Origin of the sequence: Neisseria sp. WLZKY-1 (assembly GCF_046546535.1) — a bacterium.
In the GTDB taxonomy this organism is placed as follows: Bacteria; Pseudomonadota; Gammaproteobacteria; order Burkholderiales; family Neisseriaceae; genus Neisseria.
The window spans coordinates 1-48,252 of sequence record NZ_JBKGTW010000013.1; the positions used below are offsets into that span (position 1 = coordinate 1).

The 48,252-nt window shown below is 58.3% G+C and carries 50 protein-coding genes and 1 pseudogene; 25 read left to right on the forward strand and 26 right to left on the reverse strand.

Translation table 11 applies throughout. The features are described from left to right. Positions 1 to 86: pseudogene (locus tag ACLD9W_RS05210) on the forward strand (IS1595 family transposase); the annotation flags it as partial. Between the two features lie 114 nt (positions 87 to 200). On the opposite strand, the gene ftsX reads toward ACLD9W_RS05210, so the two are convergent. Continuing rightward, positions 201 to 1,109: a permease-like cell division protein FtsX gene (ftsX, locus tag ACLD9W_RS05215; RefSeq protein ID WP_410841027.1), complete on the reverse strand. Its 909-nt coding sequence runs from the start codon at positions 1,107 to 1,109 to the stop codon at positions 201 to 203. Continuing rightward, positions 1,106 to 1,759, reverse strand: a complete 654-nt coding sequence (locus tag ACLD9W_RS05220) for a cell division ATP-binding protein FtsE (protein ID WP_410841028.1) — start codon at positions 1,757 to 1,759, stop codon at positions 1,106 to 1,108. Before ACLD9W_RS05220 ends, ftsX begins: the two co-directional genes overlap by 4 nt. A 179-nt stretch (positions 1,760 to 1,938) precedes the next feature. Here ACLD9W_RS05220 and minC point away from each other — a divergent pair, with 179 nt between their 5' ends. From minC to ACLD9W_RS05250, 6 genes are all read left to right on the forward strand, one after another. Beyond that, entirely contained in the window at positions 1,939 to 2,649 is a 711-nt protein-coding gene (minC, locus tag ACLD9W_RS05225) for a septum site-determining protein MinC (protein ID WP_410841029.1), read from the forward strand. A 49-nt stretch (positions 2,650 to 2,698) separates the two neighbouring features. Continuing rightward, positions 2,699 to 3,511 carry a septum site-determining protein MinD gene (minD, locus tag ACLD9W_RS05230; RefSeq protein WP_410841030.1) on the forward strand — a complete coding sequence of 271 codons (813 nt, stop codon included), beginning with the start codon at positions 2,699 to 2,701 and terminating at the stop codon, positions 3,509 to 3,511. A gap of 1 nt (position 3,512) precedes the next feature. After that, positions 3,513 to 3,782, forward strand: coding sequence for a cell division topological specificity factor MinE (gene minE / locus ACLD9W_RS05235; protein ID WP_410841031.1), 270 nt, complete (start codon positions 3,513 to 3,515; stop codon positions 3,780 to 3,782). Beyond that, a complete protein-coding gene (locus tag ACLD9W_RS05240; RefSeq protein ID WP_410841032.1) occupies positions 3,779 to 4,699 on the forward strand; it encodes a LysR substrate-binding domain-containing protein in 921 nt (306 codons plus the stop codon). Before minE ends, ACLD9W_RS05240 begins: the two co-directional genes overlap by 4 nt. A 68-nt stretch (positions 4,700 to 4,767) precedes the next feature. Next, entirely contained in the window at positions 4,768 to 5,154 is a 387-nt protein-coding gene (gene rsfS / locus ACLD9W_RS05245; protein WP_410841033.1) for a ribosome silencing factor, read from the forward strand. A gap of 78 nt (positions 5,155 to 5,232) precedes the next feature. Beyond that, the gene (locus ACLD9W_RS05250) at positions 5,233 to 5,613 is read left to right on the forward strand and encodes a hypothetical protein (protein WP_410841034.1); all 381 of its coding nucleotides are present in this window, start codon (positions 5,233 to 5,235) and stop codon (positions 5,611 to 5,613) included. A gap of 77 nt (positions 5,614 to 5,690) precedes the next feature. On the opposite strand, the gene ACLD9W_RS05255 is transcribed toward ACLD9W_RS05250, so the two are convergent. Together ACLD9W_RS05255 and ACLD9W_RS05260 are read right to left on the reverse strand one after the other, a co-directional pair. Further along, positions 5,691 to 6,227 carry a gamma carbonic anhydrase family protein gene (locus ACLD9W_RS05255; protein ID WP_410841035.1) on the reverse strand — a complete coding sequence of 179 codons (537 nt, stop codon included), beginning with the start codon at positions 6,225 to 6,227 and terminating at the stop codon, positions 5,691 to 5,693. Between the two features lie 554 nt (positions 6,228 to 6,781). Then, positions 6,782 to 7,120: a hypothetical protein gene (locus ACLD9W_RS05260; protein WP_410841036.1), complete on the reverse strand. Its 339-nt coding sequence runs from the start codon at positions 7,118 to 7,120 to the stop codon at positions 6,782 to 6,784. 195 nt (positions 7,121 to 7,315) lie between these two features. Between ACLD9W_RS05260 and ACLD9W_RS05265 the strand changes: the two genes are divergently transcribed. The 7 genes from ACLD9W_RS05265 to ACLD9W_RS05295 all read left to right on the forward strand — a co-directional run bounded on the left by ACLD9W_RS05265 (position 7,316) and on the right by ACLD9W_RS05295 (position 13,433). Next, positions 7,316 to 7,651, forward strand: coding sequence for a hypothetical protein (locus tag ACLD9W_RS05265; RefSeq protein WP_410841037.1), 336 nt, complete (start codon positions 7,316 to 7,318; stop codon positions 7,649 to 7,651). A gap of 56 nt (positions 7,652 to 7,707) precedes the next feature. Further along, the gene (gene recJ / locus ACLD9W_RS05270; protein ID WP_410841038.1) at positions 7,708 to 9,411 is read left to right on the forward strand and encodes a single-stranded-DNA-specific exonuclease RecJ; all 1,704 of its coding nucleotides are present in this window, start codon (positions 7,708 to 7,710) and stop codon (positions 9,409 to 9,411) included. Positions 9,412 to 9,495: 84 nt separating this feature from the next. Further along, positions 9,496 to 9,948, forward strand: a complete 453-nt coding sequence (locus ACLD9W_RS05275; protein ID WP_410841039.1) for a hypothetical protein — start codon at positions 9,496 to 9,498, stop codon at positions 9,946 to 9,948. 70 nt (positions 9,949 to 10,018) lie between these two features. Beyond that, positions 10,019 to 10,450 carry a hypothetical protein gene (locus ACLD9W_RS05280; protein ID WP_410841040.1) on the forward strand — a complete coding sequence of 144 codons (432 nt, stop codon included), beginning with the start codon at positions 10,019 to 10,021 and terminating at the stop codon, positions 10,448 to 10,450. A 335-nt stretch (positions 10,451 to 10,785) separates the two neighbouring features. Beyond that, entirely contained in the window at positions 10,786 to 11,289 is a 504-nt protein-coding gene (gene lspA / locus ACLD9W_RS05285; protein WP_410841041.1) for a signal peptidase II, read from the forward strand. Continuing rightward, positions 11,286 to 12,230: a 4-hydroxy-3-methylbut-2-enyl diphosphate reductase gene (gene ispH, locus ACLD9W_RS05290; protein ID WP_410841042.1), complete on the forward strand. Its 945-nt coding sequence runs from the start codon at positions 11,286 to 11,288 to the stop codon at positions 12,228 to 12,230. The genes lspA and ispH overlap by 4 nt, the downstream gene beginning before the upstream one ends. 162 nt (positions 12,231 to 12,392) lie before the next feature. After that, on the forward strand, positions 12,393 to 13,433 hold the full coding sequence (locus ACLD9W_RS05295) for a zinc-dependent alcohol dehydrogenase family protein (protein WP_410841043.1): 1,041 nt from the start codon (positions 12,393 to 12,395) through the stop codon (positions 13,431 to 13,433). A 128-nt stretch (positions 13,434 to 13,561) separates the two neighbouring features. On the opposite strand, the gene ACLD9W_RS05300 is transcribed toward ACLD9W_RS05295, so the two are convergent. Further along, positions 13,562 to 14,308: an amino acid ABC transporter permease gene (locus ACLD9W_RS05300; protein ID WP_410841044.1), complete on the reverse strand. Its 747-nt coding sequence runs from the start codon at positions 14,306 to 14,308 to the stop codon at positions 13,562 to 13,564. 180 nt (positions 14,309 to 14,488) lie between these two features. Here ACLD9W_RS05300 and ribF point away from each other — a divergent pair, with 180 nt between their 5' ends. Both ribF and ACLD9W_RS05310 read left to right on the forward strand, forming a co-directional pair. After that, a complete protein-coding gene (gene ribF, locus ACLD9W_RS05305; protein WP_410841045.1) occupies positions 14,489 to 15,418 on the forward strand; it encodes a bifunctional riboflavin kinase/FAD synthetase in 930 nt (309 codons plus the stop codon). A 97-nt stretch (positions 15,419 to 15,515) separates the two neighbouring features. Next, positions 15,516 to 15,812 carry a hypothetical protein gene (locus tag ACLD9W_RS05310; protein WP_410841046.1) on the forward strand — a complete coding sequence of 99 codons (297 nt, stop codon included), beginning with the start codon at positions 15,516 to 15,518 and terminating at the stop codon, positions 15,810 to 15,812. A 79-nt stretch (positions 15,813 to 15,891) separates the two neighbouring features. On the opposite strand, the gene ACLD9W_RS05315 is transcribed toward ACLD9W_RS05310, so the two are convergent. From ACLD9W_RS05315 to ACLD9W_RS05390, 16 genes are all read right to left on the reverse strand, one after another. Beyond that, positions 15,892 to 16,629, reverse strand: coding sequence for a pseudouridine synthase (locus tag ACLD9W_RS05315; RefSeq protein ID WP_410841073.1), 738 nt, complete (start codon positions 16,627 to 16,629; stop codon positions 15,892 to 15,894). A gap of 86 nt (positions 16,630 to 16,715) precedes the next feature. Then, the gene (locus ACLD9W_RS05320; protein ID WP_410841047.1) at positions 16,716 to 18,164 is read right to left on the reverse strand and encodes an oligopeptide:H+ symporter; all 1,449 of its coding nucleotides are present in this window, start codon (positions 18,162 to 18,164) and stop codon (positions 16,716 to 16,718) included. Positions 18,165 to 18,382: 218 nt separating this feature from the next. After that, entirely contained in the window at positions 18,383 to 18,802 is a 420-nt protein-coding gene (locus ACLD9W_RS05325) for a DUF5071 domain-containing protein (RefSeq protein WP_410841048.1), read from the reverse strand. A 136-nt stretch (positions 18,803 to 18,938) separates the two neighbouring features. Continuing rightward, positions 18,939 to 19,292, reverse strand: a complete 354-nt coding sequence (locus tag ACLD9W_RS05330; protein WP_410841049.1) for a hypothetical protein — start codon at positions 19,290 to 19,292, stop codon at positions 18,939 to 18,941. Between the two features lie 138 nt (positions 19,293 to 19,430). Then, positions 19,431 to 20,240, reverse strand: a complete 810-nt coding sequence (gene prmC, locus ACLD9W_RS05335) for a peptide chain release factor N(5)-glutamine methyltransferase (RefSeq protein ID WP_410841050.1) — start codon at positions 20,238 to 20,240, stop codon at positions 19,431 to 19,433. Between the two features lie 799 nt (positions 20,241 to 21,039). Next, positions 21,040 to 21,531 (reverse strand): META domain-containing protein, encoded by a 492-nt coding sequence (locus ACLD9W_RS05340; protein WP_410841051.1) that lies wholly within the window; start codon positions 21,529 to 21,531, stop codon positions 21,040 to 21,042. Between the two features lie 460 nt (positions 21,532 to 21,991). Beyond that, positions 21,992 to 22,417 (reverse strand): F0F1 ATP synthase subunit epsilon, encoded by a 426-nt coding sequence (locus ACLD9W_RS05345; RefSeq protein ID WP_410841052.1) that lies wholly within the window; start codon positions 22,415 to 22,417, stop codon positions 21,992 to 21,994. 12 nt (positions 22,418 to 22,429) lie between these two features. After that, the gene (gene atpD / locus ACLD9W_RS05350; RefSeq protein ID WP_410841053.1) at positions 22,430 to 23,827 is read right to left on the reverse strand and encodes a F0F1 ATP synthase subunit beta; all 1,398 of its coding nucleotides are present in this window, start codon (positions 23,825 to 23,827) and stop codon (positions 22,430 to 22,432) included. A gap of 35 nt (positions 23,828 to 23,862) precedes the next feature. Continuing rightward, positions 23,863 to 24,741, reverse strand: coding sequence for a F0F1 ATP synthase subunit gamma (gene atpG / locus ACLD9W_RS05355; RefSeq protein WP_410841054.1), 879 nt, complete (start codon positions 24,739 to 24,741; stop codon positions 23,863 to 23,865). A 22-nt stretch (positions 24,742 to 24,763) separates the two neighbouring features. Further along, positions 24,764 to 26,311, reverse strand: coding sequence for a F0F1 ATP synthase subunit alpha (gene atpA / locus ACLD9W_RS05360; protein WP_410841055.1), 1,548 nt, complete (start codon positions 26,309 to 26,311; stop codon positions 24,764 to 24,766). A gap of 10 nt (positions 26,312 to 26,321) precedes the next feature. After that, positions 26,322 to 26,870 (reverse strand): F0F1 ATP synthase subunit delta, encoded by a 549-nt coding sequence (locus tag ACLD9W_RS05365; protein WP_410841056.1) that lies wholly within the window; start codon positions 26,868 to 26,870, stop codon positions 26,322 to 26,324. A gap of 3 nt (positions 26,871 to 26,873) precedes the next feature. After that, positions 26,874 to 27,344 (reverse strand): F0F1 ATP synthase subunit B, encoded by a 471-nt coding sequence (locus tag ACLD9W_RS05370; protein WP_410841057.1) that lies wholly within the window; start codon positions 27,342 to 27,344, stop codon positions 26,874 to 26,876. 76 nt (positions 27,345 to 27,420) lie between these two features. Continuing rightward, a complete protein-coding gene (gene atpE, locus ACLD9W_RS05375; protein ID WP_009426366.1) occupies positions 27,421 to 27,657 on the reverse strand; it encodes a F0F1 ATP synthase subunit C in 237 nt (78 codons plus the stop codon). 85 nt (positions 27,658 to 27,742) lie between these two features. Further along, entirely contained in the window at positions 27,743 to 28,615 is an 873-nt protein-coding gene (gene atpB / locus ACLD9W_RS05380) for a F0F1 ATP synthase subunit A (RefSeq protein WP_410841058.1), read from the reverse strand. Beyond that, positions 28,599 to 28,958: an ATP synthase subunit I gene (locus ACLD9W_RS05385; RefSeq protein WP_410841059.1), complete on the reverse strand. Its 360-nt coding sequence runs from the start codon at positions 28,956 to 28,958 to the stop codon at positions 28,599 to 28,601. The genes atpB and ACLD9W_RS05385 overlap by 17 nt, the downstream gene beginning before the upstream one ends. 291 nt (positions 28,959 to 29,249) lie before the next feature. Beyond that, a complete protein-coding gene (locus ACLD9W_RS05390) occupies positions 29,250 to 30,107 on the reverse strand; it encodes a ParB/RepB/Spo0J family partition protein (protein WP_410841060.1) in 858 nt (285 codons plus the stop codon). Between the two features lie 124 nt (positions 30,108 to 30,231). On the opposite strand from ACLD9W_RS05390, the gene ACLD9W_RS05395 reads away from it, so the two are divergent. From ACLD9W_RS05395 to murJ, 6 genes are all read left to right on the forward strand, one after another. Next, entirely contained in the window at positions 30,232 to 30,897 is a 666-nt protein-coding gene (locus ACLD9W_RS05395; protein ID WP_410841061.1) for a histidine phosphatase family protein, read from the forward strand. A 140-nt stretch (positions 30,898 to 31,037) separates the two neighbouring features. After that, positions 31,038 to 31,490 carry a homoprotocatechuate degradation operon regulator HpaR gene (gene hpaR / locus ACLD9W_RS05400; RefSeq protein ID WP_410841062.1) on the forward strand — a complete coding sequence of 151 codons (453 nt, stop codon included), beginning with the start codon at positions 31,038 to 31,040 and terminating at the stop codon, positions 31,488 to 31,490. 266 nt (positions 31,491 to 31,756) lie between these two features. After that, positions 31,757 to 32,257: a 4-hydroxyphenylacetate 3-monooxygenase, reductase component gene (gene hpaC, locus ACLD9W_RS05405; RefSeq protein WP_410841074.1), complete on the forward strand. Its 501-nt coding sequence runs from the start codon at positions 31,757 to 31,759 to the stop codon at positions 32,255 to 32,257. 78 nt (positions 32,258 to 32,335) lie between these two features. Next, on the forward strand, positions 32,336 to 32,920 hold the full coding sequence (locus ACLD9W_RS05410) for a beta-class carbonic anhydrase (RefSeq protein WP_410841063.1): 585 nt from the start codon (positions 32,336 to 32,338) through the stop codon (positions 32,918 to 32,920). Beyond that, positions 32,917 to 33,543, forward strand: coding sequence for a nicotinate-nucleotide adenylyltransferase (gene nadD, locus ACLD9W_RS05415; RefSeq protein WP_410841064.1), 627 nt, complete (start codon positions 32,917 to 32,919; stop codon positions 33,541 to 33,543). Before ACLD9W_RS05410 ends, nadD begins: the two co-directional genes overlap by 4 nt. 169 nt (positions 33,544 to 33,712) lie before the next feature. Further along, entirely contained in the window at positions 33,713 to 35,251 is a 1,539-nt protein-coding gene (gene murJ, locus ACLD9W_RS05420; protein ID WP_410841065.1) for a murein biosynthesis integral membrane protein MurJ, read from the forward strand. A 249-nt stretch (positions 35,252 to 35,500) separates the two neighbouring features. Here murJ and ACLD9W_RS05425 read toward each other — a convergent pair whose 3' ends face one another. The 3 genes from ACLD9W_RS05425 to ACLD9W_RS05435 form a co-directional block, all read right to left on the reverse strand. After that, the gene (locus ACLD9W_RS05425) at positions 35,501 to 36,952 is read right to left on the reverse strand and encodes an efflux transporter outer membrane subunit (protein ID WP_410841066.1); all 1,452 of its coding nucleotides are present in this window, start codon (positions 36,950 to 36,952) and stop codon (positions 35,501 to 35,503) included. Between the two features lie 61 nt (positions 36,953 to 37,013). Next, entirely contained in the window at positions 37,014 to 40,223 is a 3,210-nt protein-coding gene (locus tag ACLD9W_RS05430) for an efflux RND transporter permease subunit (protein ID WP_410841067.1), read from the reverse strand. Positions 40,224 to 40,235: 12 nt separating this feature from the next. Further along, complete coding sequence (locus ACLD9W_RS05435) at positions 40,236 to 41,576, reverse strand: efflux RND transporter periplasmic adaptor subunit (protein ID WP_410841068.1); 1,341 nt, start codon at positions 41,574 to 41,576, stop codon at positions 40,236 to 40,238. Between the two features lie 139 nt (positions 41,577 to 41,715). Here ACLD9W_RS05435 and ACLD9W_RS05440 point away from each other — a divergent pair, with 139 nt between their 5' ends. The 3 genes from ACLD9W_RS05440 (at position 41,716) to dinG (ending at position 45,519) form a co-directional block, all read left to right on the forward strand. Then, a complete protein-coding gene (locus ACLD9W_RS05440) occupies positions 41,716 to 42,384 on the forward strand; it encodes a TetR family transcriptional regulator (protein WP_410841069.1) in 669 nt (222 codons plus the stop codon). A gap of 51 nt (positions 42,385 to 42,435) precedes the next feature. After that, positions 42,436 to 43,260: a siderophore-interacting protein gene (locus tag ACLD9W_RS05445; RefSeq protein ID WP_410841070.1), complete on the forward strand. Its 825-nt coding sequence runs from the start codon at positions 42,436 to 42,438 to the stop codon at positions 43,258 to 43,260. Positions 43,261 to 43,383: 123 nt separating this feature from the next. Next, complete coding sequence (dinG, locus tag ACLD9W_RS05450; protein WP_410841071.1) at positions 43,384 to 45,519, forward strand: ATP-dependent DNA helicase DinG; 2,136 nt, start codon at positions 43,384 to 43,386, stop codon at positions 45,517 to 45,519. A gap of 66 nt (positions 45,520 to 45,585) precedes the next feature. Here dinG and ACLD9W_RS05455 read toward each other — a convergent pair whose 3' ends face one another. Both ACLD9W_RS05455 and ACLD9W_RS05460 read right to left on the reverse strand, forming a co-directional pair. Beyond that, entirely contained in the window at positions 45,586 to 47,013 is a 1,428-nt protein-coding gene (locus ACLD9W_RS05455; protein ID WP_410841075.1) for an HlyD family type I secretion periplasmic adaptor subunit, read from the reverse strand. A 146-nt stretch (positions 47,014 to 47,159) separates the two neighbouring features. After that, the coding region (locus ACLD9W_RS05460) for a calcium-binding protein (protein WP_410841072.1) at positions 47,160 to 48,252 on the reverse strand (1,093 nt) is incomplete at its 5' end.

A 48,252-nucleotide genomic window follows, 5' to 3' on the forward strand; every position in this document is an offset into this window, starting at 1 on the left:
AGGAGTGCGAATGGCGTTTTAACAACAGTGAAATAAAAGTTCAAATTTCCATTTTGAAACAATTGGTAATAGATAATTTATCCTAGTTATCTAGGACAGCCCCATAAATTAAATAGCTTTGAGTAAGGAAACGCTCAAACGGCAGCACGCATTTCAGCGGGTCGAGGTCGGTAAATACGCCACCGGCGAACGCGCACCCGTCAGCTTTGCGCTTTGAGTGAGACCAGATGGCGGCGGGTGGCGAGCCAGGCGCCCGCGATGCCCAGCGCAATCACAATGGCGAACACGGCCAGCCATTCGGCGGGACGGAAAAAGCGCCAGACGATGTCGATGCCGTAGGGGCGGAAAATCTGCACCACTAGCGGGCGGGAGGCGGCAATCAGCCAGCCGCACAGGCCGAGGCTGACGGCGGCGGCAATCACGCTCTGCAAGGCGGCCAGATAAAGGAAGGGGCGGCGGATAAAGGACGCGGGCGCGCCGAGCAGGCGGGCGATTTCGATTTCTTCCTTGCGCGCGAGAATTTGCAGGCGGATGGTGTTGTGTGCCACCAAAACGAAAGCCACGCTGAGGGTGACGGACAAAAAGGCGAGTATCTGCCGCACGAGGCTGTCGATGCGGTAAAGCGTTTGCAGCCATTCGGTGTCCAGCCGTGCAGACTCAACCATCGGCAGCTTGGAAAGCTCCTGTTGCAGGGCTTCGGTTTCGGCGGGCGTGCCCGTTTTCGGTGTGACGACGAACACGTCGGGCAGCGGGTTGTCGTCGAGCATGGAAACGATGTCTTCCCCGCCCATGCTGTTTTTCAACTCGTCCAAACCCTGCGCCTTGCCGACAAACTCGCTTTTGGCGACGCGCTTATCGGCGGCGAGCAGCTCTTTCACGGCGGCACTGTCGGCATCGGCGGCAGACGTTTCCATATAGAGCGTAATCTGCGGCGTTTCGCTCATCTTGCCCAGCACGGCGCGGCTGCTCTCTATACCCAGATACAGGGCAAGCGGCAGGGTCATGGCAACGGCCAGCATCAGCAGGATGAGCAGGGTGGCAACGGGCTGGCGCAGCAGGCTGCGGGCGGCGTTTTTCGCGGCTTCGAGATGGAGTGCGGCGTAAGTCATGCGGCGAACCTGCCTTCCTGTAAGCGCAAAATGCGGTGGCCGTAGTCGGCCATCAGGGTTTCGTCGTGGGCGGCGACAATGACGGTGGTACCCGCTTCGTGGAAGGTTTTGAAGAGTTCCATAATGTCCAGCGCGTAGGCGCGGTCGAGGTTGGCGGAGGGTTCGTCGGCAATCAGCAGGCCGGGCTGGTGGACGACGGCGCGGGCGATGCACAAGCGCTGCTGCTCGCCGCCCGAAAGCGTGACTGGATCGGCGGCTTCGCGTCCGCCCAATCCCACTTTTTCAATGGCCACCCGCGCCCGCTTTTCCGCTTCGGCGCGTCCGTAGCCCGCGATTTGCAGCGGCAGCAGCACGTTTTGCAGCACGTTGCGGTCGAACAGGATTTTGTGGTCTTGGAAAACGATGCCGATGTGCTGGCGCATAAAACCCGCCTGATCATCGTTCAGACGGCCTGTGTCCTGCCCGTTGATCCACACCTTGCCCGAAGTCGGCCTGCTGATGCCCGCAATCAGTTTGAGCATGGTGGACTTACCCGCGCCGGAATGCCCGGCCACAAAAATCATCTCGCCCTTGCCGATGCGGAAACTGACGTTTTTCAATGCCTGAAAGCCGCCGCGGTAGGTTTTGGAAACTTGTTCGAAACGTATCATGTCGCAATGCGCCGTTGTCGGAAAGAAGCGCGGATTATAGCCGAAACGGGTAAAGGCCGTCTGAAAGCCCTCAGCGCGTGCCGATACTCGGCTTTCAGACGGCCTCCGGTAAAGAAATTGATGCCCGTCGGCAAATACAGTAAACTGCCACCATTAAAAAAATTTATGGTAATGCAGAAATGAAAGCCGCTTTTGAAATCAAGTCCGCCCGCACCGACGCCCTCGCCGTGCACCTGAACAGCGCGGATGCGGCGGCTGTGGGCGCGGCGCTCGACAAGTGCGCCGCGCAATACCGCGAGCTGAACCTGCCGCTGTTGCTCGATATGCAGGCTTTCCGTCCGGCCGCCGTGGACATCCCCGCGCTGTTGGCCGTTTTCCGCTCGCGCCACCTGCCGGTGGCCGCCCTGCGCCACAGCGACGAAACCTGGGCGAAAATCGCTGCCGCCAACGGCGTGGCGTTCAGCCCCGCAGGCAGACACTCCCCGAACGACACCGCCGCCGCGCCCGCGCCGCAGACGGCCGCGCGCGAAACCGCACCGGCCAAACCGTCCGGCCACCCGACGGTGTTCGTTGCCGAACCCGTGCGCACCGGCCAGCAGGTTTACGCCGAAAACGCCGACCTGATTGTCACCGGCATGGTGAGCGAAGGCGCGGAGCTGATTGCCGACGGCAACATCCACATCTACGCCCCGATGCGCGGCCGTGCGCTGGCCGGGGCGAAAGGCCGCCGCGACGCGCGCATCTTCATCCATTCCATGCAGGCCGAGCTGGTGTCCATCGCGGGTACCTACCGCAATTTCGAGCAGAAGCTACCCGCCCACTTGGACAGACACCCCGTCCAAATATACCTTCACGAAGACCGTTTGGTCATCGCGGCCATAGACGCATAGCGGCTGCCGTATCATTTTTCACCCCCGAAACCCCAAAAAAGGAAACACAGTGGCAAAAATCATCGTAGTCACCTCCGGCAAAGGCGGCGTGGGCAAAACCACCACCTCCGCCAGCATCGCATCCGGCCTCGCCCTGCGCGGCCACAAAACCGCCGTTATCGACTTCGACGTCGGCCTGCGCAACCTCGACCTCATCATGGGCTGCGAGCGCCGCGTCGTGTACGACCTCATCAACGTCATCCAAGGCGAAGCCACGCTCAACCAGGCGCTCATCAAAGACAAACACTGCGACAAACTCTACATCCTGCCCGCCTCGCAAACCCGCGACAAAGACGCCCTTACCCGCGAAGGCGTGGAAAAAGTGCTTGACACCCTCACCGGCGAAATGGGCTTCGAATACGTTATCTGCGACTCCCCCGCCGGCATCGAACAGGGCGCGCTGATGGCGCTCTATTTCGCCGACGAAGCCATCGTCACCACCAACCCCGAAGTTTCCAGCGTGCGCGACTCCGACCGCATTCTGGGCATTTTGCAGAGCAAATCGCGCAAAGCCGAACAGGGCGGCCGCGTCAAAGAACACCTGCTCATCACCCGCTACTCGCCCGAGCGCGTCGAAAAAGGCGAAATGCTGTCGGTGCAGGACATCACCGACATCCTGCGCATCCCCCTGATCGGCGTCATTCCCGAATCACAAAACGTTTTGCAGGCATCCAATGCCGGCGAGCCCGTCATCCACCAGGCCGACGCCGTCGCCGCCGAAGCCTACAAAGACGTCATCGCCCGCCTGTTGGGCGAAAACCGCGAAATGCGCTTCCTCGAAGCCGAGAAAAAAGGCTTCTTCCAACGCATCTTCGGAGGTTGATATGTCGCTGATTGATATGCTGTTCGGCAAAAAACCCAAATCCGCCGAAGTCGCCCGCGACCGCCTGCAGATCATCATCGCCCAAGAGCGCGTCAAAGCGCAGGCGCCCGACTATCTGCCCACCCTGCAAAAAGAGCTGCTGGAAGTGCTGTCGAAATACGTCAACGTATCGCTCGACGACATCCGCATCTCGCAGGAAAAACAAGACGGCCTCGACGTGCTCGAACTCAACATCACCCTGCCCGACCAACAGAAAAAGGCCGAAACATGACCCTGACCGAACTGCGCTACATCGTCGCCGTGGCACAGGAAAAGCACTTCGGCAGAGCGGCGCAGCGCTGCAACGTCAGCCAGCCCACCCTGTCCATCGCCATCAAAAAGCTGGAAGAAGAGCTGTCCGTACCCCTGTTCGACCGCAGCAGCAACGAAGTCATCACCACCGAAGCGGGCGAGCGCATCGTCGCCCAAGCCCGCCGCGTGCTTGACGAAGCCGACGTCATCCGCCGACTGGCCAGCCAAGAACAAAACGAACTGGACGGCACCTTCAAACTCGGCCTCATCTTCACCGTCGCCCCCTACCTGCTGCCCAAGCTCATCCTGTCGCTGCGCGACATCGCGCCCAACATGCCGCTGGTGCTCGAAGAAAACTACACCCACATGCTCACCGAAGCCCTCAAACGTGGCGAGCTTGACGCCATCGTCGTGGCCGAACCGTTTCAGGAAACCGGCATCGTCACCGAACAGCTGTACAGCGAACCCTTCTTCGTCATCGTCCCCAAAGACCACCCCTTCGAAGAACTCGACGCCGTCACCCAACACGAACTGGCACAGGAACAGGTACTGCTGCTCACCGAAGGCAACTGCATGCGCGACAACGTGCTCGACAACTGCAACGAGCTGGCCGCCAAACAAAAAATCAACGGCCTGGCCAACACCCTGCAGGGCAGCTCCATCAACACCATCCGCCACATGGTTGCCAGCGGCCTGGCCATCAGCGTCCTGCCCGCCACCGCCCTCACCGAAAACGACCATATGCTTTTCAGCATCATCCCGTTTGCCGGTGAAGCCCCCAGCCGGCGCGTCGTCCTCGCCTACCGCCGCAACTTCGTGCGCCCCAAAGCCCTCGCCGCCATCCGCAGCGCCGTCATCGGCTCGCAGCTGGCCGGCGTTACCTTCGCCACCGCATAAACACAGGCATAAGGCCGTCTGAAACCCTTTTCAGACGGCCTCTTCCCCCAATCCCCTTAGGAAAACACATGACCGAACAAGAACTGCACGACCTCCAACGCATGGTCGCCGTTGCCGTCGAAGCCCTCGACGACATCAAAGCCAAAGACATCTCCGTCCTCGAAACCCAAGACAAAACCTCCCTCTTCGCCCGCATGATCATCGCCAGCGGCGACAGCACCCGCCAAGTCAAAGCCCTCGCCAACAACGTTGCCGTGCGCCTGAAAGAAGCAGGCTTCGACATCCTCGGCAGCGAAGGCGAAAGCGGCGAATGGTCGCTCGTTGACGCGGGCGACCTCGTCGTCCACGTCATGCAGCCGGCCGTGCGCGACTTCTACGACATCGACACCCTCTGGGGCGGCGAAAAACCCGAATTCCACAACGGCGCCGCCAAACCCTGGCACACCGCAGACTGACCCGCCTGCCGCCAAACGCAGAGGCCGTCTGAAACCCCAAAAGGTTTCAGACGGCCTCAAAGCCAAAGAAAGCACCCCATGAAAAAAACCGTCCTGACAACCGCCCTGGCCGCACTCACATTGGCCGCCCTGCCCGCCGCAGGCGCGGAAGAAAACGCCAACCGCTACGCCTGCCGCCTCGGCGCCGAACTGTTCTACGTCATCAACGACGCCGCCATCAACGGTCAAACCGAACAACAGGCCATGCGCCGCGCCGAAAATACCGTCGCACAGAAATTCCCCGGCGCGGGGCAAGAACTCTACCGCCGCCTGCGCGATTCCGGCCACCTCACCCGAAAATTCAAAGAAATGAAATCATTCGACCAAACGGCAAACAAAAATATCGGCACGGCAGACAAAATGCGGCGCAACAAAGCATCCTACACCCAAGCCCTGCAAAAATGTGCGGCGGAAAACTGACGCCCGAATGCCGCTCCGCACACACTGAGGCCGTCTGAAACCCCGTTTTCAGACGGCCTCAACTGTTATGACGCTTGTTACACGCCTTCCCGATACGCCCGCGCCGTTTCTAGATAGGTTTGCGCCGAGCGCTGCAAAAACGTCCGTTCCGCATCGGTGAGCGGCCGCGCGGCTTGGGCGGGCGAACCGGTGTAGAGGAAACCGCTGTCGAGGCGTTTGCGCGGCGGCACGAGGCTGCCCGCGCCGAGTATCACCTCGTCTTCGATCACCGCGTCGTCCAGCACGATTGCGCCCATGCCGATCAGCACGCGGTTGCCGACGGTGCAGCCGTGCAGCACGGCGCGGTGGCCGACGGTGACGTCTTCGCCCAACACCAGCGGCGAGCCGCCGGGTTTGGCGGCAGACGCGCCCGAAACGTGCAGCACGCTGCCGTCCTGAATATTGCTGCGCGCGCCGACGCGGATAAAGTTCACGTCGCCGCGCAGCACGGCAAACGGCCACACCGACACGCCGTCGCCCAGCTCCACGCAGCCGATAACAACGGCGGCAGGGTCGGTGTAAACGTCGGCGCCAAGCTGCGGCAGGTGGTTGCGGAAGGGGCGGATATTGTCCATTTTCGGTTTCCTGTCAAAAGCTCTGCGGGGCGGCCATTGTAGCAAAAGGCCGTCTGAAAAGATTTCAGACGGCCTTCCTTTGGCGGCGGCTTTGCCCTTTGCCGGTTTTGCCAAACCCAAAACCTCTCGAAACGCCGTCATTCCCGCGCAGGCGGGAATCTTTTTGGAACGGATGCAGCAATTTGTTTATTCAAAAATTCCGAACGTCAGCCAAGATTCCCGCCTACGTGGGAATGACGGGCGTTCAGGATGCCTGCCGTGCCGAAGCCGTGCTTTCAAACGGCCTCCGATGCGGCAACAGCAAACCGCGTGCGTTGCTGTGCAACACCCTACGCGCAATCGTTTAAAGAGGCCGTCTGAAACCGCAAAAACAGGTTTCAGACGGCCTTTCTGCCTTTGATGCGGCAACAGGTTTCTGCCGTTTGCCAACAAGCGCGCGCCGTCGTCAGCAAACCGCGTGCGTTGCTGGACGACACGCCCTACGCGCAATCGTTAAAGAGGCCGTCTGAAACCGCAAAAACAGGTTTCAGACGGCCTCTTGCCAACAAACCGAATCAACCGACGATTTCCACCGGCCCGTGGTCGTCGCAGTGGTCGCCGTGCTGGTGGTGCAGGCGGCCGTTGACGATGTAATCCACATGGTCGCCGTGCGGCACGGCTTCGTGGCCGCAGCCTGCGCCGTGGACGTGGCTGCCGCAGGTGTGGACGGGGTGGCAGCCGTCGGCGTTGGTGTCGTTCACTTCGAGGACGTGCTCGTCGTAGTGGCCGTTGTGTTCGTGGTGCAGGTGGCCGTCGTGCAGGTAGTCGACGTGGCCGTTGTGGCGGATGGCGGTGTGGCCGCAGCCCGCGCCGTGGACATGGTTGTGGTTTTCGTGGGTTTGACAGTTGCTCATGGCGTTTCCTTTTCGGTTGGTGTTAAGAAGGTGCGGCATTATAGCCCCATTTGTCGGCAATGCAAGTTTAAGATAATGATTTATAACGCATTATTATAGTGTAACGGTTACAGTATAGCGGCCTTGCCGTGGCGGGAGGCCGTCTGAAAGCCTATAATCGCGCGTTTTTTCACTCACGAAACAGGCGCAGATAAAATGACACAATCAAACTTGGAACAAAGGTTTCACGCCGCCATGCTGGCGATTTACGACAAAGCGTGGGATTTGCCCAAGCCGTACCGTCCCACAGAGTTTAAACGGATGGTTCTGAATTACGGCGGCAAAGAAGCGGCGGACAGACTGCTCGCTACTTCCAATCCATCGGCAGGCTTTACCCAACTGTTTCTTCATGGCGGTTACGATGCCCTGAAAATCAGCATGGAATATCTGGTTTTGTCAGACCCATGGAAAACGCTGTTTACCGAAGAGCAATTGGCGGTTGCCCGCAAACGATTGAAAGACATGAACGTTCCGTTTGCCTTGCCCGAATAACGCTTTTCAGACGGCCTCAAAGCCCTTTGCATTCAATACAAATACCAAAGCCCCACATGTCCGCCGTACACATCCAAACCCGTTCAGTCGACCAAGACATCTGCCAAACCCTTATCCAATCGGGTGCCGACCCGCTTACCGCCCGCCTGTGCGCCTCGCGCGGCGTGGTGTCGCCTGCTGAGCTTGACGACAAACTTGCCGCGCTGTTGCCCTACCAAACGCTCACCCATTGCGAAACCGCCGCCGCGCGTCTGGCCGATGCCATCGGGCGCAAAGAAAAAATCCTGATTGTCGCCGACTACGATGCCGACGGTGCCACCGCCTGCTCCGTCGGCATGGCGGGCTTGGGCGCGATGGGCGCAGCGGTGGATTTTCTCGTGCCCAACCGCTTTGAACACGGCTACGGCCTCACACCCGAATTGGCCGACATTGCCGCCGCGCAGGGCGTAAACCTGTTGGTAACGGTGGACAACGGCATCGCCAGCATCGCAGGCGTGGCACGGGCGCAGGCTTTGGGGATAGACGTTATCGTTACCGACCACCACCTGCCGGCCGACGAAGTGCCAAACTGCATTATTGTGAACCCCAACCAGCGCGGCTGCGGCTTTGCCAGCAAAAGCCTGGCGGGTGTGGGCGTGATTTTCTATGTATTAATGGCATTGCGTGCCGAATTGCGGCGGCGCGGATATTTTTCAGACGGCCTCAAAGAGCCGAATCTGGCCGATTTGCTCGATTTGGTGGCACTGGGCACGGTGGCCGACGTAGTATCGCTCGATCACAACAACCGCATTCTCGTTTCGCAGGGTTTGAAACGGATGCGTTCGGGCAAAATGCGCCCCGGCATCCGCGCCCTGTTTGACGTAGCACGGCGCGACTGGAAAAAAGCCCAGCCCTTCGACATGGGCTTTGCGCTCGGGCCGCGCATCAACGCCGCCGGACGGCTCAACGATATGTCGCTGGGCATCGCCTGTCTGCTTGCACAAAGCGATGATGAAGCGCAAACCCTCGCCGCGCAGCTTAACGATTTGAACATCGAACGCCGCGAAATCGAACAATCCATGCTGCAAGACGCGCTCAACGCCTTTCCCGACACCCTGCCCGATGGGCAAACCACCCTCGTGGCCTACCGTGACGACTTCCATCAGGGCGTGGTCGGCATCGTTGCCAGCCGCCTGAAAGACCGTTTTTACCGCCCCGCCATCGTGTTCGCCCCCGCCGACAACGGCGAAGTGCGCGGCTCCGGCCGCTCCATTCCCAACCTGCACCTGCGCGACGCACTTGATTTGGTGTCCAAACGCCACCCCGACTTGATTTTGAAATTCGGCGGCCACGCGATGGCGGCCGGTTTGAGCATACTCGAGCGCAACATCCCCGCCTTTCAGACGGCCTTTGAAGAGGCCGTGCGCGAAATGGTGCGCGAAGAAGACTTGTCGCAAACCTTCATCACCGACGGCAGCCTCGCCGCAGGCGACATCACGCTCGAGCAGGCGCAAAACCTCGCCCGCCAAGTGTGGGGACAAGGCTTCGCCCCGCCCAGCTTCACCGACTGCTTCCGCGTCGTGCGCCAGCAAAACTTAGGCGCAGAGGGCAAACACAAAAAAGCCTGGCTGCAAAAAGACGGCCGGGAATTTGAAGCCATGTTCTGGCGGTGCAGCGAAGACATCCCCGAATACGTGCGCACCGTGTACCGCCCCGTTGCCAACGAATGGCGCAACAATCTCGAATTGCAGCTTTATATCGACTATTGGGAAGCGGCGTAAGGCCGTCTGAAACCGTTGTCATTCAAAAAATATAGTTTTCTGCCGGTTTTCAGACGGCACAACACTCAAACGGAGTTACAAACCATGACAAAAATCCTACAAACCGCAGCCGCATTCTTGCTGGCCGCCGCACTGCCCGCCGCCCAAGCTGCCGCCGGCCCTGATAAGGACAACTACGGCTCATATTCCGGTCATGGCGGCATGACTGCCTACCGCATTGCGCCCGAAGCCTACCGATACCATTACAACAAGGGTTTTACAGGCATCGATGCCATGGGTTGGAACAGCAATCTGCAATTTGCATGGTCGAGAATCGGCGCGGCACTTACCTGCAACATTCCTGCCGACACCGGCAAACTGACCGAAAAACTCATAGCAGAATACGGTTATGACGTGTTTGCACACCGCATGAACGGCTTTGAGTTTCACGCCTTGCAATCTAAGGGAATCAACGGCTTTTGCACGCAGGCACGCATAGAAGAAATCAACCGGCTGATTCCGGAAATGGAAAACGGCCGCTTTGAAAAAAGATTTTAAACACCGAAAAGCCGTCTGAACGCGGCACTCCGCCAAACGTTCCGCCCGTATCTTCCTACCGCCATTCGCTATGAAACCGCTGTATCTTTTTCTGTTTCTTGCCGCACTGGGCAACTGCTGCTACCACATCGGCCAGAAATCCCTGCACATCGGCGGCAACCCCATGCTGCTGCTCGCGCTTTATTACAGCTTCGCGCTGGCATTTTCGCTGGCCGCCGCCCCGTTTTTCGGCACGGTGAGGTTTTCAGACGGCCTCCTCCCCGCGCTGGCCAACCCGCGCGTGTGGCTGGTGTCGCTGGGCACCGTCATGATCGAACTCGGTTTCCTCCTCGCCTACCGCAGCGGCGGCTCGGCGCAATGGTCGGGCGCGGCCGTCAACGGCACCGCCGCCCTCCTGCTCGTCCCCGTCAGCCTGCTCGTTTTCAAAGAAACCTTTTCCTGGCAGAAAGTCCTCGGCATCGCCCTCACCCTCTCCGGCATCTGGTTTCTCGCCAAAGACTGACCGCCCGTTTTTCAGACGGCCTGATGCCAGGGGCTGTTGACATTCAGCTTGCGAGACGGTTTTTGAGGAAAAATTCGCGGATGCAAGGAAAAAAGCACAGCAAGGTTGGACACCTTGCGCGCATTTTTGACGTGGCAGGCGGGTATTTTTTGCCAAAAACACCGCTGCAAGGCTGATTGTCAACAGACCCTAAGGTCTGTTTGCAATTCACTCATAGCGGCAACCAAACCATGATGCAGCTCACAAAACGGAAACCGCGCCGCGCATATCGGGTAAAATGCCGCCCTTGTTTACAACAGGCCGTCTGAAAAACAGTCGGCCGCGGAATCGAAAATATGGCAACACCATCCACCCTGCGCTACTGGCTGCTTTCTGCGGCGGCCATCGTGCTCGACCAAATCACCAAATACGCCGTGCTGGCGACATTCGCCGACTACGAGCGCCTGCCCGTCATCCCGCATTTTTTCGATCTCACGCTGGTATACAACACCGGCGCGGCGTTCAGCTTTCTCGCGGCAGCGGGCGGCTGGCAGAAATATTTTTTCGTCGCGCTGGCGGCCGTGGTATGCGCGTGGCTGGTGCGCGCGGTGAAAAAAGGCGAATTCGGCGCTTGGGGCAGCTGGGGCGCGGCAATGGTGGTCGGCGGCGCGCTGGGCAATGTGATCGACCGTTTCGTCCACGGCAAGGTGGTGGATTTTCTCTTGTTTTACGGCGAAACGTGGTCTTATCCCGCCTTCAATGTGGCCGACAGCTTTATCTGTGTCGGCGCGGTGCTGATGGTGATTGACGGTTTCAAGCAGAAAAAACACGGCAGGCCGTCTGAAAAGGATGCGGCATGAGCGGCAAAACCATTATGCTGGCGAATCCGCGCGGCTTCTGCGCGGGCGTGGATCGGGCGATCAGCATCGTCGAGCGCGCGCTGGAACAGTTCGGCGCGCCGATTTACGTGCGCCACGAAGTCGTGCATAACAAATTCGTGGTGGACAATCTGCGCGAAAAAGGCGCGGTGTTTATCGAAGACTTGGCCGACGTGCCCGAAGGCGCGACGCTGATTTATTCGGCGCACGGCGTGTCCAAAGCGGTGCAGGACGAAGCGGCGGCGCGCGGCTTCCGCGTGTTCGACGCTACCTGCCCGCTGGTGACAAAGGTACATAAGGAAGTGGCGCGGCTGGATACGCAGGGTTATCAGATTATTATGATCGGCCATGCGGGGCACCCCGAAGTGGAAGGCACGATGGGGCAGCTGCCCGAGGGCGCGATTTTGCTGGTGCAGACGGTGGAAGACGTGGCAAAACTCGAAGTGGCCGACCCCGACCGCCTGTCGCACGTCAGCCAGACCACGCTGTCGGTGGACGAAACCAAAGACATCATCGCCGCCCTCAAAGCGCGTTTCCCCAATATCAAAAGCCCGCCGAAAGACGATATCTGCTACGCCACCACCAACCGTCAGGAAGCGGTGAAGCAGCTGGCGGCGGAATGCGACATCGTCATCGTCGTCGGTTCGCCCAACTCCTCCAACAGCAACCGCCTGCGCGAAGTGGCCGCCCAGCGCGGCGTCGACGCCTATATGGTCGACAACGCCTCCTACCTGCGCCGCGAATGGTTCGAGGGCAAAAAACAGGTCGGCGTTACCGCAGGCGCGTCCGCCCCCGAAGTGCTGGTGCAGGAAGTGCTGGCCACGCTCAAAGCCTGGGGACACGACACTCTGCGCGAGGGCGAGGGCGCGGAGGAGAGCATCGTGTTCGTGCTGCCCAAAGAGTTGCGCGGCGAGAAGAAATAAACGCCGCAACATAAACAAAGGCCGTCTGAAAAGGTTTTCAGACGGCCTTTTGTTACACCATAACAAATAATTAAATAATTTGACAGATATTATCAATCGGCCTATAAACTGAATAAATGGTGTTTTTCGTTTTGTCCACCCTCTGTCCTGAAAGGAAGCATTATGAAAGCAATGGTTTACCACGGCGCCAACGACATCCGTTTGGAAGACAAACCCAAACCGCAAATCATCGATCCCACCGATGCGGTGGTGAAAATCGTCAAAACCACGATTTGCGGCACCGACTTGGGGATTTGGAAAGGCAAAAACCCCGAAGTAGCCGACGGCCGCATCTTGGGGCATGAAGGCGTGGGCATCGTCGAAGAAGTCGGATCGGCGGTGAAAAACATCAAAGTCGGCGACAAAGTCATTATTTCCTGCGTCAGCAAATGCTGCACCTGCGACTACTGCAAAACCCAGCTCTATTCCCACTGCCGCAACGGCGGCTGGATACTCGGCTATATGATCGACGGCACGCAGGCCGAATACGTGCGCACGCCCTATGCCGACAACAGCCTGATTCCGCTGCCGGCAAACGTTAACGACGAAATCGCCCTGCTCTTGTCCGACATCCTGCCCACCGCCCACGAAATCGGCGTGCAAAGCGGCGACGTGAAACCGGGCGACACCGTCTTCATCGCCGGCGCCGGCCCCGTCGGCATGTCCGCGCTTCTCACCGCCCAGCTTTACAGCCCCGCCACCATCATCGTCTGCGATATGGACGAAAACCGCCTGAAACTGGCCAAAGAACTGGGCGCGACCCATACCGTCAACCCCGCTTCGGGCGACGTTGCCAAACAAGTATTCGACATCGTCGGCACAGACGGCGTGGACTGCGCCATCGAAGCCGTCGGCATTCCCGCCACCTGGGATATGTGCCAGGACATCGTCAAACCCGGCGGCCACATTGCCGTGGTCGGCGTGCACGGCAAGCCGGTCGATTTCAAACTGGAAAAACTGTGGATCAAAAACCTGGCCATCACCACCGGCCTGGTCAACAGCAACACCACCGAAATGTTACTCAAAGCCGTGGCCACCAGCTCGGTCGATTACAGCAAAATGCTGACCCACCGCTTCAAACTTTCCGAGCTGGAAAAAGCCTACGACGTGTTCAAACACGCTTCGGAGAATCAGGCGATGAAAGTGGTGCTTATCAACGGCTGACAATCGGGTAAAACACAAGGGCGGAAATTCCGCCCTTTTTCTTGCCCAAGCCATCCGTTCCGCCATGCAAAAGGCCGTCTGAAAACACCTTGCGGATGTTTTCAGACGGCCTCCAAATATGCAAAACCTCAGCGCCGTTGCAGGCTGTAACGCTTTTCCAGCCACGAGAACAGCCAGCTCAGGCACAAAGTCATCGCCAGATAAATCAACGCGATGGTGTAGAGCGGCTCTTCATAAATCGAGTAGCGGCCGGAGATGGTGCGCTGGACGTAGGCCAGCTCGGCCACGGCGATGGCCGACAGCAGCGAGCTGTCTTTCAGCAGCGTGATGAATTCGTTGGCAAGCGGCGGCAGCATGCGGCGCACGGCCTGCGGCAGGATAACGAAGCGCATTGCCTGCGGATAGGTCATGCCCAGCGAGCGGGCGGCTTCCATCTGGCCTTTGTCGATGGACTGGATGCCCGCGCGGAAAATCTCGGTGATGTAGGCGCCCGAGTTGGTCGTCAGCGCCAGCACACCGGCAATCACCGCGCCGTAGCTGCGGCGCAGCTCGACGGCAGCCTGACCGTCTACCAGCCAGCCGCCGTTGGGATGGATCAGGGCGGCGAGCCAGACGAAATACCAGATGAAAATCTGCACAAACAGCGGCGTGCCGCGGAACACCGTCACATAAAGCGCCGACAGATTGCGCAGCAGCCAGGCCAGCGCTTTGAGCGGCGCGCCGCCTTTTTCAAAACGGATAATCCGCGCCAGTGCGCCGAACAGGCCGAGCAGCGAACCGCCGAGGGTGGCGACGAAGGTCAGTCCCAAAGTGGTCAATGCCCCAATCAGGAACATTTCGCGGTATTCATAAATAATGTCGAAACGGAAACTCATAAAACAGCCCGGAAAGTAGAGGAGGGCGGGCAGACGCACCCGCCGCGAAAAATCGCGCATTTTACAAGAAAAAACATAAGGCGGCAGATTTAATTGCGCTTTTTGCCGACGGCAGGGCAGGCTGTAAACGCCGTGCGAATCCGTTTACAATGCCCGCTTTTTCCACCCGTCTTGCACCACATGAACATCTTTCCGGGCGGCCGCCTGCCGTCTGAATCTGTCCCATCCGCCGTCACCATCGGCAATTTCGATGGCGTCCACCTCGGCCATCTGCACATCCTGCAAAGGCTGAAAACCGAAGCCGACGCGCGCGGCCTGTGCAGCACCGTCGTGCTGTTCGAGCCGCAGCCCGCCGAATTTTTCGCCCGCGCAGCCGGTAAAGAGCCGCCGCCTCGTCTGACGCCGCTGCGCGACAAGCTGCGCCTGCTGCGCGAGAGCGGCTGCGTCGACGCCGTGTGCGTGCTGCGTTTCAACCGCGCTTTTTCGCAAATGCCCGCCGAAGACTTTATCGACACCGTACTGCGGCGCGGGCTGGATACGCGCTATCTACTGGTGGGCGACGATTTCCGCTTCGGCCGCGGCAGAACGGGCGATTTCGCCCTGTTGCAGGCACAGGCGGATTTCGCCACCGAACGCACGCCGAGCATACTGGTTGCGGGCGGCCGCGCCAGCAGCACCGCCGTGCGCCTGGCCTTGCAGGAAGGCCGTCTGAAAGAAGCCGAAGCCATACTCGGCCACGGCTATGTGCTCAGCGGCCGCGTCAAACACGGGCGCAAACTCGGCCGCACGCTGGGCAGCCCCACCGCCAACATCCATCTGCCGCCGCACCGCTACGCCCTGTCGGGCGTGTTCGTCGTCGAAGCCGCAGGCGCGTTCGGCAGACGGCGCGGCGTGGCGAGCTTCGGTTTCAACCCCACCGTCAGCGGCAGCGGCGGCGGGCAGAAGCTGGAAGTGCATCTGTTTGATTTTCAAGGCAGCCTATACGGCGAACGCCTGTTTGTCCGTTTCCTGCACAAGCTGCGCGACGAAGAAAAGTTTTCCGACATCGAAGCGCTTCGCCGCCAGATTGCCGCCGACATGGCCGCCGCGAAAAACTGGCAGGCCGTCTGAAAAATGCCGCCGGCAAATGGCACGAAATAACGCATCCGGGTATAATCGCGTTAATTTTTGCAAACTGTATGACCCTGACTTTAAAGGAGCGTTAACCGTGAACCAACCTTCCAATCCCTTGTTGAACCAACAGCAGCCGCAATACGGCTACCAACAGCAGGCGCCCGTTATCGGCATCGGCGAATGGATCGTAACCAGCATCGTGCTGGCCATTCCCATCGTCAACCTGATTATGGCGCTAGTGTGGGGCTTCAGCAGCACCACCAATCCGAACAAAGCCAATTTCTGCAAAGCCTGGCTAATTTTTGTTGCCATTGCCTTCGTTCTCTATATTCTGCTGATCGTATTCGTGCTCAGCGCGGCGGGAGCGGCAGGCGCGATGCAACAGCCCTGATTGGCAAACCTGTTACAAAGAGGCCGTCTGAAACTTTCAGACGGCCTCTTGGTTTGCACACGCAGGCGGTGCGGCGGTTTCAAAAACGCTCGCCCGGATGCAGATAGCGCCATTTGCCCGGCGGCAGCGCGCCGAGTTTGACGCGGCCGATGCGGATGCGTTTGAGGCCGACGACGCGCAGGCCGACGAGTTCGCACATGCGGCGGATCTGGCGTTTTTTGCCCTGTTTCAGCACGAAGCGCAGCTGGTCTTCGTTTTGCCATTCCACTTTGGCCGGACGCAGCTTTTCGCCGTCGAGGGTGAGGCCGTGGTTGAGCAGCGAGAGCCCTTCCGCGTTCAGACGGCCTTTCACGCGCACGAGGTATTCTTTTTCCGTGCCGCTGTTGTCGCCGATCAGGCTTTTGGCAGTGCGGCCGTCCTGTGTGAGCACCAGCAGGCCGACGGAATCGATGTCGAGGCGGCCGGCGGGGGCGAGGCCGCGCAGGTGGGCGGGGTTAAACGCGATGCGGCTAGTGTCGCCCTCCCAGCGGTTTTCCGGCGTAATTAGCTCGGCGGCGGCGCGGTAGCCTTTTTCGGGCTGGCCGCTGACATAGCCCACGGGCTTGTTGAGCAGGATGGTGACGCGCTGCGCCTGCGCTTCGTGTGCCTCTTTGGCGAGATCGATGCGGTCGGCGGCGGTGACTTTCTGTCCCAGCACGGCCGCCGCGCCGTTCACTTTCACCCAGCCGCGTTCGATGTAGCTGTCGGCTTCGCGCCGCGAACACAGGCCGAGTTCGGCCATGCGTTTGGACAGGCGGACGGGTTCTTCTGTACTCATCATTTCCCTCAGGATAATCGGTGGAAACGTTTTCAGACGGCCTCAACGCTGCGTCAGGCCGTCTGAAAAGGCAAAACGGAGGCGGCTCAGTCCGCGCCTTTGAGCAGGCGGTTGAGCAGCGGCGCAAGCAGCAGCAGCGCGCCGCCCGACACCGCGCCGATGGCAAACAGCAGCCAATAGAAACCCGTGTCCGCGCCTTCGTGGTGGAATTTGTCAAACAGCAGCCCGCCCAGCGTGAAACCGATGGAGAGGGCGAGGAAGTTCAACGCCACCATCTGCGTTTTGAACATCGGCGGCGCGATTTTGGTGGCGAAAGACAGGGAAATCGGCGAGAGCAGCAATTCGCCCACGGTAATCGCCAGCAATACAAGGAAAAACAGCACCATCGGCATCGGCGTGCCCGAAGACACGAAAGGCACGAAAGCCAGATAGGCCGCGCCGGTAATCAGCAGCGACAGGGCGAATTTCAGCGGCGTTTTCGGCTGGCGCGCGCCCATTTTCGTCCACAAGGCCGCCAGCAGGCCGGAAAACAGCACCACCCACATGCTCTGCACCGAATCCTTCCACGACACCGGCACGGTAAACCCGCCGACGGTGCGGTTGACTGTTTCGTCGAAATACACCGTCGCCACCGTGTACACCTGGAACCACACCGCCCAAAACAGGCAGATCGCTAGAAACAGCGGGATATAGGCAATGATGTGGCGCTTGTTTTCCGCCCCCGTGAGCGGGCTGGCCAGCAGGCGGACAAAATACGCCGCCACCACTGCCAGCACGCAGACAAGCAGCCGCTTGGGGAAATTTTCCAGCGTCAGCCAGCCCGAATACACCAGCGCAGCCACCGCCGCGGCCATGCCCGCCGCCACGGCGGCAGCGATTTTGCCCTGCCCCTGCGGCAGCGGATGCGGCGGCGGCGTGTGCGGCAGACTCTTGCGGCCGAGCCAGTAGCGCCACAGCCCGAAAGCCATGCCCACCGCCGCTGCGCCGAAGCCGTAGTGGAAACCCGCTTTGGTTTGCAGCACGCCCGTCACCAGCGGCCCGAAAAAGCCGCCGATATTGATGGAAATATAGAAAATCGAAAAACCCGCGTCGCGCAGCGGCCGCAGTTTCTCATCCTCATACAGCGAGCCGACCATCGAATTGGCCGACGCCTTCACGCCGCCGCTGCCCAGCGCAATCAGCACCAGCCCGCACAGCAGCCCCGCCAGCCCCGGCACGAACGCCAGCGTCAGATGGCCGAGCATCACCACCACGCCCGACACAAACAGCGTCTTCTCCGCGCCCCACAAACGGTCAGCCAGCCAGCCGCCGAACACCGTCGCCAGATAGACGCTGCCGCCGTATGCGCCGACGATGCTGCCCGCCAGCGACTTGTCCACCCCCAGCCCGCCGCGCGACGTTTCGTAATACAGATAAAGCATCAGAATGCCTTGCAGGCCGTAAAACGAAAAACGCTCCCACAATTCGATGTGGAACAGCGTCGACAATTGGACGGGGTGTCCGAAAAAAGTTTTTTGTGTACCGGTTTGCGGCATGGTTTCTCCTCCGTTGTCATAATGCCCGCCCGAAATCCGGCGGAAGGCGCTGTTTTAACCCAAACAGCGCGGTTTTGTCAAAAAGCGCAAAGAAAAAGCAGCGCGGCGCAAACGGCAAAGGCCGTCTAAAACCCGCTTCGGGAATGTTCAGACGGCCTCTTGCCGTTCGCATCACGCCAAACCCGCCGCCATCGCCACGCAGCGGAAATAACGGGGATTCAGGCATTCCGCCTATGTAAAACCGCGCTTTCAGACGGCCTCGAGATGCGGCGCAGCGCGGCCGCGGCGGCTTCGTTCGCGCCCCATTCGCGCTCGGCCGCCGTCGGACTGTCGACGATGCGATGGATTTCGCGCAGGCTGGCGCCTGCGGTGTGTCGGTCGACCAGATAAAGCAGAAGGCTCAGTTTCCAAGCTTCATCGCCGCCGCGCAGCACGGCAGCCGTTGATTCGTCGAACAGCATCTGATGCGGCCGCAGGGCGGCAGCCAGCGGCGCGGCCAACGGCCAGTTTGGGTCTTGCAGCCATTCGAGCAGCTGCGGCAGCAGCGAGATAAGGACGGCTGCGGGCGCGGCGGCGATCCGCTCGGCGGCAGCCAGGTCGAATTTGTCCTGCGGCAGGAGGGGGCTTTGGTCGGCCATGGTCGGATTTTCCTTGCGGTGGAACGGACGGAGGCCGTCTGAAAGCGTTTCAGACGGCCTTCTTTGCCTGCGGGTGTTTGGCGGGCGGGCTGCTTTTTTTGGGGCGGCCTGCCCACTCCCTGCCAAACGGCAAGGCTTAGTTGGCGGCATTGACGCATATACGTTTGATGGTACCGCTTTTGGTTACGTTGAAGGTGTAGCGGCCTTTGCCCAGTTCGACAAATCGGAATGCGGCGTCGCTGTCGCCGTCGTGGCCGAGCTCGGAGGGCAGGCGGCGGCCTTTGGCGTTGCGTACGGCAAAGCCAGTGTCGCCGTCCACTGTGAGCAGGGCATCGTCGGAACGGCTGTCGATGCGGTAGCGCTGGCCGCTTTTGAGCGTCAGGTTTTCGGCGCAGCCGGTGTCGTCCAACGGCAGGCTTTTCAGGCTGCCTGCGTGGGCGGCGCTGCCCAGCAGCAGGGCGGCGATGAGGATGGCGGGACGGAATTTCATGGGATTTCCTTTCTGTTAAGGGGGAGAAGGAGGCAGCCTGAAAGGGGTTTTTCAGGATGCCTTTGCCGACGGCAAAACGACCGCATCATATCAGTTGGTAACTTGAGTTGCCAAAGCTGTTGACCGGGCGACGGCTTTTCAGACGGCCTTTTGCCCTATGGTGACGCGCTCGTGTCCGGCGAGGTCGGGCAGGGTTTCGATATTGTTCAGGTCGGCAGCGGCGAAGATTTCGCGGGCGGCCGCGCCCTGATCGTAACCGTGTTCGACCATCAGCCACCCGCCGTCGGCCAGCCTCGCGGGTGCGCCCTGCGCGAGGATGCGGATGCAGGAGAGGCCGTCTGAAAAGTCGGTGAGGGCGCTTGGCGGCTCGAAGCGCAGGTCACCCTGTTGCAGGTGGGGGTCGTTTTTTTCGATGTAGGGCGGGTTGGAAACGATAAGGTGGAAGGGCGGATCGGCGGGCAATGCGTCAAACCACGAGCCGCAGGCGAAGCGGACGCGTGCGTGGTGGGCGGCGGCGTTTTGTTCCGCAACGGCGAGGGCGGCGGGGCTGATGTCGGTGGCGGTGAGGTGTGCGTCGGGGCGTTCGCAGGCGAGGGTGACGGCGATGATGCCGCTGCCGGTGCCGATGTCCCATGCGCGGCCGTCGGGCGGCAGGCGGGCAAGGGCGGCTTCGACGAGGTGTTCGGTTTCGGGACGGGGGATAAGGGTGGCGGGGGAGACGGCGAAGGGGCGGCCGTAGAATTCGCGTTTGCCCAAGATATAGGCGACGGGTTCGCCGTTCAGACGGCGTTGTTCGAGGGCGGCGAGGGCGGCGGCGGCGGCGGGCGGCAAGGGTTCGCGGTCGCGGGTGACGAGTTGGCCGCGCGTCCAGCCGGTGGCGGCCTGGGCAAGCAGGCGGGCTTCGTTTTTCGCCAGGGCGGTTTGGCGCAGGTAGTCTTCGAGGGTCATGGGGTTTGCCGTGGTGAGGCCGCTCCCGCCAAAACCGTGCGGGAATGGCGTTTCTGAAAGGCGGTATCGCGGAACAAAACGCAGATAATGCAAATGTGGTGTGTGCGGCAGGGTGTATAGTGCAGCCACGCACACGGTTTCAACGGGCTGCGGTTATGTGCGGAAATTGATGATGCGATGGGGGCGTATACGCCGCTTCCGGGTGGGCAAAACCGTATTGCGGGGTTTTAATTTCATTGAAGCTTTGCGTTCAGCGGCCTATTCGTTACGGACGGAGCGGTACAGAAGGCCGACGCAGAAATATTTTTCCATTATGTTCCTCTGTGCGGGACGTCATTTAGATCCCTTACCACAGCGGCAGGGCGGGCAATTTCGTGAATCGGTTTACCCGTCGAAGTGGGCGGCATCAGGAACAACGCGATAATCGCAGGAGACTCTTTCGGTTTGTAAAGCCGCTTGTCCTGTTTTGCCATAGCACTGATGTTTTCAGATATGGCTGCCGATTGGTGCAGGACAAAACAACGGCGGACAGACCAGACATACGCTTAGCAACAGGTTGTCAGACCTTCGCATCTGCCGCGTTTTGCACCCAAATAATGCCGCTGCATCATTTCAAACACGCTTTATGACACGGCGGCCTTCGATTTTGCAACGGTTTTTCCCTTGGAACGGCACGGCTAAAACAGTCAACGCAGCGCAAAAATACGGGGCTCTGTGTCTATTGGATAAGGCCGTCCCCGCCTCACGGGAGTGACGTTTTTGAAAGCGAAACTTCAACGAAGTTAAACGCATTGGCGTTTTAATGCCTGATATGCACACCGCTTTTTCCTACCCGAGCAGGACGGCTGTGAGCATTTTCAGACGGTTTCTTTGCGGTTTCGACATCCACGCTGCCGACTTTTGCCGCCTGCAACAGCACTGTGCCCCGGCCGTCTTCGAGCAGCAGGCTGCGGCGGCCGATGCGGAAGGCTTCGATTCGGGTAAACGCGCTGCTGATACGGCTTTCAGCTTCGGCCTGCTCTTCGCCGCAGGCCATGCGTGTGGAAGCGGTATAGCCGAAATTCAGACGGCCTGCTCCGGCAGATGTGTAGCGGGTGTTCATGCGGTTGCAGCCCGCATAACTGGAGAGCACGTTGCGTTCGGTGTCAAACGATAACTCGGCTTGTCCGCCGAACGGTGTGCCGTCGACTTTTTCCACTTTCCATTTCCCGACCAATGCGCTGCTGTCGGCGGGATGTGCCGCGCAGCCTGCCAAAAGCAAGGCGGCGGTCAGACAAATTGCTGTTTTCATGTGTTCCCCTTTTTTCAGACGGCCTTTTCGGCCGCGTCGGATATGGATCGGAGGTTGTTGCCCGCCCTATTATGGTGAGTCTGAATAAAAATCTACGGTGCTGCTGCGCCTTAGCTCGAAGAGAGCAGGTTTCTAATACATTGGAAATGCCAAACAAACACTGTACTAATATGCTGCCTTATATTTTTCCGTGTCGTTTCACTATATAGCCAGTCAAAATAAAAAAGATACAAGGCAGCAAGCCGCAGACAACATGGGTAATACAGGACAGTTTTTCTTGGCATTTTTAATGCCGTAGAAAACCACCCTCTTCAAGCTAAGGCATAGCAACGCCGTAGGTTTTTTTATTTTTTCTCACTATCTCTTTCTTATTTTGATTCGCCATATTCTATGTCAGATATATTGCAATCAAACAAAAGCACGGACATGCCGTGCTTTTTTTATCCAAATCCCGAAGGATTTATTTGTGTCTTTGTGAGCGGATATAGTCCAGCGTTTTGAGTTCGGCAATCGCTGCGGCCAAAGCGGCCTGCGCTTTAGCCAGCGATTCGTCGTCAGCCGCTTGGGCGATACAGCTTTCCGCAGCTTTTTTCGCTTCCTCAGCGCGTGCCTGATCCATTTCGCTGCTGCGCACGGCCACGTCGGCCAATATGGTCAGCTTGTCGGGCTGTACTTCAAGCACACCGCCAGAAATGGCAACCAGGATTTCTTCGCTTTGGCCGGGTACTTGCAGACGCAGTGCTCCGGGACGCACCAAACTCATAATCGGCTCGTGTCGCGGGTAAATACCGAGTTCACCTTGTACGGTCGGTACTACCGCAAAGGCAGCCTCGCCCGAATAGATGTTGTATTCGTTACTTACCACTTCAACTTGCATGACACTCATGCCGCTCTCCTATCAGCTTAAGGTTTTCGCTTTTTCTGCAGCCTCTTCGATACCGCCAACCATGTAGAACGCCTGTTCGGGCAGATGGTCGTATTCGCCGCTTAAAATCGCTTTGAAGCCTGCGATGGTATCGCGCAGCGGAACATATTTGCCGGGCGAGCCGGTAAAGACTTCAGCCACATGGAAAGGCTGGGACAGGAAACGCTGGATTTTACGGGCGCGCATCACGGTCAGTTTGTCTTCATCGGACAATTCGTCCATACCCAAGATGGCGATGATGTCGCGCAACTCTTTGTATTTCTGCAAAGTCGACTGTACGCCGCGTGCTACGTCGTAGTGTTCCTGACCCAATACCATCGGGTCCAGCTGACGGGAAGTCGAATCCAGCGGGTCAACCGCAGGGTAAATACCCAAAGAAGCGATATCACGGCTCAACACGACGGTTGCGTCCAAGTGGGCAAATGTGGTTGCGGGAGACGGATCGGTCAAGTCATCCGCAGGTACGTATACGGCTTGGATGGAGGTAATCGAACCGGTTTGGGTGGAGGTAATGCGCTCCTGCAGACGACCCATTTCTTCCGCCAGCGTCGGCTGGTAACCCACTGCAGACGGCATACGGCCAAGCAGCGCAGATACTTCGGTACCGGCCAGAGTGTAGCGGTAAATGTTGTCGACAAAGAACAAGACATCGCGGCCTTTACCGTTTTCGTCTTTCTCGTCGCGGAAGTATTCGGCCATAGTCAAACCAGTCAGGGCTACACGCAGACGGTTTCCGGGAGGCTCGTTCATCTGTCCGTAAACCATGGCCACTTTGTCCAATACGTTGGAATCTTTCATCTCGTGGTAGAAGTCGTTACCTTCACGGGTACGCTCACCTACACCGGCAAACACGGACAAACCGCTGTGCGCTTTTGCGATGTTGTTGATCAATTCCATCATATTCACGGTTTTGCCTACACCGGCACCGCCGAACAAGCCTACTTTACCGCCTTTAGCAAACGGACAAAGCAAGTCGATCACTTTAATCCCGGTTTCCAGCAATTCGGTAGTGGAAGAGAGTTCGTCAAATTTGGGCGCTTCTTGGTGGATTGCGCGGGTATGGGCTGCGTTTACCGGGCCGGCCTCATCAACAGGATTACCCAAAACATCCATAATCCTGCCCAACGTTTCTTTACCGACAGGTACGGTAATCGGTGCTCCGGTATTGTGTACTTCCATACCGCGTTTCAGGCCGTCTGAACTGCCCATAGCGATGGTTCGGACGACACCGTCGCCCAACAGCTGCTGGACTTCCAATGTCAGTCCGTTTTCAACCAATTTCAAAGCATCATAAACATGTGGGATGGCATCACGCGGAAATTCCACGTCTACCACCGCACCGATGATTTGTACGATTTTGCCTTGGCTCATTATCATGTCCTAATTTACAGTACAGGCCTGCAACACTATACGGCTGCCGCACCCGCAACAATTTCTGACAATTCTGTGGTAATTGCGGCTTGGCGGGATTTGTTATAAACCAACCGCAATTCTTTAATGGCATTACCCGCATTATCGGTAGCTGCTTTCATTGCCACCATACGTGCAGCCTGCTCGGATGCCATATTGTCACTTAATGCCTGATAAACCACAGATTCCAAATAGCGGCGAACCAAATATTCCAATACTGCGACAGGGCTGGGCTCATAGCGGTAATCCCAGTTATACCCCTTAGCTTCTCCGCTTGCCTCTTCCAAAGTATTTTTGCCAATCGGCAGCAATATCTCCATCCGAGGCTCTTGTCGCATGGTATTCACAAAACACGAATAAACCATGTGAATGACATCGATTTCGTTCTTTTCGTAACGTTGGAACAGTTCGGTCAGTGCGCCAACCAACAGTTCCAATCTGGGTGTATCACCTAAATTAGTCACGCTGGCGATCACATTCAGACCGATACGCTGACAAGCGGCCAAACCTTTGCTGCCAATACATACGATATCAACGTCGACGCTCTGCTCTTGATAATGCTGAACTTGAGCAAAAAACTTTTTTAGCACGTTCGCATTCAAACCGCCACATAAACCCTTATCTGTCGTAATCAGAATAAAACCCGCTCTGCGAATTTCACGATGATCACTTAACAATTTAATGCCGTGGTTCTCCTGCGTTTGTGCCAGATGTCCCATTACCAAACGCACCTTATCCGCATATGGGCGGGCAAGGCGCATTCTGTCTTGCGTCTTCCTCATTTTGGAAGTGGATACCATCTGCATGGCTTTAGTGATCTTTTGGGTATTCTGAACACTACGGATTTTGGTAAGAATTTCTTTCCCTACGGCCATTTCGAACTCCTTTTATTTATCCTTACACTGTGTAGTTGTAAGATACTTTGAAGGATTCCATAGCTTTGGTCAGAATTTGCTCGTCTTCGTCAGACATCGCCCCAGACGCATTAATATTTTCCAGCGTTTGGGGATTCTGAGTGCGGATAAAATTCAAAAACTCGGCTTCAAATGCTAATGCTTTAGAAACAGGCACATCACTGTAAGAACCGTTGTTGATTGCCCACAACGTCAATGCCATCTCCGCGGTATCCAAGGTACTGAATTGTTTTTGCTTCATCAATTCAGTTACCACTTCGCCATGCTGCAGCTGTTTGCGTGTAGCCTCGTCCAAATCAGACGCAAACTGTGAGAATGCAGCCAATTCGCGATATTGAGCCAAAGCCAAACGGATACCGCCGCCCAACTTCTTAATCACCTTAGTCTGCGCCGCACCGCCTACGCGTGATACGGAAATACCGGCATTAATTGCAGGGCGGATACCGGAGTTGAACAAATCAGTTTCCAAGAATATTTGGCCGTCTGTAATCGAAATAACGTTTGTCGGAACGAAAGCGGAAACGTCTCCTGCCTGAGTTTCGATAATCGGAAGCGCAGTCAGAGAACCGGTTTTACCTTTTACCTGGCCTTCAGTCAGTTTTTCTACTTCATCGGCATTGATGCGGGCAGCACGCTCCAAAAGACGGCTGTGAAGATAGAAAACGTCACCAGGATAAGCCTCGCGACCAGGAGGACGTCGGAGCAGTAGGGAAATCTGACGGTATGCAACAGCTTGCTTGGACAAGTCGTCATAAACGATCAGAGCATCCTCTCCGCGGTCACGGAAAAATTCGCCCATGGTACACCCGGCATACGGCGCGATAAACTGCAGTGCAGCAGCTTCGGACGCAGTTGCTGCAACAACAATGGTATGTTCCATTGCGCCATGTTCTTCCAGTTTGCGCACCACGTTTGCGATAGACGACGCTTTTTGCCCTATTGCGACATAAATACAGATAACTCCTGTACCTTTTTGATTGACAATTGCATCTAACGCCACTGCTGTCTTACCGGTTTGGCGGTCACCAATAATCAGTTCGCGCTGACCTCTGCCAATCGGCACCATCGAGTCGATGGCTTTTAATCCGGTTTGCATCGGTTGGTCAACCGACTGACGGGCAATCACGCCCGGAGCGATTTTTTCAATAGATGCAGACAAATCTGTATTAATAGGGCCTTTACCATCAATAGGTTGACCCAGCGCATTGACTACGCGTCCGATCAATTCACGGCCAATAGGAACTTCCAAAATACGACCAGTGCATCGAACTTCATCGCCTTCTTTAATATGCTCATACTCGCCAAGCACTACTGCGCCAACCGAGTCACGCTCCAAGTTCATTGCCAAACCAAATGTATTGCCGGGAAACTCAAGCATCTCGCCTTGCATCACATCCGACAAACCATGCACACAAACAATACCGTCTGTTACGGAAATAACCGTACCACGTGTGCGCAGTTCTTGTTTGGTATCCAAATTTTCAATTTTGGATTTTAGCAAATCACTGATTTCAGCAGGATTAAGCTGCATGAAAACTCTCCTAATTTATCATTGCCGCATACAGTTTTTTTAATTTTCCCTGCATGGACAGATCCAAAACCTGATCACCCACTTCTACCTTGACTCCGGCAATTAATTCGGGATCAACTTTGAAGACTGCTTCCAAACGGGTATTAAGATGCTTTTCCAAGTCTGCAACAATCTTGGCTTTTTGCCCTTCGCTGGCAAAATCAAAAGCACTAAAGACAACCGCTTGTTTAACGCTGTTGCGTGACAAAACCAAATCTTGATATTGGGTGCAGATCTCAGGCAAAACGGCAAAACGTTTTTCTTCCGCAATCACTCTGACAAAATTACGGAATATATCATTTCTTGCTACCTGTTCGTCGCTAAGCAAACCAAGCAGAATATTTGCCTTAGATTCGCCGCTACTGCCGGCATCCTCAATCAGCGCCGCCACTTTGGGCTGCTGCACAGACCATGCCAACTCATTTAGTCCGCCCAACCAAGATTCGATTTGATGTTTCTCATCTGCCAGCTCGAACAATGCTTTCGCATAAGGCCTGGCAATGGTTGCGAACTCAGCCATAACTTACAGCTCCTGTTTCAGGTTGCTCAACAGATCCGCATGCTTGGCAGCATTTACTTCACTGCGGAGAATCGCTTCGGCACCTTTGACAGCCAAAACAGCAACCTGCTCGCGCAATGTTTCGCGCGCACGGTTGGTTTCCTGTTCGACATCGGCTTTTGCCTGCGCTGTAATTCTTGCGGCTTCTGCAGAAGCTTGGCTTTTCGCATCTTCCACAATTTGAGCCGCCCGTTTTTCCGCATTGGCTACCAATTCGGCAACCTGGCTGCGGCCTTCGGCCAAGAGTTCTGCAACTTTCTTTTCTGCCTGCTCAAAATCGCTCTTTCCGCGCTCGGCGGCGGCCAAGCCTTCGGCGATTTTGTCGGCGCGCTCATCAAGGGCTTTGGCAATGGGCGGCCATACATACTTCATGGTAAACCAAACCAAAATGCCAAAAACAATTAATTGCGCAAATAAGGTTGCATTTAAATTCACTTTACTTAACCTTCGTATTGGGGTTAATCAACCAAACGTTGATTCCGCATTTGCTGCGGAACAGTTTGTATGCGGATTAGCCTTGTACAAACGGGTTAACAAAGGCGAACAGCAACGCGATGGCTACACCAATCAGAAATGCCGCATCAATCAAACCGGCAATCAGGAACAGTTTGGTCTGCAGAGGACCGATCAGTTCGGGCTGGCGTGCAGAGGATTCCAAATATTTGGAACCGACCATAGCGATACCGATAGAAGCGCCCAGTGCGCCCAGTGCTACAATCAAACCACAAGCAATAGCAATCAAACCCATTTCAAAACTCCTTAAATTAAAACAAAAGGTTAAACCACATTAAACAACTTCAAAAACATAAAGAACAGCTATCCAACAACAAAAATCAGTGGGCATCATGTGCCTGGCCGATATAAACAAAAGCCAAAGCCATAAAGATAAATGCCTGCAAAGTAATAATCAGAATATGGAAAATTGCCCATGCCGCACCGGCAACGATATGGAACAGGAACAAAACGGGATCCATCAATGTCACGCTACCCGAAGCTGCCCAAGCACCGCCGAGCAAGGCAATCAGCAAGAATACCAATTCACCTGCATACATATTACCGAACAACCGCATACCGTGCGAAACGGTTTTGGACAAGAACTCCAAAATATTGAGCAAAAAGTTTGCAGGGAAAAGCAGCGGGCCGAAAGGAGCGGTAAATAACTCGTGAACCCAGCCTTTGCCGCCTTTGATTTTAATATTGTAATAAATACACACCAGCAAAACGCCGACAGCCAAGGCCAAGGATGTATTCAAATCGGCAGTCGGCACTACGCGGAGCAGCGCATGGTGATCACCGGTTGCACCCTGCCAAGTAACCGGCAGCAAATCTACCGGCAACAAATCCATCGCGTTCATCAGGAAAATCCAAACAAACAGCGTCAGACCGAGCGGGGCAACGGCTTTGCGCGATTCGGCATTATGGATGATGCCTTTGCACATATCGTCGACAAATTCGTAAAGCAGCTCGACCGCAGCCTGAAAACGACCCGGCACACCGGCAGTGGCTTTTACCGCGGCACGGCGCAGCAGGAAGCAGCCCAGCGCCCCCAGCACCACTGCAAAAAATATCGCATCCAAATTGATATAGGAAAAATCGGCGATGTTTTGCAACCCTTGGCCTTTGGTCACATCCGACAGACTGGTCAAACTTTGCAAATGGTGTTTGATATAGTCGGCCGCAGTCATGGTCTCACTTGCGCTTGCCATAATATTCAGCTTTCCAAAAAACAAAAAAAATCACATGGCTGACGGCCAATAAACCGAAAAGAAACGGGAGAAACCGCAGGCTTTGACGGAAAAGGACAAATATCGAAACCATCATCACCAACGCCAGCACTATTCTTAAACCTTCTCCGACGATAAATGCATATCCCGCATATTGCGGCGCGCGGCGGAAAAGATTTAAGAACAGCACCGTAACAACCGAAGGAAAAAAGAAACTCGCACCACCGGCTGCCGCAGACCACGCAGCCGAACTTCCTGCCGCCAAACCGCTTGCCAGCACAACCGCCAGCAAAGCGGCAAACTGCAGATACAGAATTTTTGCCATCGGCGCACACAGTGGGAGTCACATTAAGCTTCGGCACTATAATAAATGCCCTGTTTTCCGTCAAGCCGATTGGTTAAATTTCGTGAAATATTCCGTTTGAAAAACAGCGGAAGATTATCACGGGTAAATTTTCAGACGGCCTTTGTGTGCACAGGCGCCATTCTTAACAAAATTTTTCGAAATCACAAGCCGCCACACAAAATTGGCGAGAAACCGACGCAGCAGGCTGCTTCTGCTTTATTTTCTGCCTGCGGCGCGCGGTTTTGCTGAGGTTTGTTGCTTTCAGACGGCCTAACGGAATTCCACACCCAGCCGTTGCAGCAGCGCATCTAAGGTTTCCGGCGTGTCGAAATGGAGGACGATTCTGCCTTTGCGCCCGTTGCCGCTTTTGACTTCGGCATTGACGCCCAGCGTTTCGGTCAACGTTTCGTTGAGCCTGCGGATATCGGGATGGACGGCTTTTGCCGCCGCGTTTTCAGACGGCCTGTGCACCATTTGGCTGCGCCGCTCCACTTCGCGCACCGACCAGCCGTTTTTCACGGCTTTCTGCGCCAGCTCGAGCTGATCGACCACCGGCAGCGTCAGCAGGGCGCGGGCATGACCCATTTCCAAACGGCGCTGGTAAAGCATGTCCTGCACCGGTTCGGGCAGCGCGAGCAGGCGCAGGCTGTTGGAGATGGCGCTGCGGCTTTTGCCGACGGCCTTGGCGATGGTTTCGTGGGTGAGGCTGAACTCGTCGGCCAGGCGTTTCAGGCCGCGCGCCTCCTCTATCGGATTAAGGTTTTCGCGTTGCAGGTTTTCAATCAAACCCATGGCCAGCGCGGTTTCGTCGCTGATGTTTTTGACGACGACGGGAATTTCGGCCAAACCGGCCATCTGCGCCGCCCGCCAGCGCCGCTCGCCCGCGATGAGCTCGTATTGCGACAGGCCGTGTTCGCGCACGATAACGGGCTGGATAACGCCCTGCACCTTGATGGATTCGGCCAATTCGTGCAGGGCTTCGTCGTCCATCTGCACACGCGGCTGGTAGCGGCCGGGACGGATGTCGCCCACCGGCACGGCGGTGAGCTGGTCGCCCTGTCCGTCTTCGATGCTGCCCGACAGCAGCGAATCCAACCCGCGCCCGAGTCCGCCCGGTTGTTTTGCCATAACTCTTCCTTCGCTTAAAAAATGTGCGCCATTTTAATGGAAAGGCCGTCTGAAAGCAGTTTTATTTTTTCAGACGGCCTGCCTCGTGTATGATGCCGCCCCTGTTTTTCAACGACTTGGACGGGTGACGGATTTGGAAGTTTATCTGGTGCGCCATGGCAAAACTGTGTTCAACACGCTCGGCCGCCTGCAAGGATGGAGCGATTCGCCGCTCACGGAAGAAGGCCATGCGGCAGCGGCAGATTTCGGTGCCAAGCTGGCACGGCGCGGCATTGCGTTTGATGCGGCGTTTTCCAGCACGGCGCCGAGAGCGGCCGCAACGGCGCGCCTGCTGCTCGAACACGCGGGGCAGGCGGCTTTGCCGCTTGCCGAACTGGCGGATTTGCGCGAATGCTGTTTCGGCGGGTTTGAAGGCGAACACGCGCAAACGCTGTACCGCCTGCTGGCCGAACGCAACGGTTTTACCGATGCGGATGCGTTTCAGACGGCCTTCCGTTGGGCGGATCGTTTTATGCTGCTCGATGCCGTGGCGCAGGCCGATCCTCTGCATCTGGCGGAAAACCACGAACGTTTTACCGCCCGCACCGCCGCCGCGCTGAAACAAATCGCCCTTGCCGCGCAAAACTGCCGCCGAGTGCTGGCAGTGGCGCACGGCATGACCATCACCGCCGTGCTCAAAAGCATCGATCCGGCCGCGACGGAATACCGCAGCGTGCCCAACCTTTCCTTGTCGCGCCTGCGGTTTTCAGACGGCCTATGGCGGATAGAATCGGTCGGCGAAGTGTTGTAGGCGCAAGAAAGTGTATCGTTTTGTATCGGACAGTGTAAAAACGGCGGCACAATGCCTATGCAATATGGATTAATTTCAAACTATCGGTTAGAATGCAAACATTCATTTCATAACAATCACCCGTTACAAAGGAGTGCTGTATGGGCTACAAGCGAACCTCCATCAATATTGCTATGTTACAGGCGCGCGACATACTGCTTTCGTATTTCCGTCCGATTCTGCATAACGCGGGCATCACCGACCAACAATGGCGCATCATCCGCCTTCTGGCGGAAAACGGCACTATGGACTTTCAGGAACTGGCCTCCGCCGCCTGCATCCTGCGTCCCAGCCTGACCGGCATCCTTAACCGCCTCGAACAGGGCGGCCTGCTGATCCGCATGAAACCCTCCAACGACCAGCGCCGTGTCTTCCTCAAACTCACCGACGCAGGTACGCAAATCTACGAAAACACCCGTTCGCTGGTTGACAAGCGCTACGAAGAAATCGAGCAACGGATGACCCGCGAAAAAATGAACCAGCTGCACGACCTCTTGGGCGAACTGGCCGCACTCAAACGTCCCGAAGGGGAAAACGGCGGCGCAGACGACTGAATAAACCGCCGTCCGCCCTGACGGGCATACCGCCAACGCGGCAGTGTCGGGTAAAATACCCGCCTGCCGCGTTGGCTATGCGCGGCAGAAACGACAGAAAAGCCGCTCCCGCCTGCCACCTTCGGGGCATAAGCAGGGATGCCGTTTCTAAAACAAACACGGCTTTTCCGCCAATCCGCAGCCAGAGGCCGTCTGAAAACGAAGCTTCAACAAAATTGGAACACGGCATCGACCCAACGACAACCACCGCCGCAAACACCGAACCCATGCCGCATCCCCTGCAACTCCCCTTCCGCGACGCCATGTCCGCCTGCGCCGCCGGCGTCCACGTCGTCACCACAAACGGCGCGGCCGGACGCCACGGCATCACCATGACCGCCGTCACCCCCGTTACCGACGAACCGCCCACCGTCATGCTCTGCATCAACCGCCAATCCGCCATTGTTCCCGTTTTGCAGCAAAACCGCGCCGCCTGCATCAACATCCTCGCCGCACACCAGCAGGACATTGCCGAACACTTCGCCGGCCTCACCACCCTCTCGCCCGAAGAGCGCTTCGAATACCACATCTGGCACAGAGGCCGCAGCGGCCAGCTGCAAATCGAAGGCGCGCTGGCGCACCTGCACGGCCGCACCGCAGCACAAAACCAGGTCGGCAGCCACACCGTCTTCATGATAGAAATCGACGAAATCGCCGTCCCGCCCGCACAGCCGGCCGAAGCCCCCGCCCTCGTCTACTTCCGCCGCCGCTTCGCCGCCCTACCCTAACCCCAATCCCTTTCAGACGGCCACCCGTCTCGCAGAGGCCGTCTGAAACCCGCCACCCCCACAGCCAAGGAAACCGCCATGAGCAACACCCTCGACGACATCCTCGACTTCAACCGCAACTTCGTCGAATCCGGCGAATACGCCCAATTTTTCAGCAACAAATACCCCGAACGCGGCCTGGCCATCCTCTCCTGCATGGACACCCGCCTGTCCGAACTCCTGCCCCGCGCCCTCGGCCTGAAAAACGGCGACGCCAAACTCATCAAAAACGCCGGCGCCCTCGTCAACCACCCCTGGGGCTCGGTCATGCGCAGCCTGCTGATAGCCGTTTTCGAACTGCGCGTCAGCGAAATCATGGTCATCGCCCACTACGACTGCGGCATGCGCGGCATGAGTGCCGACGGCTTCCTCGAAAAAACCGCCGAACACGGCATTCCCGCCGACCGCATCGACACCCTGCGCAACGCCGGCATCGACCTCGACAACTGGCTTACCGGCTTTGACGACGTCGAAGACAGCGTCCGCCACACCGTCGGCATCATCCGCCGCCACCCCCTCATGCCCACCGCCGTCACCGTCCACGGCCTCGTCATCCACCCCACCACCGGCAAACTCACCCTTGTCGTCGACGGCAACGCCCAGACAGAGGCCGAACGGCCATGAGCGGCAAAACCGGACTCTTCGGCGGTACCTTCGACCCGCCCCACAACGGCCACCTGCACATCGCCCGCGCCTTTGCCGACGAAACCGGCCTCGACACCGTCATCTTCCTGCCCGCAGGCGACCCCTACCACAAAAGCGCCCCGTGCACCCCCGCCGCCCACCGCCTCGCCATGACCGAACTGGCGGCTGCGGCCGACCCGCGTTTCGCCGTCTCCGACCTCGACATCGTGCGCGGCGGCGCCACCTACACCGCCGACACCGTGCAAATCTTCCGCCAACACTTCCCCGCCGGCGAACTCTGGTGGCTGATGGGCGCCGACAGCCTCGCCGCCCTCCACACCTGGAAACACTGGCAAACGCTCGTGCGGCAAACCAACATCGCCGTTGCCGCCCGCAGCGGTTTCAGCCTCGCCGCCCTGCCGCCCGAACTGCACGACTGGGCGGGATACGCCCTGAGCCGCGGCAGCCTGCGCCTGCTGCAAGCCCCCCTGTCCGACATCTCCTCCACCGACATCAGAGGCCGTCTGAAAAACGGCCATAGCGCCGACGGCCTCATCCCGCCGCAGGTAGCCGCCTACATCCGCCGCCACAACCTGTACGCCGAAAACCCGCAGGCCGTCTGAACCACCGCCACGGCTTTCAGACGGCCTCAACGCACCGGTAAAACGCACAAAAAGGCCGTCTGAAAAACCGCCCCAACGCCAAACAGGCTTTTAGACAGCCTTTTGTTATACTGCGCCCTTTTCGCCGCACAGGCCGTCTGAAACGGCACACCGTCCAAACCGAACCCTTATGAACCTGCTCTCCATCCTCGGCAAACTCGGCAGCATGACCATGCTGTCGCGCATCCTCGGCTTTATCCGCGACATGATCATCGCCCGTGTCTTCGGCTCGGGCGACGCCGCCGACGCCTTCTTCACCGCCTTCAAACTGCCCAACCTGCTGCGGCGCATTTTCGCCGAAGGCGCATTCGCCCAAGCCTTCGTGCCCGTGCTGGCCGAATACAAACAGACCAAATCGCCCGAAGCCACGCGCGAATTCGTGCAATACATCGCGGGCATGCTCACCTTCGCCCTCACCGTCGTCACCGCAATCGGCGTGCTGGCTGCGCCGTGGATCATCACCGCCACCGCCACGGGCTTCTCCAAAAACCCCGACAAATTCGCCCTCGCCACCGACCTTCTGCGGATTATGTTTCCCTACATCCTGCTGATTTCCCTGTCCTCTTTCGTCGGCTCGATACTCAACACCTACCACAAATTCCAAATCCCCGCCTTCACCCCCGTCCTGCTCAACCTCTCCTTCATCGCCTTCTCGCTGTTTTTCGTGCCCTATTTCGACCCGCCGATCACCGCGCTGGCCTGGGCGGTGTTCGTCGGCGGCATCCTGCAACTCGTCTTCCAACTGCCCTGGCTCGCCAAACAGGGCTTTCTCAACCTGCCCAAACTCGATTTCAAAAACGCCGCCGTCAACCGCGTTATCAAACAAATGATGCCCGCCGTTTTCGCCGCCAGCGTCGCGCAGATTTCCTTAGTGATCAACACCATCTTCGCCTCATTCCTGCAAAGCGGCAGCATCTCTTGGATGTACTACGCCGACCGCCTCACCGAACTGCCCACCGGCGTGCTCGGCGTCGCCCTCGGCACCATCCTCCTGCCCACCCTGTCCAAACACGCGGGCGGACGCAACCCGCGCGAGTTTTCCAAACTGCTCGACTGGGGGCTGCGCCTGTGCTGCCTGCTCGCCGCCCCCGCCGCACTCGGATTGGCGATGCTGGCTTATCCGCTGATTGCGACGATGTTCGTCAGCCAAAGTTTCAGCGCGCACGATGCCATAATGACAAAAAACGCCCTGATCGCCTGCTCCTTCTGCGTCATCGGCCAGATTATGATTAAAGTGCTCGCCCCCGCCTTTTACGCGCAGCAGAACATCAAAACGCCGGTCAAAGTGGCCGTCGTTACCCTGATAGCAACGCAGCTGATGAACCTCGCCTTTATCGTGCCGCTCAAACACGTCGGCCTGTCGCTTTCCGTCGGCCTCGGCGCCTGCCTCAACGCCGCCTTCCTCTACATCCTGCTGCGCGTCAAAGGGCTTTATTTTCCCGACGCGGGCTGGAAACGCTTTTTGGCAAAACTCGCCGTCGCGCTGGCCGTGATGGGCGCGGGGCTGTGGGCGGCGCAGGCGCTGACCGGCTTGGAATGGATCAACATACGCGGCTGGCAAAAAGCCCTGCAACTGGCCTGGCTGGTGCTCTTGGGCATCACCCTCTACTTCACCACCCTCGCCGCCCTGGGCTTCCGTCCGCACCATTTCAAACGCTCGGAACACTAATGCTCGGCGGATAAGACAAAAGGCCGTCTGAAAACCCAAAACAGAGTTTTCAGACGGCCTGACGTATGCCGTGGAGAACAGCCGATGCCCGCGTTGACGGCAGGAATGCGATAAGGCCGTTCCCGCCTACGTCCGCCATTCGGAACGAAAACGTCCGCGCTGACAAAAAAAGGCCGTCTGAAAACCCTGTTGCGGGTTTTCAGACGGCCTTTTGCCGCACAAAACGGCGCGGCTGAATGTCAACACGCCCTAGCGTGCCTGCGGCTGCGCGGCGTTTTCGCTGCCGTCGAGCGTGACCCGTTTCAGGCCGCCGCCGAGGGCTTTGTAGAGATCGGCCATGTTTTCCAGCATGGTCAGGCGGGTGGCGATGAGGGCAGTGTCGGCGGTGTAGCTGCTGCGCTCCGCATCCAAGAGGTCGAGCGCGCTGGATACGCCGTGTTTGTAGCGCAGGCGCACGAGGCGCAGCTGGTCGGCGTAGGCGGTGCTCTGCCTGCTGTTGGCATGGTAGGTTTTGTCGAGCTGCTCGCGGGCGACAAGGGCGTCGGCTACGTCGCGGAAGGCGTTCTGCACGGCGGCTTCGTAGTTGACGACCTGTATTTCTTTACGGATTTTGGCGGCGTCGAGGCTGGCTTTGAGGCTGCCCCAGGTGAAGATGGGGATGTTGATGGTGGGGGCGAACGCCCAAGTGCCGTTGCCTGCGTGGAACAGGTTGTTCAATTCGTGCGAGGCCGTGCCGACGCTGCCGGTGAGGCTGATGCTGGGGAAGAAAGCCGCACGCGCCGCGCCGATGTTGGCATTTGCCTGTTTGAGGGCGTGTTCGGCGGCGCGGATGTCGGGGCGGTTGAGCAGTACGTCGGAGGTAAGGCCGGCACCCAGGCGGTCGAAGACGAATTGTTTATTCAGCGGCAATCCGGCGGGCAGATCATCGGGGATGGGCTGGTTGATGAGGACGGAGAGGGCGTTGCGTGCCTGTTCGCGGCTCTGCACGGCAGACGCGTAGGCGGCTTTGGCCGCTTCGATCAGGGCCTGCTGCTGGCGCAGGTCGATGGCGGAAATCACGCCCGCTTTGTGGCGGATTTCGCTGAGGCGGAAGGTTTCTTCGCGGCTTTTGAGCACTTTTTGCGCCAGTGCCATGTTTTCTTCGGCGGTGCGCTCGTTGAAATAGGCTTTGGCAACGGAGGCGACCAGGGCGAGATGGGCGGAGTCGCGGGCGGCGGCGCTGTTGAAGTAGCCTTCGAGGGCAGCCTGTTTGTTGCTGCGGGCTTTGCCGAAGAGGTCGAGTTCGTAAGAGGAGACGCCGAGGCCGACGCTGTACGACTCGGAAATCACGCCGTGTCCGGTGCCGTTGAGGTCGCCCGCGCTTTTCTGGCGCGCGCCGCTGCCGCTTGCGCCGAGGGAGGGCAGGAGGGCGGCGCGGCTGATGCGGTATTGTTCGCGCATGGCTTCGGCATTGAGCGCGGCGGCACGCAGGTCGGTGTTGCGTTCGAGCGCGATGTCGATCAGGCGGTGCAGGCGCGGGTCGGCGAAGTAGTCTTTCCAGCCCAAGGCGGCGGCCTGTATGCCGTTGTCAGCGCGGTCGTATTGAAATTGCTGCGCCACGGCAACCGGCGGCGTTTCGTATTTGGGAATCATGGTGCAGGCCGACAGGGCAGCGGTTGCGGCAACGGCGGCGAAGGCCGGTTTGAATGCGATGTTTTTCATTGGGATCTCCTTAAACAGGCCGTCTGAAAACCGTGTTTGGCGTTTTCAGACGGCCTTTTGCTTAGTGCCTGTCGTGCAGCTCGTCTTCCGCGCTCACGCCTGCTTCGAGGGCGTGCTGGTGTGCCAGTTCGAGCTCGTGCGCGCTGGGTTTGAAGATTTTGCGCACGCCAACATAGAACAGGGGCACGAGGAATACGGACAGTATCGTGCCGACCAGCATGCCCGACAATACGGTCGTGCCGATGGCTCTCTGGCTGGCGGAGCTGGCGCCGGAGGCGAAGAACAGCGGTACGACGCCGAGAATGAAGGCGAACGAGGTCATGATAATCGGGCGGAAACGCAGGTGCGCGGCTTGGAGCGCGGCTTTTACCGCGTTCATGCCCTGTGCCTGCAGGTCTTTGGCAAACTCGATAATCAGAATGGCGTTTTTCGCGCTCAGGCCGATCACGGTAATCATGCCGACCTTAAAGTAAATATCGTTGAGATATTGCGGCGGCACGCCGAAGATGGCGAGGAAGCTGTTGCGGCCGGTTACGCCCAAGACGATGCCGAGGAAGCCCAGCGGCACAACGAGAATCACGGCCAGCGGTACCGACCAGCTTTCATACAGCGCGGCCAAGACGAGGAAGACGGCGAGGATGGCGAGGCCGTAAACCAGATAGGTTTGCGAGTTGCCTTTCACTTCTTCGCGCGACTGTCCCGCCCATTCGAGGCTGTAGCCGCCTTCGAGCTCGTTGACCAGACGCTGCGCTTCGGCCATCACCTGGCCGGTGGAGTAGCCTGTGGCGGCCGCACCTTCGAGTTTCATCGCCGGATAGCCGTTAAAGCGCACGCTCTGCTGCATGCCGGTTTCCCATTTGGCGGTCACGAAAGTGGACAGCGGCACGGCCACGCCCGACGAATTGGGCACGGTGAGCGCGAGGATGTCTTCGGGCTGCATGCGCGAGGCGGCGTCGGCCTGCACGATTACCCTTTGCAGACGGCCGTTGTTGGGGAAGTCGTTGATGTAGGACGAGCTCAATGCTGTCGCCAATACGGTGCGCACCGACGAGAAATCGATGCCCTGCGCGGCGGCGGCGGCGCGGTCGATTTCCAGTTTGAGCTGCGGCGCGTCTTCAAGGCCGGAGGCGCGCACGGCCGAAGCGTCAAACATCGGGCTTTGGCGCATTTTGTTCATCAGCTCGTTGCGCTTGGCCAGCAGGGCTTCGTGGCCGTTGTTGTTGCGGTCTTGCAGGTACAGCTCGAAGCCGGAGCTGGTGCCCAGCTCCATGATGGCGGGCGGGTTGATGGCGATACCGAAGCCGTCTTTGATGCTGCCCATTAGCGCGCCGGTGATTTTGCCCGACACGGCGGCCGCGCCGCTCATCGGATCGGTACGCTCGCTCCAGTCTTTCAGGGTGATGAAGCCGAAGCCCATGTTCTGCCCCGAGCCGCCGAAGCTGAAGCCGGATACGGTGAGGTAGGTGTCGACTTCGGGCATATTTTGCAGCACTTGGTCCACCACTTTCATGGTTTCGTCGGTGCGCTCTTTGGTTGCGCCCGCAGGCAGCTGCACCATCATCATCAGGCTGCCCTGGTCTTCCTGCGGCAGGAAGGAGGTGGGGATGTTTTTGTACAGCACGCCGGCCACGCCGGCCAGGGCGATGTACACGGCAATCATCGGCACGCCGCGCTTCATCAGCTTGGCTACCCAGCCCTCATAGCCGTGCGTGCCCTTGCTGAACGTGCGGTTGAACCAGCCGAAGAAACCTTTTTTCTCGACATGGTGGCCTTTGGGAATCGGTTTGAGCAGCGTCGCGCACAATGCGGGGGTGAGCGAAAGGGCGAAGAAGGCCGAGAAGCCGATGGCTATCGCCATGGTGGCGGCAAACTGGGTGAAGATTTTGCCCTGCGCACCCGAGAAGAAGAGCAGCGGCACGAACACCGAAATCAGCACGGCGGTAATACCGACTACCGCGCCGGAAATCTGGCTCATGGCCTTTTTGGTGGCTTCTTTCGGTGGCAGCCCTTCTTCCGACATGATGCGCTCGACGTTTTCCACCACCACAATCGCGTCGTCCACCACAATACCGATCACCAGCACCATGGCAAACATGGTCAGCACGTTGATCGACATGCCCAAGTATTGCAGGCAGGCAAACGCGCCCAGTAGCGAAATCGGCACGACGATAGTCGGAATCAGGGTGTAGCGGAAGTTTTGCAGGAACACAAACATCACGATAAACACCAGCACGATCGCCTCGATCAGCGTGTGCACCACCTTCTCAATCGAGATGGAGACGAATTTGGAGGTGTCGTAAGGCGCGCTCCAGGTCATGTCGTTGGGGAAGAAGCGTTTGAGCTCGTCCATGCGCTCGCGCACGGCGGCGGCGGTGGCCATCGCATTGCCCTTGTTCGACAGCATCACGGCCATGCCGACAGCGGGTTTGCCTTTGAGCTTGGTGGAAGTGGAATAGTCCTGGCTGCCCAGATTGATGCTGGCGACGTCTTTCAGATAGACGTTGGAGCCGTCGGTGTTGGCGCGGACGATGATGTTGCCGAACTGCTCGGGCGTGGAGAGCTGGCCTTCGGCGGTGATGGTGGCATAGATGGTCTGGCCGGCCACATTGGGCAGCGCGCCTATCGAGCCGGCGGAAATCTGTACGTTTTGCGCGGAGATGGCCGCGTTGACTTCGGCTACCGACAGGTTGAAGTTTTGCAGCTTTTTCGGGTCTATCCACACGCGCATCGCACGCTGCGAGCCGAACAGGCGGGCGGTACCCACTCCCTCGACGCGCTGGATTTCCGGCTTGATGTTGCGTTCGACATAGTCGGCGATTTCTTCCGTCGTCATGCTTTCAGACGACATCATCAATACCATCAGGAAGTTGGAGCGGGATTTGGATACGGTAACGCCGTTCTGCTGCACGGTGGCGGGCAGTTGCGACAACACTTCCGAGAGTTTGTTCTGCACTTCGACTTGGGCGAAATTCTCGTCGGTTTCCGGCGTAAAGGTCAGCGTCACCGAGCCCGAGCCGCTGCTGTCGGCGCTGGTGGACATATAGTCCAAACCTTCCACGCCGTTCATATTGCGCTCGATAACGGCCAGCACGCTGTCTTCCATCACCTGCGCCGACGCGCCCGGATAGACGGCCTGCAGCGAAATGGTGGGCGCGCCCACGCTGGGATACTGCGACACCGGCAGATTCATGATGCCGATAACGCCCGCCAGAATAATAAATATCGCGATTACCCACGCGAAAATGGGACGGTCGATAAAAAACTTAGCCATGTGCGTGCTTCCTTATTTGGCGGCAGACGCGGTTTCGGAGGCCGTCTGAACGTCCTGTTGCGGCGCAGAGGCGGCTGCTTGGACGGCGGCGGAGGCGGCTTCTTCTTTCAGGTTTTCCTGCGGTTTGGCCTGTGCGGCGGCGGCGCCGTTTTCAGACGGCCTCACCCATTCTTTGGGCGCAACCTTTTTCGAACCGGTTTGCGCGCCCATCATGGCGGCAATAGTTGTGCCCGATACCACGACTTTGTCGCCGGCTTTGAGGCCGTCTGAAACAATCCAGTCGCCGTTTTGCTGCGCGGCTACGGTGACGACGCGCGGTTCGAGCTCGCTCTGCGCGTTCACCACCATCACGGTGTCCTGCTTGCCGCGCGTTACCGCCTGCTGCGGCACGGCGAAACCGCCCTTGATAACCGACTGCGCCATCACGGCGCGCACATACAGATTGGGCAGCAGGATGTTTTGCGGATTGGGCACGATGACGCGCAGCTTCACCTGTCCCGTCGTTTCGCTGACCGTGGTGTCGGCAAACATCAGATAGCCTTTTTCGCCGTAGGTCGAGCCGTCTTCAAACTTGATGTCCACTTCGATGCGGCCGCCCACCGGCTGAACCTTGCCCTCGGCAATCTGGCGGCGCAGCTTCATGATTTCCGTTGCCGACTGGGTCACATTGGCATACATCGGGTCGGTCTGCTTGATATTGGCCATCGCCGTGGTGTCGCCCGCGCCCACCAGCGCGCCTTCGGACACGTTCGACTGGCCGATAAAGCCGGAAATCGGCGCGGTGATACGGGCGTAGTTGACATTAATCTGCGCCGAACGGATGGCCGCCTTGGCCGCTTTCACGCTGGCATCGGCCGAACGTTTGGCGCTGACGGCAGCGTCGTATTCCTGACGGCTGATGGCATCGGCCTCAACCAGCGGACGGTAGCGCGCCACATCGGCATTGGCTTTGGCCTGCGCCGCCTCGGCGGAAGCGAGCTGGGCGCGCGCGCTTTCCAGCGAAGCCAGATAGGACGCGTCTTCCAACTGGTAGAGCGGCTGGCCTTCGCGTACGAAGCTGCCTTCCTGGAACAGGCGGCGTTTGACGATGCCGCCCACCTGCGGACGCACGTCGGCCGAGCGTACGGCTTCCAAACGGCCGGGCAGTTCGACGCCGATTTCGATATCCTGAGGCTGCACGGTCAACACTTCCACCGTCGGCGTGGGCATTTGCTGCTGCGCCGCCGCTTCCTGCTGTTTGCCGTCGCCGTCGCCCTGCTGTGCCTGCTGCGTATCTTTTCCGCCGCCGCAGGCCGTCAGAGCCAGCAGCACGGTGGCAGCCAGAGCCGCCGGACGCCATACGTTCCGTATCATGTTTTCTATCCTTATCTTTTTGACATTACAGAAAATAAACCGTGGCAGGCCGTCTGAAACTCTTTCAGACGGCCTGCCGAACCTTGTTAGGGCGCGGATTATACATACAGCCTTGAATGTAATAAAAGCGGAATCTATAATGCGCGCCGTTTTTTTACAAATCTCCCCCGGCATTCCAATCTTTATGCGCAAAACCAAAGCCGAAGCCCAAAAAACCCGCGAGCAGCTTTTGCAGTCCGCCCTCGACACTTTTCTCGAAAACGGCGTTTCCCGCACCTCGCTTGCCGCCATCGCCCGCAACGCCGGCGTCACACGCGGCGCGCTCTATTGGCATTTCAAAAACAAAGAAGATTTGTTCGAAGCCCTGTTCCAACAGATTTTCGCCGACTGTGGCGCCTCCTTCGCCACCTGCCTGGAAAAACCCGACAGCCGCAGCCTGCGCCGCATGTTTGTCGACATCTTCGACCACATCCAACACAACACCCCGCACCGCCAGCTCCTCATCATCCTGCACACCAAATGCGAGTTCACCGAAGAAACCCGGCCGATTATGGCGGCGCACCAAAAATACATCGGCCTGTGGGAACAGCAGCTGTGGCGCATCCTCGAAACCTGTGCCGGCGGCGGCGAACTGCCCGCCGACCTCGACATCAACCTCGCCGTCCACTACCTGCACGCCGTCACCGGCGGCCTGATCGACATGTGGGTGTACGAACAGCAAACCAACCTTGCCGCCCTCGTCCCGCCCATCATCGACGCCGCCATCCACACCCTGCAACACAGCCCCGCCCTGCGTAAGGCCGTCTGAAAGCTCAGCTTCAACGAAGTTAAAGCGCATCTATATATAAGGAAGACCCCCATGACCAACCCCGCCCGTCCCCGCCTGATACAGGTGCAAAGCAGCGCCGCCCTCGGCAAAAACATGCGCCGCATCGTCTTTTGCAGCCCCGAGCTGGCCGACTACCCCTGCGAAAGCCACGGCGTCCCCTTCAAACTCCTCCTGCCGCAGCCCGGCCAAAGCGCGCCGAAACTGCCCGACATCTTTGAAAACGGCCGCCCCAAATGGCTGAGGCCGTCTGAAAAACCGCTTACCCGCACCTACACCGTGCGCCATTTCGACCGCGCCGCGCAAACCCTCACCGTCGATTTCGTCCTGCACGGCGAACACGGTCCCGCCGCCGCCTTCGCCGCCCGCGCCCAAGCGGGCGACACCGTCGGCATCGCCGCCCCCAAACGCGGCGCGATGCTCAAACCCGCCGCCGAATACCTGATGGCGGGCGACCTCACCGCCCTGCCTGCCATCGCCGCCATGCTCGAAGAAATGGCGCAGAGCCGTCCCGACGCGCGGGGCACTGTCTTCCTGCTGCTGCCCGACGAAGCCGACCTGCCCGAACTCGTCCGCCCCGCAGGCATCGCCGTGCGCCCCTTTATCGGCGGTGCGGAACAAAACGCCGCCATCGCCGCCGCCGTCGCCCAAGCGCGCCCCACCACCACCGACTGCCAAATCTGGTTTGCCGCCGAAGCCGCCCTCGTCGCCGCCCTGCGCCCCATCGCCCGCCAAGACTGGCAACTGCCGCCCGCCCGCTGCTACGCCGTTCCCTACTGGCGACAGGGCGAAGCCGAAGAAGCCTACCACCAACAACGCCACGCCTTTGTCGACAGCGACGGCGAAGAGGCCGTCTGAAACAATGTGCGGGCGCAATGAGGCCGTCTGAACAGCTTTCAGACGGCCTCTTGCCGTTTTCCCGCCGCCGATACGCGCCATCGGCTACAATCCCGCCCCGAACACAAAAGGCCGTCTGAAAACATGCTCACCGACTTGGAAAAAAACGCCATCCGCGACCACTACCGCGCCATCTCCGAAAACCTGCCGCAGTTCCGCCCGCGTGCGGCGCAGCGGCAGATGATTGCGGCGGTGGCCAACGCCTTCTCGCGCAGCAAAACCCGAGCCGAAGGCGAAGAGCCGCCCAAGCGCGAAGGCGAGAGCATCACCGTGATCGAAGGGCCGACCGGCGTGGGCAAATCCCTGTCCTACCTGCTGGCCGGCGGCATCATGGCGCAAACGCGCGGCAAACGCCTCATTGTGTCCAGCGCCACCGTCGCCCTGCAAGAACAGCTCGTCCACCGCGACCTACCCTTTCTCGTCGGCAACAGCGGCCTCGAACTCACCTTCGCCCTGGCCAAAGGGCGCGGCCGCTACCTCTGCCCCTACAAGCTCTACCAGCTCACGCAAACGCACGCCCAGGGTACGCTCGCCGGTTTCGACCGCCCGCCCTCCGTCTTGTGGGACAACAAACCCAGCGCCTCCGATCTGCACACCCTCAACAGCATCGCCGACGAATTTTCCGCCCGCCGCTTCAACGGCGACCGCGACGAGTGGCCGGAAAAAATCCCCGACCCGCTCTGGCAGCAGGTCACCAACGACCGCCACGGCTGCCTGAAAAACGCCTGTCCCAACCGCGCCGAATGCCCCTTCTACCTCGCCCGCGACACCCTCGAAACGGTGGACGTCGTCGTCGCCAACCACGACCTGCTGCTCTCCGACATCGCCATGGGCGGCGGCGTCATCCTGCCCGCCCCCGAAAACAGCTTCTACTGCATCGACGAAGCGCACCACCTCGCCAAAAAAGCCGTCAGCCGCTTCGCCGCCGAACACTCCCTCAACCAAGCCCTGTGGATGCTCGACAAACTGCCACCCGTGCTCGACCGCGTCGTCGGCCTTACCGACAAAAGCGAAACCGGCAGCCTTGCCGACGAAGCCGCCGCCTCCCTGCTCGACAGCCTCAACGAATGGCAGTTCCACCTCGGCAGCGAACCTGCGCTCGACCTGCCCGACGACGGCACCGACCCCGTCTGGCTGTGGCAGGACGGCAAAATCCCCGACGGCCTCGACCTCCTCGTCGCCAACACCACCGCCGCCGCCCGCGCCCTCGCCAAACACATCGTCCAACTCAACGACGCCCTCTCCGCCGCCCGCCGCGACAAAGACCAGGACAGCGCCCTGATCGACCGCACCACCACCGAGTTCGGCATCTTCGTCGCCCGCAGCGAACAAACCGCCGACGTGTGGGAACTGCTCGCCACCGCCACCCCCGAAGGCGGCGAACCGCTGGCCAAATGGATAGAGAGGCGCGTCGGCGACAAAAACGACTACCACTTCCACGCCTCCCCCATCTCCGGCGCCGCCACCCTCGCCAACGGCCTGTGGCGGCGCGCCGCCGGCGCCGTCCTCACCTCCGCCACCCTGCGCTCGCTCAACAGCTTCGACCTGCTGCTGCGCCAAACCGGCCTTGTCTGGCTGCCCGACACCGAAACCCTCGCCCTCGACAGCCCCTTCGACTTCCCCAAACAGGGCGAACTCTACATCCCGCCCCTGTCCGCCAGCCCCAAACAGCCCGCCGAACACACCGCCGCCGTCATCGAATGGCTGCCCAAACTCGTCTCCGCCGCCGAACCCGTCGGCACGCTCGTCCTCTTCACCTCGCGCAAACAAATGAACGAAGTCGCCATGCGCCTGCCCGAAGACTACCTGCCGCTCATTCTGGTGCAGGGCGAAATCCCCAAAGCCGTCCTCCTCGAAAAACACCGCGCCGCCCTCGCCGACGGCCGCGCCAGCATCATCTTCGGCCTCGACAGCTTCGCCGAAGGGCTCGACCTGCCGGGCGAAGCCTGCGTCCACGTCGTCATCGTCAAACTGCCCTTCTCCATGCCCGACAACCCCATCGAAAAAACGCAAAACCGCTGGATAGAACAGCGCGGCGGCAACCCCTTCATAGAAGTGACCGTGCCCGAAGCCGGCATCAAACTCGTCCAGGCCGCCGGCCGCCTCATCCGCACCGAAAGCGACTACGGCCGCGTCACCATCCTCGACAACCGCGTCCTCACCCAACGCTACGGCCGCCAACTCCTCGCCTGCCTGCCGCCCTTCAAACGCATAGGCTGAACGGCAAAAGGCCGTCTGAAAGCGGGAAACGGGCTTTCAGACGGCCTTCAATTATCGGTATATCGTTTACCGTTCGCGCAAACTCTCATCCACTTTGGTCTGTAGAGGACTGAGCAAATAATCAATCACCCGCCGTTTGCCGGTTTTAATTTCGGCGGTGATGTTCATGCCGCCGGTCAGATTGACTTTCTGCCCGTCTATCATCAGGTAGTTTTTGTCGAGCGCAACGGTTACGGCGAATACCAGACCCAGTTTTTCATGTTCCACCGCATCGAAGCTGACATTTTTCACTTTGCCGGTGAGATAGCCGTAGCGTGTATAAGGGAAGGATTCGATTTTGATAACCGCATCCTGTCCTGCTTTGACAAAGCCGATATCTTTGTTCGGCAGTAGTGCTTCGATTTCCATCTGCTCTTCGTCAGGCACTACCACCATAATCGGCTGGGCGGCGGTAACCACGCCGCCTATGGTATGGGTAGCCAGCTGCTGCACGGTGCCGTTGACGGGGGAATCGAGCTTCATCAGCTCCTTACGCCGGCGGGCTTTTTCGGTCTGGCTGTCGAGCTGGGCAATTTGTTCATCGGCCTGACGCAAAGCATCAAGCGTGTCGCGTTTTAGCGTTTGGGTATTGAGAACACGGTTTTGCTGAGCCTGACGGATGCTCTCGTCGATTTGGCGCATCTGGCTTTTTTGGCCGGCGAGATCGTTGCGGTTTTGGATAAGCTTGCTTTCCTGCTCGTAATACGCGTGTTGGGAGACGAAGTTTTCCGCCAGCAGTTTTTTATAATCGGCAGTGCGTTTGCTTTCAATGCCGCTGATTTGTTCGAGTTTGCGCACTTGGGCAGCCGTTACCTGTTTTTCCGCTTCATGGCCGCGCAGGGCAGCCTGAAGCTGCATATCCTGTGCCGACCAGGTTTGGTACTGGTTTTGCGCCAAAACCTGCGCGGCGGCAAGTTCGCTTTCAGGAATCTGCCATTGCTGCGCCCGCTGTTTGTCCAGCTGCGGCAGCCGGTTTTGTTCCAATGCCGCCAGCACGGCTTCGTAGCGCAGTTTATTTACCCGCGCTGCCCGCAGCGCTTCGGCAGACTGCACATAATCGGATTCGGAGCCGATGCCTTCCAGTTCAACCAGCGTCTGCCCGGCTTTGACGTGTTCGCCGTTTTGTACGGCGATTTTTTTGACTACGGCGGTTTCCAGCGGTTGGATGGTTTTACTGCGGCTGTTCGGAGCGGTTCTGCCTTCTGCCACCGCAACAATATCGATTTTTCCGACCAGCGCCCACAGCAGCGCCAAGAGCGCAAACAGCATAATCAGCCGTGCAGTCCATTTGGGTGCAGCCGACAGCGGGGTTTCGACCAATTCCAGATGGGCGGGCAGAAAAGCACGCTCGTCCTTATCTCGCACCGGTGGATCAAGTTGGGCACGTACCGACCAAACATTGCGCCAAACAGTAAGATAACGGGAAAAGAATTCTTTATAGGCTTGGAAGCGGATACCCATGGCGGTAGTTTTGTAAAGATTTGACAAAAGTAGCACGATAACACAGCAGGTTGTGCATCTCAATAAAGAAAGCACACCCGCCAGCCTCTGACGAGTGTGCTTCTCACGAACCGTTTTCACACGGTCTTTTCAGTCTCTATTTAGAGTGGAGAAGACGCTAACACAGGTTGTTGCATTTGTGGCGAGATACCGGCAGAAGTTCCCCCTGCTTGGGAACCAAATACAGACATCGACTGCACCAAATTGTCTGCCATCTGTGCGTACTTGGCAAAATCTGATGCCTGCACCACTTTATCCGTAAACTCAAAACGTTCAACAATATAACTAGAATTATTGAAGAAATTTTGTACACGCACGGAATCTTGACGGTTATTGGTTCGCAAGATTAAGTCAGATCCTGTTTTGAAAAATTCAATATCGACCAACTTCAAGCTGTCCAAACGCAAAGTATCCGTTGCACCATCAACAGCATAGTCATTGATAACATCATTTCCAAAACCTCTTCTGAAGATGTAGGTGTCGCTGCCGGCTCCTCCTTCTAGGTAGTCGTTGCCGAAACCGCCTATCAGGGTGTCGTTACCGTCATTACCATACAGATAGTCGTTGCCATCCCCTCCGTCCAGTTTGTCATTGCCTTCGTTTCCGTCCAGACGGTCGTTATCCGCTCCGCCTATCAGATTGTCGTTGCCGGAAGAACCGTACAGCGTGTCGTTACCCGCTCCGCCGTTCAGTGTGCTGCCTTTGGCATAGGCATACAGAACGTCTTCTCCTGCCGTACCGCGTTGTACCAACGATTTCACTGCTTCTACATTCAGACGGCCTCCGTCGGAAAATTCGATGGCGTCTACGCGGTAATTGCCTGCCGCATCGCTTTCAAAGAAGTAGCTGACGGTTACTTTGTCGGTGCTGTTTTTAGCCGCAATTATCAAATCGTTGCCGCTGCGGGTGAAGTTGAAGTGGCTTTGTTTCCAGCCGTCGGTAAAGCGGATGGTGTCTTTGCGGCCTTCGCTTGCGTCGTAGTTAGATACGGTGTCTTCGCCGAATTTTCTTCCGAAGATGTAGGTGTCGCTGCCGGCTCCTCCTTCTAGGTAGTCGTTGCCGAAACCGCCTATCAGGGTGTCGTTACCGTTATTACCATACAGATAGTCGTTGCCATCCCCTCCGTCCAGTTTGTCATTGCCTTCGTTTCCGTCCAGACGGTCGTTATCCGCTCCGCCTATCAGATTGTCGTTG

Coding starts and splice junctions, on each gene's coding strand:
- ACLD9W_RS05345 (WP_410841052.1), bottom strand. CDS start 22,417: ATGAGTGTCATGCAAGTTGAAGTGGTAAGTAACGAATACAACATCTAT.
- ACLD9W_RS05445 (WP_410841070.1), top strand. CDS start 42,436: ATGACCAACCCCGCCCGTCCCCGCCTGATACAGGTGCAAAGCAGCGCC.
- ACLD9W_RS05265 (WP_410841037.1), top strand. CDS start 7,316: ATGACACAATCAAACTTGGAACAAAGGTTTCACGCCGCCATGCTGGCG.
- ACLD9W_RS05220 (WP_410841028.1), bottom strand. CDS start 1,759: ATGATACGTTTCGAACAAGTTTCCAAAACCTACCGCGGCGGCTTTCAG.
- recJ (WP_410841038.1), top strand. CDS start 7,708: ATGTCCGCCGTACACATCCAAACCCGTTCAGTCGACCAAGACATCTGC.
- ispH (WP_410841042.1), top strand. CDS start 11,286: ATGAGCGGCAAAACCATTATGCTGGCGAATCCGCGCGGCTTCTGCGCG.
- ACLD9W_RS05295 (WP_410841043.1), top strand. CDS start 12,393: ATGAAAGCAATGGTTTACCACGGCGCCAACGACATCCGTTTGGAAGAC.
- ACLD9W_RS05340 (WP_410841051.1), bottom strand. CDS start 21,531: ATGAAAACAGCAATTTGTCTGACCGCCGCCTTGCTTTTGGCAGGCTGC.
- ACLD9W_RS05325 (WP_410841048.1), bottom strand. CDS start 18,802: ATGGCCGACCAAAGCCCCCTCCTGCCGCAGGACAAATTCGACCTGGCT.
- atpB (WP_410841058.1), bottom strand. CDS start 28,615: ATGGCAAGCGCAAGTGAGACCATGACTGCGGCCGACTATATCAAACAC.
- hpaC (WP_410841074.1), top strand. CDS start 31,757: ATGCCGCATCCCCTGCAACTCCCCTTCCGCGACGCCATGTCCGCCTGC.
- atpA (WP_410841055.1), bottom strand. CDS start 26,311: ATGCAGCTTAATCCTGCTGAAATCAGTGATTTGCTAAAATCCAAAATT.
- murJ (WP_410841065.1), top strand. CDS start 33,713: ATGAACCTGCTCTCCATCCTCGGCAAACTCGGCAGCATGACCATGCTG.
- hpaR (WP_410841062.1), top strand. CDS start 31,038: ATGGGCTACAAGCGAACCTCCATCAATATTGCTATGTTACAGGCGCGC.
- ACLD9W_RS05255 (WP_410841035.1), bottom strand. CDS start 6,227: ATGGACAATATCCGCCCCTTCCGCAACCACCTGCCGCAGCTTGGCGCC.
- ACLD9W_RS05250 (WP_410841034.1), top strand. CDS start 5,233: ATGAAAAAAACCGTCCTGACAACCGCCCTGGCCGCACTCACATTGGCC.
- ACLD9W_RS05440 (WP_410841069.1), top strand. CDS start 41,716: ATGCGCGCCGTTTTTTTACAAATCTCCCCCGGCATTCCAATCTTTATG.
- ACLD9W_RS05390 (WP_410841060.1), bottom strand. CDS start 30,107: ATGGCAAAACAACCGGGCGGACTCGGGCGCGGGTTGGATTCGCTGCTG.
- ACLD9W_RS05300 (WP_410841044.1), bottom strand. CDS start 14,308: ATGAGTTTCCGTTTCGACATTATTTATGAATACCGCGAAATGTTCCTG.
- ACLD9W_RS05330 (WP_410841049.1), bottom strand. CDS start 19,292: ATGAAATTCCGTCCCGCCATCCTCATCGCCGCCCTGCTGCTGGGCAGC.
- ACLD9W_RS05320 (WP_410841047.1), bottom strand. CDS start 18,164: ATGCCGCAAACCGGTACACAAAAAACTTTTTTCGGACACCCCGTCCAA.
- ACLD9W_RS05240 (WP_410841032.1), top strand. CDS start 3,779: ATGACCCTGACCGAACTGCGCTACATCGTCGCCGTGGCACAGGAAAAG.
- ACLD9W_RS05425 (WP_410841066.1), bottom strand. CDS start 36,952: ATGAAAAACATCGCATTCAAACCGGCCTTCGCCGCCGTTGCCGCAACC.
- ACLD9W_RS05410 (WP_410841063.1), top strand. CDS start 32,336: ATGAGCAACACCCTCGACGACATCCTCGACTTCAACCGCAACTTCGTC.
- atpE (WP_009426366.1), bottom strand. CDS start 27,657: ATGGGTTTGATTGCTATTGCTTGTGGTTTGATTGTAGCACTGGGCGCA.
- ACLD9W_RS05260 (WP_410841036.1), bottom strand. CDS start 7,120: ATGAGCAACTGTCAAACCCACGAAAACCACAACCATGTCCACGGCGCG.
- ACLD9W_RS05315 (WP_410841073.1), bottom strand. CDS start 16,629: ATGAGTACAGAAGAACCCGTCCGCCTGTCCAAACGCATGGCCGAACTC.
- ftsX (WP_410841027.1), bottom strand. CDS start 1,109: ATGACTTACGCCGCACTCCATCTCGAAGCCGCGAAAAACGCCGCCCGC.
- atpD (WP_410841053.1), bottom strand. CDS start 23,827: ATGAGCCAAGGCAAAATCGTACAAATCATCGGTGCGGTGGTAGACGTG.
- ribF (WP_410841045.1), top strand. CDS start 14,489: ATGAACATCTTTCCGGGCGGCCGCCTGCCGTCTGAATCTGTCCCATCC.
- lspA (WP_410841041.1), top strand. CDS start 10,786: ATGGCAACACCATCCACCCTGCGCTACTGGCTGCTTTCTGCGGCGGCC.
- ACLD9W_RS05430 (WP_410841067.1), bottom strand. CDS start 40,223: ATGGCTAAGTTTTTTATCGACCGTCCCATTTTCGCGTGGGTAATCGCG.
- ACLD9W_RS05280 (WP_410841040.1), top strand. CDS start 10,019: ATGAAACCGCTGTATCTTTTTCTGTTTCTTGCCGCACTGGGCAACTGC.
- prmC (WP_410841050.1), bottom strand. CDS start 20,240: ATGACCCTCGAAGACTACCTGCGCCAAACCGCCCTGGCGAAAAACGAA.
- minC (WP_410841029.1), top strand. CDS start 1,939: ATGAAAGCCGCTTTTGAAATCAAGTCCGCCCGCACCGACGCCCTCGCC.
- dinG (WP_410841071.1), top strand. CDS start 43,384: ATGCTCACCGACTTGGAAAAAAACGCCATCCGCGACCACTACCGCGCC.
- ACLD9W_RS05385 (WP_410841059.1), bottom strand. CDS start 28,958: ATGGCAAAAATTCTGTATCTGCAGTTTGCCGCTTTGCTGGCGGTTGTG.
- ACLD9W_RS05365 (WP_410841056.1), bottom strand. CDS start 26,870: ATGGCTGAGTTCGCAACCATTGCCAGGCCTTATGCGAAAGCATTGTTC.
- atpG (WP_410841054.1), bottom strand. CDS start 24,741: ATGGCCGTAGGGAAAGAAATTCTTACCAAAATCCGTAGTGTTCAGAAT.
- minE (WP_410841031.1), top strand. CDS start 3,513: ATGTCGCTGATTGATATGCTGTTCGGCAAAAAACCCAAATCCGCCGAA.
- rsfS (WP_410841033.1), top strand. CDS start 4,768: ATGACCGAACAAGAACTGCACGACCTCCAACGCATGGTCGCCGTTGCC.
- nadD (WP_410841064.1), top strand. CDS start 32,917: ATGAGCGGCAAAACCGGACTCTTCGGCGGTACCTTCGACCCGCCCCAC.
- ACLD9W_RS05275 (WP_410841039.1), top strand. CDS start 9,496: ATGACAAAAATCCTACAAACCGCAGCCGCATTCTTGCTGGCCGCCGCA.
- ACLD9W_RS05435 (WP_410841068.1), bottom strand. CDS start 41,576: ATGATACGGAACGTATGGCGTCCGGCGGCTCTGGCTGCCACCGTGCTG.